45 protein-coding genes and 3 pseudogenes are annotated in these 57,671 nt (G+C 44.1%); 29 read left to right on the forward strand and 19 right to left on the reverse strand.

What is annotated here, in order from left to right; translation table 11 throughout:
• Positions 1 to 99, forward strand: a pseudogene (locus LW728_RS23165) (IS982 family transposase); the annotation flags it as partial.
• 122 nt (positions 100 to 221) lie between these two features.
• Here LW728_RS23165 and LW728_RS09695 read toward each other — a convergent pair.
• From LW728_RS09695 to LW728_RS09715, 5 genes and pseudogenes are all read right to left on the reverse strand, one after another.
• The gene (locus LW728_RS09695) at positions 222 to 497 is read right to left on the reverse strand and encodes an acyl carrier protein (protein WP_002799842.1); all 276 of its coding nucleotides are present in this window, start codon (positions 495 to 497) and stop codon (positions 222 to 224) included.
• Positions 498 to 501: 4 nt separating this feature from the next.
• Entirely contained in the window at positions 502 to 1,476 is a 975-nt protein-coding gene (locus LW728_RS09700; RefSeq protein ID WP_287670892.1) for an acyl-CoA desaturase, read from the reverse strand.
• 58 nt (positions 1,477 to 1,534) lie between these two features.
• Positions 1,535 to 3,370, reverse strand: a complete 1,836-nt coding sequence (locus tag LW728_RS09705; protein ID WP_287670890.1) for a fatty acyl-AMP ligase — start codon at positions 3,368 to 3,370, stop codon at positions 1,535 to 1,537.
• 367 nt (positions 3,371 to 3,737) lie between these two features.
• Positions 3,738 to 3,872, reverse strand: a pseudogene (locus tag LW728_RS09710) (ISKra4 family transposase); the annotation flags it as partial.
• A gap of 524 nt (positions 3,873 to 4,396) precedes the next feature.
• A pseudogene (locus tag LW728_RS09715) lies at positions 4,397 to 5,591 on the reverse strand (IS4 family transposase).
• Between the two features lie 269 nt (positions 5,592 to 5,860).
• Between LW728_RS09715 and LW728_RS09720 the strand changes: the two are divergent.
• The 4 genes from LW728_RS09720 (at position 5,861) to ispD (ending at position 8,945) form a co-directional block, all read left to right on the forward strand.
• A complete protein-coding gene (locus LW728_RS09720; protein WP_002799848.1) occupies positions 5,861 to 6,364 on the forward strand; it encodes a hypothetical protein in 504 nt (167 codons plus the stop codon).
• A 10-nt stretch (positions 6,365 to 6,374) separates the two neighbouring features.
• Positions 6,375 to 7,265, forward strand: a complete 891-nt coding sequence (locus tag LW728_RS09725) for a hypothetical protein (protein WP_287670888.1) — start codon at positions 6,375 to 6,377, stop codon at positions 7,263 to 7,265.
• Between the two features lie 407 nt (positions 7,266 to 7,672).
• Positions 7,673 to 8,080, forward strand: coding sequence for a DUF1824 family protein (locus LW728_RS09730; RefSeq protein WP_287670887.1), 408 nt, complete (start codon positions 7,673 to 7,675; stop codon positions 8,078 to 8,080).
• A gap of 184 nt (positions 8,081 to 8,264) precedes the next feature.
• The gene (ispD, locus tag LW728_RS09735) at positions 8,265 to 8,945 is read left to right on the forward strand and encodes a 2-C-methyl-D-erythritol 4-phosphate cytidylyltransferase (protein WP_287766481.1); all 681 of its coding nucleotides are present in this window, start codon (positions 8,265 to 8,267) and stop codon (positions 8,943 to 8,945) included.
• Here ispD and LW728_RS09740 read toward each other — a convergent pair.
• A complete protein-coding gene (locus tag LW728_RS09740) occupies positions 8,940 to 9,557 on the reverse strand; it encodes a serine O-acetyltransferase (RefSeq protein WP_002799857.1) in 618 nt (205 codons plus the stop codon). The genes ispD and LW728_RS09740 overlap by 6 nt on opposite strands.
• Before the next feature lie 104 nt (positions 9,558 to 9,661).
• Here LW728_RS09740 and LW728_RS09745 point away from each other — a divergent pair, with 104 nt between their 5' ends.
• Complete coding sequence (locus LW728_RS09745) at positions 9,662 to 10,612, forward strand: glycosyltransferase family 2 protein (protein WP_287670883.1); 951 nt, start codon at positions 9,662 to 9,664, stop codon at positions 10,610 to 10,612.
• A gap of 22 nt (positions 10,613 to 10,634) precedes the next feature.
• Here the strand turns inward: LW728_RS09745 and LW728_RS09750 are convergent, their stop codons facing one another.
• Positions 10,635 to 10,820, reverse strand: a complete 186-nt coding sequence (locus tag LW728_RS09750; protein ID WP_287766484.1) for a type II toxin-antitoxin system HicB family antitoxin — start codon at positions 10,818 to 10,820, stop codon at positions 10,635 to 10,637.
• A gap of 187 nt (positions 10,821 to 11,007) precedes the next feature.
• On the opposite strand from LW728_RS09750, the gene menB reads away from it, so the two are divergent.
• The 3 genes from menB (at position 11,008) to LW728_RS09765 (ending at position 13,323) form a co-directional block, all read left to right on the forward strand.
• Positions 11,008 to 11,841 carry a 1,4-dihydroxy-2-naphthoyl-CoA synthase gene (gene menB, locus LW728_RS09755; RefSeq protein WP_043997593.1) on the forward strand — a complete coding sequence of 278 codons (834 nt, stop codon included), beginning with the start codon at positions 11,008 to 11,010 and terminating at the stop codon, positions 11,839 to 11,841.
• 254 nt (positions 11,842 to 12,095) lie between these two features.
• Complete coding sequence (rbp, locus tag LW728_RS09760; protein ID WP_002799864.1) at positions 12,096 to 12,398, forward strand: RNA-binding regulator; 303 nt, start codon at positions 12,096 to 12,098, stop codon at positions 12,396 to 12,398.
• Between the two features lie 118 nt (positions 12,399 to 12,516).
• A complete protein-coding gene (locus LW728_RS09765; protein ID WP_287766486.1) occupies positions 12,517 to 13,323 on the forward strand; it encodes a TylF/MycF/NovP-related O-methyltransferase in 807 nt (268 codons plus the stop codon).
• A gap of 412 nt (positions 13,324 to 13,735) precedes the next feature.
• On the opposite strand, the gene LW728_RS09770 is transcribed toward LW728_RS09765, so the two are convergent.
• Positions 13,736 to 14,353, reverse strand: coding sequence for a DedA family protein (locus tag LW728_RS09770; protein ID WP_002799867.1), 618 nt, complete (start codon positions 14,351 to 14,353; stop codon positions 13,736 to 13,738).
• A 69-nt stretch (positions 14,354 to 14,422) separates the two neighbouring features.
• Here LW728_RS09770 and LW728_RS09775 point away from each other — a divergent pair, with 69 nt between their 5' ends.
• The 4 genes from LW728_RS09775 to LW728_RS09790 all read left to right on the forward strand — a co-directional run bounded on the left by LW728_RS09775 (position 14,423) and on the right by LW728_RS09790 (position 20,516).
• The gene (locus tag LW728_RS09775; RefSeq protein WP_002775354.1) at positions 14,423 to 14,962 is read left to right on the forward strand and encodes a pentapeptide repeat-containing protein; all 540 of its coding nucleotides are present in this window, start codon (positions 14,423 to 14,425) and stop codon (positions 14,960 to 14,962) included.
• Between the two features lie 682 nt (positions 14,963 to 15,644).
• Positions 15,645 to 17,264 (forward strand): ABC transporter substrate-binding protein, encoded by a 1,620-nt coding sequence (locus tag LW728_RS09780; RefSeq protein ID WP_287766488.1) that lies wholly within the window; start codon positions 15,645 to 15,647, stop codon positions 17,262 to 17,264.
• A 366-nt stretch (positions 17,265 to 17,630) separates the two neighbouring features.
• Complete coding sequence (ilvN, locus tag LW728_RS09785; RefSeq protein ID WP_002732118.1) at positions 17,631 to 18,155, forward strand: acetolactate synthase small subunit; 525 nt, start codon at positions 17,631 to 17,633, stop codon at positions 18,153 to 18,155.
• A gap of 108 nt (positions 18,156 to 18,263) precedes the next feature.
• Positions 18,264 to 20,516: a PBP1A family penicillin-binding protein gene (locus tag LW728_RS09790; RefSeq protein WP_287766490.1), complete on the forward strand. Its 2,253-nt coding sequence runs from the start codon at positions 18,264 to 18,266 to the stop codon at positions 20,514 to 20,516.
• Positions 20,517 to 20,804: 288 nt separating this feature from the next.
• Here LW728_RS09790 and LW728_RS09795 read toward each other — a convergent pair whose 3' ends face one another.
• The 3 genes from LW728_RS09795 to LW728_RS09805 form a co-directional block, all read right to left on the reverse strand.
• Positions 20,805 to 22,511, reverse strand: a complete 1,707-nt coding sequence (locus LW728_RS09795; protein WP_287766492.1) for a calcium-binding protein — start codon at positions 22,509 to 22,511, stop codon at positions 20,805 to 20,807.
• A gap of 152 nt (positions 22,512 to 22,663) precedes the next feature.
• Complete coding sequence (pgsA, locus tag LW728_RS09800) at positions 22,664 to 23,179, reverse strand: CDP-diacylglycerol--glycerol-3-phosphate 3-phosphatidyltransferase (protein ID WP_287666839.1); 516 nt, start codon at positions 23,177 to 23,179, stop codon at positions 22,664 to 22,666.
• Between the two features lie 167 nt (positions 23,180 to 23,346).
• On the reverse strand, positions 23,347 to 24,441 hold the full coding sequence (locus tag LW728_RS09805) for a fatty acid desaturase family protein (protein WP_287766494.1): 1,095 nt from the start codon (positions 24,439 to 24,441) through the stop codon (positions 23,347 to 23,349).
• Positions 24,442 to 24,692: 251 nt separating this feature from the next.
• Between LW728_RS09805 and LW728_RS09810 the strand changes: the two genes are divergently transcribed.
• The 7 genes from LW728_RS09810 (at position 24,693) to gyrB (ending at position 36,093) form a co-directional block, all read left to right on the forward strand.
• Positions 24,693 to 25,841, forward strand: a complete 1,149-nt coding sequence (locus LW728_RS09810) for a helix-turn-helix domain-containing protein (protein ID WP_287666845.1) — start codon at positions 24,693 to 24,695, stop codon at positions 25,839 to 25,841.
• A 16-nt stretch (positions 25,842 to 25,857) separates the two neighbouring features.
• The gene (locus LW728_RS09815; protein WP_287766496.1) at positions 25,858 to 27,222 is read left to right on the forward strand and encodes a DUF1822 family protein; all 1,365 of its coding nucleotides are present in this window, start codon (positions 25,858 to 25,860) and stop codon (positions 27,220 to 27,222) included.
• 32 nt (positions 27,223 to 27,254) lie between these two features.
• Positions 27,255 to 29,852 carry an ABC transporter substrate-binding protein gene (locus LW728_RS09820; RefSeq protein WP_287766498.1) on the forward strand — a complete coding sequence of 866 codons (2,598 nt, stop codon included), beginning with the start codon at positions 27,255 to 27,257 and terminating at the stop codon, positions 29,850 to 29,852.
• Between the two features lie 107 nt (positions 29,853 to 29,959).
• A complete protein-coding gene (locus tag LW728_RS09825) occupies positions 29,960 to 30,679 on the forward strand; it encodes a PspA/IM30 family protein (protein WP_002799891.1) in 720 nt (239 codons plus the stop codon).
• A gap of 11 nt (positions 30,680 to 30,690) precedes the next feature.
• On the forward strand, positions 30,691 to 32,040 hold the full coding sequence (locus LW728_RS09830; RefSeq protein WP_287766501.1) for an ABC transporter substrate-binding protein: 1,350 nt from the start codon (positions 30,691 to 30,693) through the stop codon (positions 32,038 to 32,040).
• Positions 32,041 to 32,303: 263 nt separating this feature from the next.
• Positions 32,304 to 33,014, forward strand: a complete 711-nt coding sequence (locus LW728_RS09835) for a response regulator transcription factor (protein WP_287666856.1) — start codon at positions 32,304 to 32,306, stop codon at positions 33,012 to 33,014.
• Positions 33,015 to 33,426: 412 nt separating this feature from the next.
• Positions 33,427 to 36,093, forward strand: coding sequence for a DNA topoisomerase (ATP-hydrolyzing) subunit B (gene gyrB, locus LW728_RS09840; RefSeq protein WP_287666858.1), 2,667 nt, complete (start codon positions 33,427 to 33,429; stop codon positions 36,091 to 36,093).
• A gap of 196 nt (positions 36,094 to 36,289) precedes the next feature.
• Here the strand turns inward: gyrB and LW728_RS09845 are convergent, their stop codons facing one another.
• Together LW728_RS09845 and LW728_RS09850 are read right to left on the reverse strand one after the other, a co-directional pair.
• Positions 36,290 to 36,619: a BrnT family toxin gene (locus LW728_RS09845; protein WP_287766503.1), complete on the reverse strand. Its 330-nt coding sequence runs from the start codon at positions 36,617 to 36,619 to the stop codon at positions 36,290 to 36,292.
• 21 nt (positions 36,620 to 36,640) lie between these two features.
• On the reverse strand, positions 36,641 to 37,177 hold the full coding sequence (locus tag LW728_RS09850; RefSeq protein WP_002743086.1) for a deoxycytidylate deaminase: 537 nt from the start codon (positions 37,175 to 37,177) through the stop codon (positions 36,641 to 36,643).
• A 592-nt stretch (positions 37,178 to 37,769) separates the two neighbouring features.
• Here LW728_RS09850 and LW728_RS09855 point away from each other — a divergent pair.
• From LW728_RS09855 to LW728_RS09875, 5 genes are all read left to right on the forward strand, one after another.
• Positions 37,770 to 38,498: an energy-coupling factor ABC transporter permease gene (locus LW728_RS09855; RefSeq protein WP_149973476.1), complete on the forward strand. Its 729-nt coding sequence runs from the start codon at positions 37,770 to 37,772 to the stop codon at positions 38,496 to 38,498.
• A gap of 28 nt (positions 38,499 to 38,526) precedes the next feature.
• A complete protein-coding gene (locus tag LW728_RS09860) occupies positions 38,527 to 38,850 on the forward strand; it encodes a PDGLE domain-containing protein (RefSeq protein ID WP_002799903.1) in 324 nt (107 codons plus the stop codon).
• 118 nt (positions 38,851 to 38,968) lie between these two features.
• Positions 38,969 to 39,742 carry a cobalt ECF transporter T component CbiQ gene (gene cbiQ / locus LW728_RS09865; RefSeq protein ID WP_287766505.1) on the forward strand — a complete coding sequence of 258 codons (774 nt, stop codon included), beginning with the start codon at positions 38,969 to 38,971 and terminating at the stop codon, positions 39,740 to 39,742.
• A gap of 119 nt (positions 39,743 to 39,861) precedes the next feature.
• Positions 39,862 to 40,638, forward strand: a complete 777-nt coding sequence (locus LW728_RS09870) for an energy-coupling factor ABC transporter ATP-binding protein (RefSeq protein WP_002799905.1) — start codon at positions 39,862 to 39,864, stop codon at positions 40,636 to 40,638.
• 110 nt (positions 40,639 to 40,748) lie between these two features.
• Positions 40,749 to 41,939: a HEAT repeat domain-containing protein gene (locus LW728_RS09875; RefSeq protein ID WP_287766507.1), complete on the forward strand. Its 1,191-nt coding sequence runs from the start codon at positions 40,749 to 40,751 to the stop codon at positions 41,937 to 41,939.
• 382 nt (positions 41,940 to 42,321) lie between these two features.
• On the opposite strand, the gene LW728_RS09880 is transcribed toward LW728_RS09875, so the two are convergent.
• From LW728_RS09880 to LW728_RS09900, 5 genes are all read right to left on the reverse strand, one after another.
• Positions 42,322 to 44,562, reverse strand: a complete 2,241-nt coding sequence (locus LW728_RS09880; protein ID WP_002799907.1) for a glycoside hydrolase — start codon at positions 44,560 to 44,562, stop codon at positions 42,322 to 42,324.
• A gap of 225 nt (positions 44,563 to 44,787) precedes the next feature.
• A complete protein-coding gene (locus LW728_RS09885; RefSeq protein WP_002799908.1) occupies positions 44,788 to 45,480 on the reverse strand; it encodes a pirin family protein in 693 nt (230 codons plus the stop codon).
• A gap of 141 nt (positions 45,481 to 45,621) precedes the next feature.
• The gene (locus LW728_RS09890; protein ID WP_287666875.1) at positions 45,622 to 46,116 is read right to left on the reverse strand and encodes a hypothetical protein; all 495 of its coding nucleotides are present in this window, start codon (positions 46,114 to 46,116) and stop codon (positions 45,622 to 45,624) included.
• 47 nt (positions 46,117 to 46,163) lie between these two features.
• Positions 46,164 to 47,825 (reverse strand): purple acid phosphatase family protein, encoded by a 1,662-nt coding sequence (locus LW728_RS09895; protein WP_287766510.1) that lies wholly within the window; start codon positions 47,823 to 47,825, stop codon positions 46,164 to 46,166.
• Between the two features lie 76 nt (positions 47,826 to 47,901).
• Positions 47,902 to 49,644 (reverse strand): ABC transporter ATP-binding protein, encoded by a 1,743-nt coding sequence (locus LW728_RS09900; RefSeq protein ID WP_287766513.1) that lies wholly within the window; start codon positions 49,642 to 49,644, stop codon positions 47,902 to 47,904.
• Between the two features lie 1,232 nt (positions 49,645 to 50,876).
• Between LW728_RS09900 and LW728_RS09905 the strand changes: the two genes are divergently transcribed.
• The 4 genes from LW728_RS09905 (at position 50,877) to LW728_RS09920 (ending at position 56,716) form a co-directional block, all read left to right on the forward strand.
• Entirely contained in the window at positions 50,877 to 52,199 is a 1,323-nt protein-coding gene (locus tag LW728_RS09905) for a CmpA/NrtA family ABC transporter substrate-binding protein (RefSeq protein ID WP_002799913.1), read from the forward strand.
• A gap of 151 nt (positions 52,200 to 52,350) precedes the next feature.
• Positions 52,351 to 53,178, forward strand: a complete 828-nt coding sequence (ntrB, locus tag LW728_RS09910) for a nitrate ABC transporter permease (protein WP_287766516.1) — start codon at positions 52,351 to 52,353, stop codon at positions 53,176 to 53,178.
• A gap of 258 nt (positions 53,179 to 53,436) precedes the next feature.
• Positions 53,437 to 55,443: an ABC transporter ATP-binding/substrate-binding protein gene (locus tag LW728_RS09915; RefSeq protein WP_287766518.1), complete on the forward strand. Its 2,007-nt coding sequence runs from the start codon at positions 53,437 to 53,439 to the stop codon at positions 55,441 to 55,443.
• A gap of 274 nt (positions 55,444 to 55,717) precedes the next feature.
• On the forward strand, positions 55,718 to 56,716 hold the full coding sequence (locus tag LW728_RS09920) for a nitrate ABC transporter ATP-binding protein (protein WP_287666884.1): 999 nt from the start codon (positions 55,718 to 55,720) through the stop codon (positions 56,714 to 56,716).
• A gap of 277 nt (positions 56,717 to 56,993) precedes the next feature.
• Here the strand turns inward: LW728_RS09920 and LW728_RS09925 are convergent, their stop codons facing one another.
• Positions 56,994 to 57,620, reverse strand: coding sequence for a DUF2301 domain-containing membrane protein (locus tag LW728_RS09925; protein WP_002799919.1), 627 nt, complete (start codon positions 57,618 to 57,620; stop codon positions 56,994 to 56,996).
• Positions 57,621 to 57,671 lie beyond the last annotated feature (51 nt).

Below are 57,671 nucleotides of genomic sequence, written 5' to 3' on the forward strand. Positions count from 1 at the left end.
AATTTTTGCGTTAATCTTCTCTGTGGTTTGATTGCTTACTGTCACCAGCCGAAAAAACCCTCCTTGAAGATGGAATGGGCTTTACCCCCCGCTGCTTAACCCGAACTGGGGTTTTCTAGCGGGTTCGAGCGGCTCAGAAACTTTCATAGAAATCTTTGGTGGCGGGGATAAACTGGGGGGAAGGCTCGCGATGTCCGAGCGCCAGGGGAAAGTGGGGAACACTACACGCTCGCTAAATATCTAGCCATAGCGCGAACGCTCGGATACTCCCAGGAGAGACTCGGTTCTAGTTCGTAGCCCAACCAATCTGCCAGATCTGCGGTCATACTAACGGCGGCGGTAGAATCTAGCGCGTAACTATCGAAGGACGCTTCGAGATCAATATCGTCTTCTGCCACTTCCAGAAAATCGATTAGATAGGCGATGAGCCATTCTTGGATTTCCCGCTCGGTTTTTCCCGTTGCGGGGAGCGTAGATAGATTCGGTTGTTCAAGCATGGTTTTAAACCTCCTGTACCGTGGATTTTTTCGCCTCGATCGCCTCCGAGGACGGGGCTTTCACCCCCCAGATCACACCGCCGCTCTCTAGAGCCCGGATCACCCAATACCCGAAGTCCCATTGCCACCACTCCAGACCGAATTTAGCCGAGTTTGGGAAAGCGTGATGATTGTTATGCCATCCTTCTCCTAGGGTCAGAACTCCGACCAGCATCTGGTTAGTGCTTTTTTCCCTTGTCTGAAAGGGACGACTCCCGTAGACATGGGTGATGGAATTGATCGCGTAACCCCCGTTCATCGATAGGAAGAGTCGGGTGATCCCTCCCCACCAGAATCCTGACAGCAATCCCCACCAAGTACCGGTCACGATCCCGCCGATCAATGCGGGGATCACCCATCCCAAGATCAACCAAGTCATATAGCGGTGATTGAGTTTCACGATTGCGGGATCTTTCAATAGGTCTTTCGCAAATACGGAAGCGTTGGTGATCTCCTTGTCGAAGAGCCAGCCGAGATGGGCGTGCCAGAGACCAGGTAGGGTCTTCAAAGCCCGCTCTCCTTGAAAGTGCGGCGAATGGGGATCACCCGGTTGATCGCTGTACTGGTGATGTCGTCGGTGATTGGCGACCCAGTAGATTGGCGGCCCCTGACCAGCCATGGCGCCGAGAACGGTAAGGCTCGCCGCTACGGCGGGATGGGCTTCAAAAGCCTTGTGGGCTAGATAGCGGTGATAGCCGACGGTAATTCCAGTCATGGTCAGAATATACATTCCTACCAGCAGACCGATATCGAGAGCGCTCACCTCCCCGCGCCAGACTAGAAAGAGAGAGCCCAGACATCCCCCGACAGCGAGGAGATTGAATAGCAGTACTCTAGTGCGCTGAATTGAGACTAAACGGGGGTTATTCAGGGTGATTCTCGGCGATTTCCCCGAGAGCGGCGGGGGATTTTCTGGCAGTTTTTCGACGGCTTCTGTCATATTCCGCTCCTGTTTACATTCAAGTTTTCTAATAGCAAATCTGCTGTTTACACTGTTATTAGACCTCTAATCCCGCCAGGGATTCGGGAGAAGGGCTCGAAGTTTCTTTCTCCTGTCCGATCTCCTCTAGGGTTCCCGAGAGAAACTGTTTCCGGCAGGCGTGACGTTGGATTTTACCGCTCGAAGTTTTGGGAATACTTCCAGTTTTAATCAACACCACTTTATGTACCTGTAAATCATGATGCCTGGCGACCGCCTCCCGTATCTGCCGGATCACCGCTTGGCGATCAAGACCCCGGAGATAACTACGCTCCACTTCCTGAACCACCACTAGCCGTTCCCGATCGTCTTCCCCGGTCACGGCGAAGGCGGCCCCCAATCCTGGCCGCAGGGCGGGATGACTTTGTTCGACGGTGAGTTCGATATCTTGGGGATAGTAATTGCGACCCATGAGGATAATGACATCCTTGATCCGTCCCGTGACGAATAGTTCGTTATCCTCAAGAAAACCTAGGTCGCCGGTCCGGAGGAAAGGCCCCTCGCCAGTGTCCGCTAAGTAGGCTTGAAAGGTTTGTTCCGTTTGGGAAGGACGCTGCCAGTAGCCCTGAGCCACCGATCCCCCACCTACCCAGATCTCGCCCACCCGCCCCGATGGACAACGGGTTAGGGTGGTTGGATCGACGATGGCGATCTCTGTCTCTAGCCAGGCTTGTCCGCAACCCACCAAATCTAGCCCCTCGCTGGGGTTCGGAACGATCCGACCTTCCTGTAGGTCTTCTGGTCGCACCCGCACATAGACTGGAGGAGCGGGGAGCCGACCGCCGGATACCATGAGCGTGGACTCGGCGAGACCATAACAGGGATAGAAGAAATGCGGGCGGAATCCACTGACTGCAAATTTAGCGGTAAACCGTTCTAGGGTGGTGCGTCGTACTGGCTCGGAACCGTTATAAGCACTGAGCCAACTGCTCAGATCCAGTGATTCCGCCTCCGGTGTGGAGAGCTTGCGGGTACAGAGATCGTAGGCCGAGTTCGCGCCGCCGGAATGGGTGGCTCGATAGCGATCAATCGCCCGTAACCAGCGCATCGGTCGCATGAGAAAGTGCACCGGGGGAATAATCACCGCAGGAAATCCCGTGTAGACCGGTTGCAGGACTCCATCGATCAGGCCCATATCGTGAAAACTGGGTAACCAAGTCACCGAGACACTTTCTGGGGTCAGTTCAAAGGATCGCCGGATCGACTCCGAGTTGTGTACGATGTTGCCGTGACTCACCATGACCCCCTTGGGCGTTCCCGTCGAACCAGAAGTATACTGGAGAAAGGCTAGATCCTGACTGGCGATGGCGACCTCTCCCCAGTCCTCGGCTCCCCGTTCGTCGAGGATCTCGGTGGCTAGACAACTCACTTCACTCAAGGCTGGAGTCTGCGCTAACCACTGTTTGATCGTCGGTTGTAGGGATGCCGTAGTCAGGATGACGGTAGCCTGCGCGTCGGAGGTAATCGAGAGGAGTCGGTTCATCGAGCGATTAGCCCGGGGAGGATAGGCGGGAACCGCAATCACTCCAGCGTACAGGCATCCGAAAAAGGCGGCGATAAATTCTAGTCCCGCAGGGTAAAGCAGCAGGGCCCGTTCGCCACGGACGGTTCTTTTCTGAAGTTCACCAGCGATCACCCGCGCCTGTCGATCTAAACTCTCATAGGTCAGATGGCTCGACTCGGTTTCTCCATCGGCCAGAAAAGTATACACTCGCTCTCGGGGTCGTTTTTCCGCTCGTTCGCGGAGAATATGTATGATAGTTAAAGAATCATGAATCATCATCGCTTCTTTTGTGGGATGTTTAAAACCTCGACCGAAACTAACTTTTGCATACGATGCACAGTTAGCATTCATACCTTGATTCGGCAACGCCTGATTATTTTGTCCGCGACTTTACAGGCATCATCTCATATTGTCAATAAGCATTTATGCTTAATAATAAACGAAATGTGCAACTCAGAACTACAGAATCAGAGTTCTAGACGTTAATCTGATTGTGCTGATTTCTGAAAGCCTTGTACTCTCGGTTCGGGAATCACTATAGGTAGTGTTTCAATGACTGATCAAACCTACCCGTAGTGGTATTAGTTCAACTTATGCCACTACAGGCAGTGGATAGCTTAATCCAAAAACACTATATGTGGAAAATGAGCGCACCGTCAGTTGTAAATCAAGATTAAAAAATTAGTTGCACATGGAGTTAATGAGGTAAATAAAGAAGTTAAAAAAGAGAACCATTCGGATAGGCACAGCGATGACGGAGGACTTGCGGTACATTGCCAGAATTCCAACTTGCACCAGTAATTTTAAGACAAAAACCAATTTGTTTCACTTGAGATTCAACAGAGCCAGAACCAGATGCTCCCATCCTACAGGAACTAATGAGAGGGATCATCTCACCCAAGAAATAAGTATTTATACTTATAATTTGCTGAATAAGTTCCCAGAGCGAATCCAGAAGCCACACAGTTGGTAAAATTGTAGTTTAGTCGCTTAGTTTCTGAATTTTATCTGGCGATCAAAGAGCGGAAGTGCAAGGGTTTTGAGTCCCTCGGCTCGATTTCTCAACCTTTGTTTCTGACACTTTTCTGGAAAAAAAGCCCAAAACCCTTTTCCAGCAGGGTTTCCACTGATATTCAGCCAGCCCTACCTACATCCAATTATCAGTTATGGGTAGTTGTGGTTTTCTCTCTACCATTCCCACCCTAGCTTTACGCCCTACCCTATCAGGGATTTAGGCTATTCTTGGACTAGAAACAAATCGCACCCGCAAACGCGAGATGCTTACACGCGGTTGTTCATACATTTGTATTAATTGAAAACCGATAATTTCTCGGCAGTGGATATTTCTGTAATATTGCTCAAGGGGTGACAGAACAGTTAAAAAGCTTGCTTTATAAGGCTCATAGCCGTTAACCCTTTGGAGAAATAAGGGTTTTTCTGGGGTTTGAGGCGGATCAAAGAAAAGGCAAGTTCCGAGAAAGTATCCATCGACTCAACCCAAAAAGTACCATAAGTACCTATCCAAAAATCACTATGTCTTTCAGCAGAACGACTAGATTCTTTGAGGCGACAAATATAAACACGGTGGGGTAAAATATTGAGTTCTTGACCCCGTATCGTATTTAAAGAATAGGCGATAGCAATCAATAAAACAAGAGCTAAAAAGCGAGGTTCACTAACTTTAGTCTTCTCGATATTATAACCTCCCGTTTTACAATCTTTGAACATAGCTTCAATGCCAAAACGAGATTCATATAACTTTAAAGTCTTCTCTAAAGAGTCAAGATTAGTAAGAAGATACCAGGGAGCTTCGGCTTGTTTACTACGATAGCGTCTCTGACCGCGAGTTGCCAAATTAAAAGGTCCAAGTTTATGAGAATATGTATAATAAATTCCTGAGAAAAACTGCTCAGTCCCTGGTGGAATATCCAGAGCTTTTAGAGGTTGATATTTGTCTTCACCTGATAACAGCAAAGATGTTCCCTTCTTTTGCCTCATAATAAAGGCTATACCCTTTTCGTCTAGCCACTTTCCTAGTTGAACACTCTGAAATTCTCGATCACCGATCACGACGACTGGATAACATTTTAAGATTTTTAACACAGGCTTCAGAAATTTTTTTTGTTCCCCCAGATTACTACTTCCTTTTTTATCTAGCAATATCCAGTACACAGGTAAGGCTCTTTTTCCACAAATAACACTGGCTACAAATAAATTTCTTCCTTTCCAATCCGTTCTGTCGATTACCAATAACAGATGTCCTAGATGCCTAAGTTTTTTCAGTTTTCTTCTTTGATGTCGATTTTTATTTTTTCGGCTAAACTCTTGCTTAATAATGTGTTTAATTAGCGGAAACCATAACAATTTCACCCTTAATTGCGGTAACTTAAGAAACCTCTGTAAATTTATTCTTCTGCTTTCAAAGGTAATTGGTTGAGGAAATAGGGCAGCTAATCTCTCTAATTGTACCGTTCTGTGACGAGAGTAAGAGCAGTATGAGGATTTGCAGGGTAAGATATTGTGCTTCGCTCAGATTAGCTTGTAAACAAGCCTGATAGAATGATGGTAACATTTTAAATTTTTGAGTGGTTGCCATAACCACTCTATTTCTTTGGGGGACATTTGGCTAGAGTCTTTATCCTGCCTACCTTTAAACCTCTTTGTCACCCCTTGAGGTAATATTGAGATGTACTCCTAAAAATTAGTTATTGACTCGAATTTTGCTGATTTTCTGTTTTTTTTCGGTCTGGTGTGAGAGAATCTAGAAAAACTTAACAATAATCAGCAATAAGCGAGAGATATACTACAAACAAACATTAGTAAGTTTTAATTAAGAGAACTATGAGCTTTCGATTTGGCAAAATCTTGATAGCAGGGGTATTAGCGGTACTTTTGCTAGTAACCTCCTGTGCTAAAGCTCCCTCACAATTTGACCAAGCGCAACAAGAAAGTACCGCTCGCGGGGCGGCGGCAGTGGTGAAAGAATCCACCTCTGGCGGCAGTTTTAATCGGTTTTTCCCGCCTTCTGGGGGAGGATACGAGCGCGTCTATACCCAGGAAAAAAAAGGCTTTGCCGAGGCAAAACTGAAGCAAAATGGCAAAGTTGTGGCTATGTTAGCCATATCTGACATTAGCAATAATCCCGCGGCGGCCAATAAATTCCAAGACAGTCAAACCACGATTAAAGGTTTTCCCTCTGTGAAACAGGGTGCAACCGCCACCGCCGTTTTAGTCAATAATCGCTATCAAGTCAAGGTTTTATCGCGGGATGCGGATTTTACCGCCAGCGATCGCCAAGCTTGGTTAGCTAAGTTCGATTTAGATGGTCTAGCAAAATTAAAGTAAGGAGACATCCGTGAGTAAGCCAATTTTTGAACTGGTGGACGAATTACCGACTAATAATCTCACCGTCAAAGTTCTCAAAACCCTTGATTATGTGGTGCCGGGAGAGTGGGATAACCTAGTCGGGTTTAAAAATACGATTATCAAAGTCACTGGTGAAACCGACGAAAGCATGATCCAACAGATTGGCGATCGAGCCGTTTGGTTGTTTAATGATAAATCCCAGGGCTATCAACGGGCGCTTTGGCTCTACCAAACCATCGACAGCGCCGATAATGCCCTAGCCGCCGCCTCTCTTGCTAATGCCGTCGGTGGTAAAATTCCCCTCATGGGCGGTTTAATCGAAAGATTAACCCCTGCTCCCGAAAAAGCGCAAACCATCGATCTAACCCTGAAATTAGTGACCGAATTAGTCGCTTTTTGTCAAATTAATGGCATTCCGGGGGATAGTATCGGGGATTTCGTCGCTTCCCTAGGAGATTATAGCGGCGAATCCTTGATGCGGATGGCGGCGTTAGTTTGTTTGGATGGTTTAATCCCTCTGGGGGGCAGTTTTATCCGCAAAGTGGAATCGAGCCTGAGCATTCTCAGGCCGGAAGAATTAGAATCTAACTCCACTTTCGGCAGTATTAAAGAATTGATTCCGGGGGGAAATACTGCCAGAAAATTAGACTTTATCGGTCAAAGTTTCGACTCCACTAAAGGTTGGATGAGTGGTTTTGTCAGCGATCGCAGTTTGAGCCAGCAGGGATTATTGAGCAAAATCCAGGGATTTATCGACTTTTCTGCCGATAAATTGGTATATGTCGGGGCATTCCTCGATATGACGACTAATTACTATGAACATACTGGCATTCAAACCCTGGCTCGTCGTTTAATCGAAAGAGCCGTGGCGGAAATTTAACTGGAAGACTCTGAAACAACCGAAGAAAAAGCCCTAGAGAAACGGGAGGAGTTAACTGAAGCTGCTGAGACTCTATCTCATCAGAGACACTCCTCTTTTCCCCTCAGTGTAATTTTGCCTTACCTAGGGATTGGTTTTGGTGCTGGAATTATTATAGGTTCTTACTTCGGCTATCAAAAAGCGGTGAGTGAAATGCCCGCACAACCCGGAGCGATCGAACAAGTCCGATAAATTTTCCTGTCCCTAACCTGATATGATCGGGATTGCCAGGCTTACGATTAAGACCAATGCAAAATTTTCCTATCTCCAAATCTCCATGATTTAGGGCTTTTTTCCTTGGGAATTTGTCGTTAAGGACAGCAGCACCAGCTTATTTTTTATCTTTAGCCCCGCCTATATAACCGCTCATGTCTATTGAAGAAGCCTTGAAACTCCTAAAAGAATATGGATGTATTAAACTAAAAATTGCCCAATCTTCTGAAGAAGAAGAAGCTCTAAGACAGGCAATTTTATTAGTTAACCAAGGTTCGGAATCAATTAATTTAGGTATCTGTGCCGATAACAATGAAGAGGGATTTAAAGCCCTAAAAAGTTATCTACAAGCCCTAGGATACCCCCTACCTAATACTCTCCCAGAAGACCAGCCAGAACTGGGAGCGGTGTATATTAAATATAATACCCAAAGACAAGCTTCCTATCTCGATTCCTATACGGGAACCTATCGCGGTGTCCTGGTTTCTTGTCAATCAGAAAATGATCAATTAGTCGGTACTTATGGTCACTTTCCCCTCGATTTATTCTCTGAAGAGGCATAGTTTTGGGGTTATTGAAGCGATTAACAATCATCGGCACCCCCTTATCAAGGGGGGATTAAGGGGGGATCGGCACCCCCCTTATCAAGGGGGGATTAAGGGGGGATATATTGAAACCACTTACTTAACCAGCAAAAAGCTCCCCACTCCTGTCCACTGAATTCTTAACTTTTTACCTGAAAAAAATATGTATTTGTTAATTCCAGCAGCGGGAATGGGTAAACGGATGGGCAGCGATCGCAATAAGTTACTGCTCACCCTGCACGGAAAACCTCTCCTGACTTGGACTTTGCTGGCTGCCATGGAATCCAGGGCAATTATCTGGATTGGGATTATGGCACAACCGGAAGACTTTGAGGATATCCGAGAAATTATCACCGCCATAAATGCCCTTAAACCCGTGCAAATCATCCAAGGAGGCGAAACCAGACAAAAATCGGTTTACAATGGCTTACAAGCCCTACCAGAGGGGGCTGAGACGGTTTTAATTCACGATGGGGCGCGATGTTTAGCCACTCCCGAATTATTCGATCGCTGTGCCGCCGCTTTAGCCACTTGTCAGGGTTTCATTGCGGCGATTCCGGTGAAAGATACGATTAAAATTGTCGATAGCAAGGGCTGGATTGAGGATACACCTGATCGCTCGCGGTTGTGGGCAGCCCAAACGCCCCAGGGTTTTCAGGTAAAATTATTAAAAGAATGTCATGAACAGGGCCGAAAATTAGCTTGGGAAGTCACCGACGATGCCGCCTTATTAGAAAAATGTGGTTTTCCTGTCAAAATTGTCGTCGGTGAAGAAACTAACTTAAAAATTACTACCCGCGGAGATCTGGCAATTGCCGAATATATTTTAAGTCAACGTTTATAATTTTTCATCTACTTTAACGCCGTCCCGTTTAATAATACGAGCGGGAATACCCACCACTACACAATTAGGGGGAACATCTTTGACTACCACTGAATTTGCGCCCACGGTGACATTATCACCGATGGTAATGTTTCCTAAGACTTTAGCGCCGGCGGTAATCCTGACATTATTGCCAATTTTGGGGCGACCGCTTTTATCTTTATAGCCAATTGTTACCTGTTGATTAATCCAACAGTTATCGCCCAAATCCGCCATAACAATCGTACTAAAACCGTGTTGAATAAATAATCCTTTGCCAATCGAACAGGAAGAATCTAGAAATAAGTAGGAACTTTCTCGATAGAAAAACCTAAGAATATACATAAAAAAACGGCTGAATGAACCACCTTGAAAAAGACGACAATAATATAAATTTCTAAATTCTTTTGCCTCTAGACACAGAGCTAAGAATTGTAACCAATCTGCTCTTTTTTCCCAGCCTAATAACTCTACCCAACGCCGCACATCACCTAAGATAAGTTCTCGATTATTAGCTACCTGAAAAGCAATGATTAAAGGTGAGAGCCAAAGAATACCCACATAGAAAAATAATTTTCGGAAGAAACTTTTCATCGTTGGTCTAAAATAAGTGACAATAGACTTGCTTTTTGTTGCTCTTGATTATAGTAGTATTGTAGCGAATAGTTCAACCGTCCCCCGTTTATTGGACTCCAACGATGTCAACTACCTTGCAGTTCTTGCCCGAAGTATCCGTGATCGTGCCAATTTATAACGGAGAGAAAGATCTACCCCCTCTCATTGATTGTTTAGCCAAACAGACCTATCCCCGTCAATTAGTTGAATATATTTTAGTTGATAATAATAGTGGCGATCGCACGGGAGAATTATTAGGAAAGGCAGCACAAGAACACAGGGGACTGAACCTGATCATTTTAAGCGAAAATCATATACAAAGCTCCTACGCTGCTCGTAACAAAGGGATCAAAAGCGCTCGTTATCCTTTTCTGGCCTTCACCGATGCCGATTGTCGTCCCGCAGCGCAATGGTTGACAGAACTGGTTCAACCCTTTAAAGATAGTAGTATCGGTCTGGTAGCGGGTGAAATTGCCGCCTTAACTGGTTCCACTTGGTTGGAAAAGTATGCGGAACGTCGTCACTTTATGTCACCAAAATTTCTTTTAGAACATTCTTTTTGTCCCTACGGTCAAACTGCTAACCTCGCTATTCGTCGAGAAGCTTTTCAAAAAGTTGGTTTATTTCGTCCTTATTTAACTACCGGTGGTGATGCCGATATCTGTTGGCGTATTCAACAACAAACCGACTGGCAATTAACCTACGCACCGGAGGCAATTATTTACCATCGTCATCGTTCCACCTTAGAAGACTTAAGAAGTCAATTAAAACGTTATGGGCGATCAAATCGCTATCTTCATGAATTGTATGGTGTGGAATTGATGCGACCTTTAACCAATCAAGAGTTATTTTTTACTCTCGGTCGTTGGTTATTAAAAGAGCTACCAAAAAATACTCTCAAGTTATTGTTTGGTAAAGCTGATATAGTAGATTTATTGGCTACTCCCCTCGATTTAATTGGGTTTCAGTCCCGCAGCCAAGGACAAACCACGGCTAAATTACCCGAAAAAGCTAAAGAAATCGAATGGCTTTAATTCAGTTATCAGTTATCAGTTATCAGATATGAGTTTTCAGTTCACTGATTAAGGTTTCCTCTATGGTTTCTCCCTGAGTGAAACATCCTGGAATATCCTTAATTTCTGATACATATCCCCCCTCATCATCAGGACAAATTGTTATTGGATATTTTAAGCACAAATAAAACTCTAATGATTCAAGCTTAGTTTTATTAATTGTACTCATATTTTTAGCTCTTTAAAGTTAGCAAATAGTATCAATATATTTTCAATCAATACTCAGAGAATATCAATAAGAGAATCAGCTTTAAACCTTGTCGGTCAACTATCCATTCCCCTCTTCGGGCGCTCCAGGCTTCAAAGTGGGCGACAAAATGAGGTAAGGTAAAAAAGCTGTGCCTATAACCGAGACTATGAGCGTTGAATGGCAATCCGTCAAAACCTACGAGGATATTCTTTACCATAAATGGGGGGGAATCGCCAAAATTACCATCAATCGCCCCCATAAGCGTAATGCCTTCCGTCCGAAGACAGTTTTTGAGCTTTACGACGCTTTCTGTGATGCTCGCGAGGATGCCCGCATTGGGGTAGTATTGCTCACGGGTGCGGGTCCCCACAGCGACGGCAAATATGCTTTTTGTTCTGGCGGCGATCAGACGGTGCGCGGTCAGGCGGGTTATATTGGCGATGATGGCGTACCCCGGCTCAATGTGCTGGATTTACAGAAATTAATTCGCTCCATCCCCAAGGTAGTTATCGCGCTGGTGGCAGGTTATGCGGTCGGGGGCGGTCATGTTTTACACTTGGTTTGTGATTTAACCTTAGCGGCGGATAACGCCGTTTTTGGTCAGACCGGTCCGAAAGTGGGCAGTTTTGACGGCGGTTTTGGCTCTAGTTATCTGGCCCGGGTAGTCGGTCAGAAAAAAGCTCGCGAGATTTGGTTTCTCTGTCGGCAGTATAACGCCCAACAAGCGTTAGAAATGGGTTTGGTTAACCATGTCGTCCCGGTAGAGGAATTAGAGCAGGAAGGGGTTAAATGGTCCTTAGAAATTCTCGAAAAAAGTCCCTTGGCGATTCGCTGCCTAAAATCGGCTTTTAATGCTGATTGTGATGGTCAAGCGGGTTTACAGGAGTTAGCGGGTAATGCCACTTTACTCTACTATATGACCGCCGAAGGAGCCGAAGGTAAACAGGCTTTCCTCGAAAAGCGTCCCCCCGATTTTAGTCAATATCCTTGGCTGCCCTAATCAGTGAGCAGTGAACAGTGAACAGTAATCAGTGAAAAGAAAGCAGAAAACCGCCGTGTAATACTGCTCACTTAATACTCCCTACTCCTACTGATCACTGATCACCGATCACTGATAAGCTATGCTAGTTTAGAGAGAGTAGTTAGGTTCGGTAGCAGCATTGGTTTCAAACAGAAGTGGTTTTTCCCTGATGGCCTTGACTGGGTTGTGTCCGATCTCCTTCTCGAAATGGCTGTGATATTGGGAGACAATCCATGACGATTTACGTTGGTAATCTGGTTTATGATGTCACGACAGATGACTTGAAAGAGGTATTCGCTGAATACGGCACAGTTAGTCGCGTTTACTTGCCCGTAGATCGGGAAACGGGTAAAATGCGCGGTTTTGGTTTTGTGGAAATGTCCTCCGATGAGGAAGAAGCAAAAGCGATCGAAACTCTTGACGGGGCCGAATGGATGGGACGACAGATGAAAGTCAACAAAGCTCGTCCCAAGGAAGACAATTTCGGTGGTGGTGGCGGCGGTGAGCGCAAAAACTTCGGGCGCCGCGAACGTTAAACAGATTCTTGGAAAATTCCAGAAGCGGTTATTTCTGATAACCGCTTTCTTATCGATAATTAATAAATCTGCGTCTCTTTTCTAACATCCTAATACCCATTTTAAATGGGTAACAGCTATGAATGATCAATCCATTGCTCTGACCTCGTCCTCGATCGAGGATGAACCACTCCACCGCACATCGGAGCTGCCGATCTGGTTCGATAATTTCGCCAATCTGGCACAGGCCTACGAGGGGAGGCTCAACGAATCCGACCCCGTAATAGAGCCTAACGATCTTCGTCTGCATCTATTAACCACATTGCTCGGCACACCTCCGTCAGAGGCCTATTATCTCGTGCAGGGTTTAGCCCGGTGTCGGGAGGTAGAGGGCGATGTGTGCGAGTTCGGTGTGGCGCAGGGAGAAACCTCCGCGCTGATCGCCAATGAAATCGCTGGAACGGACAAGACCTTACATCTATTCGATTCCTTTGAAGGGTTGCCCGCCCCCTCGGAAAAAGATCGCTTGCTCCACGATATTTTCGATTTGGGGAATATGGAAGCCTATAGGGGAAAAATGCGATGCCGTGAGGGAATGGTTCTAGAGCGATTACGGAAGATTTCTTTTCCCGAACATCGCTATGTAATTCACAAAGGATTTTTCGATCGAATCCTCGAGGGAGCGGAAAATTTACCCGCGAGGGTTTCTTTCGCCTATGTGGATTTCGATCTGTACGAACCGATCAAACAGGTATTAGAGTTCCTCCACCCGCTCACCTCCCCTGGGGCGGTTATCATCGTCGATGATTACGGTTTCTTTTCTTCGGGCGTGAAGACGGCCGTAGATGAATTTATTCAAGATAAAAATGATCGGGAAAAGGTCTACGAGTACATGATCCCGGATACTCGATACGGACATTTCATCGTTTTGACGAAAAAAGGCTAACAGACGCAAAGATATCCGTTCGTCTGTACCCGTAAATTGCCTGTGAATATCCGATGTGTCGGGGGTAAATACAGAACCAAATCCTATTTAGGGTTGGCTGAATATCAGTTTAAGGCTTGCTATAAAATGGTTTTGGGACTTTTGCGGCTAAAAAAGTCCCAGAAACAAACGTTGAGAAATGGCAATGGGGACTCAAAACCCTTGCACTTTCGCTCTTCGATTGGGAAGGGTTCCACTTGCAGACGTGCGAGGTCATTCTGTTATTCTGACTTCCCCTCCCGACGACCGGCTACTGACGACCGACTCCTGACCCCAGCCTAGGAATTTTTCAGCATACCCTAGGTAGTTGGGGAATCTGTCACAACCAATCGATATTCCGACGCAACAAACGCACAAGCTCCCCGTCATCCCCTTAAACCGCCGTTTTCCGTGACTCAAGGATGGGGTGGAGAATTGTCCAGGCCAGGACGATAATTAAAGCCAAGATACCAAAACGAGCCATAGAACTAACTAACTGGTGCAAGGGGAACAAACGGCCTAAAAAGAAAGATAATGTCACCATAATCGTCGCCCACACCGTCGCTCCACCCAGATTACAGAGGAAAAAACGACCGTAGGGCATTCGGGCAATTCCCGCCATGGGACCTGCAAAGATTCTTAACAGGGCCACGAAGCGACCGAAAAAGACCGCCCGGGGTGCATTTTTACTAAATTGTTCCTTGGCTAATTCTAGTTTTTGGGGGGGAATCCGAAAGAATTTGCCAACTTTTAACAAAAACGGCCAACCCCCAGCGCGACCGAGCCAATAGCCAAAATTATCGCCTAAAACTGCTCCTGTAATTGCGCTGACTAAAACTAACCAATAGTTTAAATCACCACTACCGGCAAGGAAGCCGCCGACAATGGTGATGGTTTCTCCCGGGATGGGAATCCCCATATTTTCGAGGGTGATGCCGATAAATACTGCCCAGTATCCGTATTGGTGGGCGATTTCTTCAATATTTTCTAGGGATAATAGCTCTAGGGACATGGAGCGCTTTCTTAACAAAGGTTTACGAATATTCTAAGATATTTTTACAGGATTTAACCGTGGCTGAACATGACTTTTCCCAGTATTGATTTATTAGCAATTCGTCAGGGTGAGATAAAAGATTTAGCGGGCATGAATTTGGCAGGGGCTGATTTAGCGGGTGCAGACCTAGCAGGGGCGAATTTACGCGCAAATTTACGCGGTGCTGACCTGACTGGGGCAAATTTAAGGGGAGCAGATTTTCGTAATGCCGATTTACGCGGGGCAATTCTCCTCGATGCGATCGTGACCGGGGCAAGTTTGGCCGGGGCTTTTTTAGCCGGGGCGGTTTTTAATCATCTAGATTTGTCCGGGGCGGATTTTCGCGGTGTCGATGGCCGGGGAGTGAGTTTTGTCGGGGCGATTTTAACCCAAGCGGATTTTACTAGCGCTAATCTGTCCGGGGCAGATCTGTCGGCAACCGATTTAGAGGAAGCAATTTTTTTCGGGGCGATTTTACGCGGAACAAATTTTACTGATGCCAATCTTCTTTGTGCTAGTTTAGCCTCGGCAGTAACCACGGGGGCAATTTTCGATCGAGCTTGTTTAGAAGGGACAGGATTAACCTGAATGGCTGATGGATAAGACCTCTTGTAAAAATCAAAAATTGTTGTTAGGGTTGGGAGTCAGTAGCCAGCAGTCAGTAGTCAGGAGAATTAAGAATGAATAATAATCAGTTAAATGGTCTATTTATAGACTTTATGCCATTTAATCCTTATTTTTGCCGTTTTTGAACTCTGAAAAAATTAATTATGCAAGAGGTTTATAAAAGAAGAGGCTCTCCCCGGTTTGGTGGGTAAAATGTATTCTAAGATACAGTCTTGGGGCAGGGAGTGGGGCGAACCACTCCAGACACAAAGGACACAAAGATCGATCGATCATAGAGTAAGTTAAACTTATCACACAGAACCTAGAAGAGCCAAGAAGATGAGTTTCTAATTAGTTGCTGGAACCTGCTCTAGGTTTAAAAATCTTGACCATTTCCCTGTTTATCTGCCTCCATAGCTCCAGCTATTCTGAACCATTTAACCCCTTTTCTACCCTAAGTCTTCTTCTTGTGCAAATTGATCAAGTTTTTGCCATCCTCGACCGGAAAATTTAATTTAATTGTCCGGGTAATCAGTCCGGCTGTTGAAGAATTTTCCCCAACCAATTAAGTAATCAACCTACTTACTTAAGGGAACCTGGGGGAAAAGATTATGCTCAAAAATGATAGGATTGATTGATACCTAGCTGCCGTTAATCGCCATCGATGAGACCTTTACGCCGACTTTACCGCTATTTAAGTTTATTTTGCCTCTGTCTTCTTCTGATCGTGGGCTGTCAGTCCACTAATTCCAATTTACCACCAAGGGATAGCGATCGCCTGATGATCGGGACAACCCTAAAACCACGCTCGATCGATCCTGCCGATAGTTATGAGTTAGCAGGACTTTTTATTATTTATAATCTCGGTGAAACTCTCTACACCTACGCCGAAGGAACCACTAATTTAAAGCCTCTCCTCGCCACGGAATTGCCCCAAATTAGCCCCGATGGTTTGACTTATACTATCCCAGTCCGTCGAGGGGTTATTTTTCATGATGGCACGGTTTTTAACGCGGAGGCGATGAAGTTTTCCCTAGAAAGATTTATCAAAAATGGTGGTGAACCTTCTTTTCTTCTTCGGGATACAATTGATAAAATTACCGCTACAAAAGAAGACGAAATTACTATTAAACTAACCAGACCTTTTGCCGCTTTTCCTGCTCTTTTAGCTTATCCCGGAGCCTGTGCGGTTTCACCCAAATTTTATCAAATTGGCGAGGGTAAATTTAAACCCGAAGAATTTATCGGCACAGGACATTATCAATTAAAAGCGGTTACTAGCGATTCTTTTAGTTTAGAAGCATTTGATCGCTATTGGGGAGAACCAGCCAAAAATAAGGGAGTTAATGTGCAAATTTATCTCTCTAATCCTGCCAATTTATTTAACGGTTTTCAGACGGGTGCGGTGGATATTGCCTATCAATCTTTACTGCCTCCTCAAGTGAGAAAATTACGCACAGAAGCAGCCCAGGGAAAATGGCAAGCGATCGAATCTTCTGGGGCAGCAATTAACTTTATGAGCGTCAATCTCAAAAGTGAACCCACCGATAATATTTTAGTGCGACAAGCAATTGCTTCTCTAGTCGATCGAGATTTACTTAATGATCGCATTTTACAAGGTCAAGGCATCCCTCTTTTTAGTCTGATTCCTACTACTTTTTCCGAGTCACAACCGGTGTTTAAAGAGCGCTATGGCAACCATAATATAGAGCAAGCTAAACAATTACTAAAAACTGCTGGTTATAGTCCAGAAAAACCAGCAATTGTAGAAGTTTGGCACTCCTCGGGATCGATCACTTCCAGCAGCGTGGCGGCAGTGATGAAAGCCCTAGCAAAACGGGATTTAGATAATATGATTCAATTTGAACCCAATAGTATCCTAGGAGCGGCCTTTTTCCGTAATATTAGCCAGGGACTTTATACCACTGCTCTATCTAATTGGTATCCCGATTTTTTGGATGCAGATAACTATATTTATCCCTTTTTAGATTGTGCTAAAGGTTCTCCAGAAACTGGCTGCGAAGAAGGAGGATCGCAAAGTCAAGGCTCATTTTTTTATAGTCAAGAAATGAATCAATTAATCGCTCAATCCCGTCAGGAAAGTAACCCAGCCAAAAGAAAGCAAATCTTTGGCAAAATTCAGGAAATTCTCGCCGATGAAGTTCCCTATATTCCCCTTTGGCAAACCAAAGAATACGCTTTTGCTCGCCATGGCATCACGGGAGTTATCATCAATCCCAGTCAAACTTTTCCCTTCTGGACAATTGCCAAAAAATCCCGATAATGAATTATGAGTCAGCCGTCAGCTTTTGCTCCCCGGCTCGCCCTGCTGCTAGGGGGGTTTTATCTGTTAAAATTTCTTATCGTCGTGAGGTGAAGACAAACTGTTCTGGCCTTGCCTCCTGTCTTACAATAGTTAAATATAGGTTGTGTAGATAAGTAGCTGGTTATAATTAAATTAAAAATGGATTTTAGGTTCGATCCCCCCTGCCCCCCTTGATAAGGGGGGTGCCGATAGGCGGGGGGATCCCCCCTGCCCCCCTTGATAAGTTAATAAGGGGGGTGCCGATCCCCCCTTAGTCCCCCCTTTAATCCCCCCTTAATAAGGGGGGTGTCTGACAACTTTTAACGCCTACCTACTTAGATCGCCATGAAACACACATTATCCGTATTAGTTGAAGATGAAGCGGGAGTCTTAACCCGTATTGCTGGATTATTCGCCCGTCGGGGCTTTAATATTGAAAGTCTGGCCGTGGGTCCTGCCGAACAGATGGGAGTTTCTCGGATTACGATGGTAGTACCAGGAGACGAGGACAGCATCGAACAGTTAACCAAACAACTTTACAAATTAATTAACGTCCTCAAGGTGCAGGATATCACCCAAACCCCTTGCGTGGAAAGGGAATTAATGCTAATTAAAGTTAATGCTACCGCCGAGCGCCGAGCAGAAGTGATCGAATTAGCGCAGGTATTCCGGGCCAGGATTGTGGATATTTCTGAGGAAACCCTGACCATCGAAGTGGTGGGGGATCCGGGTAAAATGGTGGCGATTATGCAAATGCTGAATAAATTTGGCGTTCGCGAGGTGGCCCGTACCGGTAAAATTGCTCTGATTCGCGAGTCGGGAGTCAATACGGAATACCTGAAAGCTTTAGAGGCTAAAATGTCAATTTAGGGATGTTGGGTATGAACTCCCCTATACCTTCTAAACAGGATTTAGTATGACTCCTGACTCCTGATGGCTGATGGCTGATGGCTAAAAAGCTGATAACTGATAAAAACTATGTCTAACCAGTCGCCGAAAACCCAAATTAGTCAAATTGTCACCGTTGCCGTGCAGAAATTGCAAGGAAAGGTGAATTTTCAGGCGGTAAATCTCAAAAAAGGGGCGAGAGTTCCTGAATTACGCCTTAAAAACGAGAATGGCAGTGGGGAAAGCAAATATCCCCTTATCGGCGATCGCTATTTGTTAGGCCGCAGTTCCAGTTCCTGTGATATTACTATCCGTAATACCGTGGTCAGTCAGATTCATTGTTCCCTGCAGCGTGACCCGAAAAATCCCCATAATTTCCTGCTCACAGATGAAAACTCCACTAACGGGGTTTATATGGGTAAACGTCGTCTGAAAAGCGTTTCCCTGCGTCATGGTGATATCTTTACCCTGGCCCCTCCAGACTTAGCCAATTGTGTCACCATCTCCTATTACTGTCCCCCTCCTCTGTGGGTGCGACTTTTGCGCTATGGTTTCTATGGTGCGGGTGGTATTTTCGGTTTATTAGTTTTAGCGGTTATCTGGGAAAGTCGCAAAGTTAATGTTTATCCACTCCCTTCCGGGGTGAGAGGTCCGGTGGTCGTCTATGCTAGGGATGGTCAAACTCCCCTCAATCCCATTCGACAGGAAACTCACCAAGAATTAGATAATCTGGGGGATTTTTCACCCTATTTGCCCAAGGCGGTTGTCGCTTCCGAAGATAGTCGTTTTTACTGGCATTTTGGCGTTGATCCTTTGGGGATTGTCCGGGCTGTTATGATTAATTGGCAAGGTCGGGGCATTCGTCAAGGGGCCAGTACCCTGACTCAACAGTTGGCCCGTAGTTTATTCCCCGAAGTCGGTCGCCAAAATACTGCCGATCGCAAACTCCGGGAGGCTGTGGTCGCTTTACAATTAGAAGCGGTGTATAGTAAGGATACAATTCTCAAAACCTATCTCAATCGAGTTTATCTCGGTCTGGCCGGTTACGGTTTTGAAGATGCGGCCCGCTTTTATTTTGATAAATCCGCTAGAGATTTAGATATCTCCGAGGCTGCCACCCTTGTGGCTATGTTACCCGCCCCGAATTTATTTAATCCTATTCAAGATTATGACACTTCCGTACAATTACGCAATCGTGTCATCGATCGCATGGCCCAATTAGGCATGATTTCCCCAGAAGCGGCCGCCAGCGCTCGCAGATCCCGCATTGAAATCAGTCCCCAAGCCAAAAAATCCCTATCTAGTACGATTGCACCATATTTTTATAGTTACGTTTTCGAGGAATTACAGGACCTTTTAGGGGAAGAAGTGGCTAAAGAGGGCAATTTTATTGTTGAAACCAGTTTAGACCGCCGGCTGCAAGCGATCGCAGAAAAAAGCTTAAAAAATAATGTCTTAAACCAAGGACCCCGCTATCGTTACTCCCAAGGGGCTTTAGTTACTTTAAACAGTCAAACCGGGGAAATTCTCGCTTTAGTCGGGGGAGTTGATTATCAAAAAAGCCAATTTAACCGCGCTATCCAAGCTAAACGTCAACCCGGTTCCACTTTTAAGGTATTTGCTTATGCTGCCGCCCTAGAAAAGGGAATATCGCCCTATAAAATCTATACCTGCGCGGGACTCTCTTGGCAAGGACAGGCCTATTCTCCCTGTGAACGCAGTAGCGGGGGGGTCAATATGTTTCAAGGTTTAGCGCAATCGGAAAATAGCGTCGCCCTTCGCATTGCTCGCGAGGCAGGATTAAGTAATGTGGTCAATGTGGCGGAACGTTTGGGGGTGAAATCACCTTTAAATCCTGTACCGGGGCTAATTTTAGGGCAAAGCGAGGTAAATGTCTTAGAAATGACCGGCGCTTATGGGGTTTTTGACCACGGTGGGCGCTGGAATCGTCCCCACGCTATTAAACGCATTCTCGACGCTTCCGACTGTGAAAATGTGGAGGATTTGAGTACCTGTCGGGTTATTTATGACTATGGCGAGGATAGCGAGAGAAATCAGCAGGTAATCTCCCCTAAAACGGCCGAAACGATGAATAGCCTCTTGCGGGGGGTGATAACTAATGGTACGGGAGGTGCTGCTAGTGTTGGCATGGGAGAAGCGGGTAAAACGGGAACTACTAATAATTATGTGGACCTCTGGTTTATCGGTTATCTTCCCCGTCGCGACTGGGTGACAGGTATTTGGTTAGGGAATGATAACAATTCTCCCACTTCCGGCAGTAGTCAACAGGCAGCGAAGTTATGGGGCGATTATCACCGTCAGTTAATCACCACAGAAAACTAAGGGACTTGCGCTTTGATAATGTACCTTTTGGGCGAACGCAGTTCGCCCCTACATTGTGGACAAAATCCGTTACTGTAGGGGCGCAAAGCTTGCGCCCTCCGATCGATTGGGAGCTCAGACCCATTTTAACCGTCTATCCTTAAGATTAGTGGAATCCCCCCAACCCCCCCGACATCGGGGGGTCTTGCCTCTTGCCTCATCTCAACTAACAATTTAAATGGTTCACAGTAATAAGGGTGTCTTAGCCCTAGCTAATACACCCAGTATCTGTGTATTCAAATAAGGAAATTAAATGAAGGCGAAGTTAGCAGCAGTTAAACCAATAAGCGTGTTAGTAGTTGTTGCAATGAGGGTGTTGGGCGTCGACCAGTTACTGTCAGTGTCATACAAGAACTGCCTTGTATCGGTGGCGTAGGCAAAACGAATGTTAGATTTATTTGCCATTAAGCCCGTGATAGCGGTTGAAGTATCGACGACGATGCTGTTAGCAGCATTGGCAGCGACTGCCGCTGTACTAACAACTGCCGCACCTGGTACTGGAGCGCCTGTGTAAGCACTAGAGGTAATTGCAAAGACGTCGGGTCCATTAATAGAGGCAGAGACAGAAAAGGATGTTATTGAGTCACTGTCTTGATTGGTAAATACAAAGGTATCGTTGCCAGCTGCACCAATTAGGGTATCGGTCCCTGCGCCACCAATTAGGGTATCGTTGCCAGTTCCACCAACTAGGCTATCGTTGCCATTGCCACCAGTTAGGCTATCGGCGCCAGCGTTACCAACTAGGGTATCGGCACCAGTTCCACCGATTAGGGTATCGGCTTGGCCGCCGCCGGTCAGGGTGACAGCAGTGGCATTTCCGCTATTGGTGAGCGTCCATCCCGATGTAACAGTCGCTAAATTAACGTTGATGTTAAAGCCGCTCGCCGTGACCGATGCAGTGCCTGATTTGCTGGTCGATGCAGTGGCGGTCCAGGCTGCTGCCGCCGTGGCATTCGCCGTGGCGCCAGCGGCGACAATCAGGATGTCGACGCCGTTTCCAAGATCGGAAATGGTGTCAGTGCCGGCGGCGACGTTGAAGGTATCGACTCCAGCACCACCAGTTAGGCTATCGTTGCCATTGCCACCAACTAGGGTATCGGCACCAGTTCCACCAATGAGAGTGTCTGCGTTAGCGGAGCCAGTCAGGGTGACAGCAGTGGCATTTCCGCTATTGGTGAGCGTCCATCCCGATGTACCAGTCGCTGAAGCAACGTTGATGTTAAAGCCGCTCGCCGTGACCGATGCAGTGCCTGAGTTGCTGGTCGATGCAGTGGCGGTCCAGGCTGCTACCGCCGTGGCATTCGCCGTGGCACCAGCGGCGACAAGCAGGATGTCGACACCGTTTCCAAGATCGGAAATGGTGTCGGTGCCGGCGGCGACGTTGAAGGTATCGACTCCCGCGCCACCAGTTAGGCTATCGTTTCCCCCTCCACCAGTTAGGCTATCGTTTCCCCCTCCACCAGTTAGGCTATCGTTTCCCCCTCCACCACTTAGGGTATCGGCTCCTGCGCCACCGGTGAGAGTATCGTCGAAGTCACTACCTGTGATGAAATAGGAATCGGCGGCGAGGAGTTTCCATATCCCATTTTGTTCCGTACCCGACGCTTTCGTGTTAACAATACCGCCGCTTAGTTGATAAGTGCCGGCAGACCCACCTCTAACAAAGGTAAGGCTATCTGCTGGCAGGGAAAATAACTGAGAAAAGCCTCCACCGTACTGGGAAAGGGTTGCGCTATCAGCAGGGCCCAAGTTGGTTATTCTCCACGCTGTAGTAACGTTGTCGGATAAAAGGCCCTGGGGAGTGAGATTATCGGGGGTAATGGTAATGCCTGGTCCTGATATAGAAATGGGGCTATTAGTATAGATGTCCAGCAAATCACGAACAAAACTATCCATAGCACCACTGAAATTAACAGGAGAGGTGAAGTTAGCGAATGATATAGTTACAGTTGGCATGATTTTTCCTTTGAATGATTTGTTTGAATCTGAAGAGTTTGACAGTCCCTCCGACCATTATATACTAAGAAAAAAAATGCAACCCCATTCTCTCGATTTGTCTCCGCAAATTATTGCTAATGTTCGTTATTTTACATTTGGTCAAGTTTTTATCAATTTTGCGTGACATAAATCACACCAGAAATTAAAGTTAATGTCACCGATAGCCAAAAAGCGAACTGAGCAATTAAATTATATTCAGAAGGCAAGGGAGCAATTAAGAGAGCGATAGCGATAATCTGGCTGACTGTTTTGCTTTTTCCCCACCAATTAGCCCCTTTTATGTCGCTATTTCCCGTTAAATTGGGATTAATGCGCCAACCAGCGATCGCTAATTCGCGAGCGAGAATCAAAAATACTCCCCAAGCAGCAATTAAATCCATTTCAATCAGAGCTAAGAGGGGAGCGAGAACCAGCAATTTATCGACCAAAGGATCGAGAAATTTACCTAATTCGGTGATTTGATTGAATTTTCGCGCTAGATAACCATCGAGCCAATCGGTGCTGGCAGCAATCAGAAAGATAATTAAACTTAACCAGCGATCGATTTCTGTGCCTTGATGCAACCAGTATAAAATTAATGGTAGTCCCAAGAGTCGCGATAGGGTAATCGAGTTGGGTAGGTTCATTTTTCAGTGATCAGTAAACATTAAACAGTGATCAGTGACCAGTAAATAGTGATCAGTAAACAGTACACAGTAAACAGGTATAAAGATAAAGATAACTAACTAACTAATTAACTTAAAACTTACATCTGATAACTTACATCTGATAACTGATAACTGATAACTGATATTTAGCTGGCTAATTTGAGATCGAAATTACTTTGTTTATTGCCTAATTGTCTGAGCCAACGATAATTATAAGTTAAAGCACCCCAGAAGGTGGGATAAACGGCATAATTAACGCCAAATTCTTGGCAAACTTCCGCTAAAATTGGGGCAATTTTGGGGTAGTGAATATGGCAAATTTGCGGGAACAGATGGTGGACTACTTGATAATTTAATCCCCCTAAATACCAATTTAAAAAAGCATTTTGGGGGGCAAAATCCACGGTAGTTCGCACTTGAAAAATTGCCCATTCGTCTTCGATTTGGTTGGTTTCCGAGGGTTGAATAAATTCGGCGGGTTCCAAAACGTGAGCTAACATAAATACATGACAGGCAAGCACCCCATAGGTCATAAAAGTAATGAGAAAACCGATCGCTATTTCTAGGGGACTATAACCAACTAAGAGAGGAATGCCAATAAACCAAAAGAGATAAACAACTTTTCCGCTCAATAAAACGAATAGATCGATCGGTTTAGGATTGGGAATTTTAATCTCGCCAAAACGATGACCAAAGAGGATAGAGCGCACATCGGAGAATGACCAATAGATAGGGATTATAGCGTAGATAATCGGGATAAATAAATGTTGATAACGATGGTACCATTTATGCTCGGCATGGGGAGTCATTCGCACCACACCATCGCCGTGAATTTCCACATCGTACCCTAAAACATTGGTGTAGGTATGATGGAGATAATTATGACGAAAACGCCAGAGATAACTGGAAGTACCGATGATATAATCGTAGCTCATGCCCATGAGAGAATTAACCCATTTTTTACTAGAATAGCTGCCATGGTTAGCATCATGACCAATGCTAAAACCAATCCCTGCTAATCCTCCTCCTAAAACCATGCAACCGATAATTTTTAGCCACCAGATATCCGGACCAAAAAGCACAAACAGCCAAGCGGCAATTACCCAAGTGAAAATCGTGATCGTCTTCAGGTACATGGCAAAATTATCTCTGGTGGGGATGCCGTTTTCGGTAAAATAAGCATCAACCCGTTTATTCAATTCCTTTCTAAAACCCTGATTTTCAGTAAAAGTTACTCGCATTCCTAATTTTTGTCCTAGAAGTTGATATGACGGCTATTTGTGGCAGCTCAGAGTGAATTTATGAGTCTTGTACTGGTTTGCTAAGGCTGTCTCACTATAACTGATAATTTCTCATCAGTCCCTGTCCCTCATCTATTGTCAGAGAAAGAGGTGCGCTTGGCAAGGCAATCGCTCAATTTGTTTGCTACTCTTGCAGAAAATCCTCGGTTTTTACCTAATCAGATATCAGATACCTGTAGCCGGTGATAGAAATGAGCGTTAGGTACTTTTATACTACTATTAAAGCGATTGAAGGCGATCGAGTTTTCTGGTGCGAAGTGCCACAATTAAGAAAATCGATCAATGCGATCGCTCGAAGCGTGGCCGATGATGAAGCGGTATATCTTTATCTGTGGCAATGGTTACAGAATGAGCCTAATAACCAATTAGTCAAGTCTCATTGGATGGTTTTTTTACAATATCGCTCCTCTATGGTAACTCAAAGGGTCTATAAAAATGTTGGCCATCGGATCGATGCTGATTATGAAACCCTATTCTACTATTTGCTGAATTTGCTTTCTACGGCAATCATTAATAATCCTAGCAATTTTTACGGTAATTTTCAGGATCAAAAGACCAAACCAGGATTTTTTCGCTTAATCTTGGGAAAATGGACAGATAAAAAATTGAGAAATACTCTCTATAATTTCCTGCGAGGAGAGTATAAAACTATCGGCAGGACTAATCTCGGTATAGTCAGTCTTTTTAGTGCAAATAAAATTCAAAAAGTTTTACGAACATCGGGTATCTTTAACGAGAATCATCTGCTAATATTTAACTGTTTTCGAGAGGTAAAAAAAGCTTCTCTTAGATCATTGGATAAGTGGCAAGAGGAGGATTGGCAACAAGTAATCGATCGCTTGCAGCAGTTACAACCGCAAGTTATTCTCACCGTTGAGGAAGTGCAAGCAAAACTCAATCAAATAGGGGAGATAATGCGTAATCATATCGATCCTTCTTACTCTAGATTTGAGCTTAATAATTATGACGATAATAGCAATTACTTTTGGGAAAATCTCCCCGGTCAGAAGCCAAGTAAAGATTTACTCCAACAGCAAGAAATCCAGGAAGATATTAATAAGTTATTAATCACTCTTGAGGATGAAGTTAAACAGATTGCATATTGTTACTATCATCAAAAGATGACGCAAGCACAGATCGCTAATCGATTGGGAGTTCATTCATCTACTATTAGTCGAGAAATAACCCAATTATGTAAAAAAATTTATCAGCTACTCTGTGCAAGGGAAGGCAAAGATTGCCCTATTTTGTTAAATGAGATTCAATTAGAATCTCGGCAAAAACAAGAGATCGATGCTTATCTAAAATATTTTTGTCAGTCCTACTTAACTCAAATCTAATCTGTTAGGAGATACCATGAAAGTCAACCTCGATATTTTGCAACAAATTAACCCGAAATCCCTTTGGCTAACTTTTTCGGAAACAGAGATTAAACAAGCTCGATCGATTCTCAGTCAATACTCTAATCAAACCGCCAAAAATCAGGCTTTGATTAATTACTTGGTGCAAATATGCTTAAGCAATTGGCTGAAAGATAATCTTGATTGTTCCATTCAAATAATACCCGAAAACCATCAGTATCTTTGGGAGTTTATTAACGGGTTTACTTGGCAAATTCAAGATAAAAAAGTGACTACTATTCCCAGTCAAGCGATTGACATTGAGGGATTGACAATAGAGCAAGAATGGGTTGATATTCCCGATTTAGCGGCAGATTTTTATCTAGGGGTGCAGGTAGATTTAGCAGAAAAATTTCTCAATATCTGGGGTTTTATATCCAGAAAAGATGTTAAAAATCTCGCAGAATACGATTCAATTTACCATCAATATTATTTGGACAGTGAGCAAATTATTGATGATTTAGATATTCTTTGGCAGAGTTGTTTAGAGGGAGAGAGTGAACAAGGAAAACTCGAATCTTTAGCAAACTTATCGCCAGCAACAGCAGAAAATTTAATTAAAAAGTTAGGTCAAGTTTCACCCTATTCTCCGAGATTAGATGTTAGTTTTCAGCAATGGTTAGCTTTGTTGAATAATCAACAATGGCGAGAAAAACTTTATCAGCAGCGTTTAGAGGTAATCCCCACAAAACTGGGTCAATGGTTGCAGGGAATTATTACAGAGAAATGGCAGGAAATCCTCAGCACTATCGACAATTATCGTCCAATTAATCCGGGTTTTTTGTTGGCTGCTGAAAAAGTCAGCAGCCGAGAATCTCCAGCAGATATTCAGCGAGAAATTAGACAACTGTATGCTAGTCAAAAAGAGGTGGAATTTTCGGAACATTTAACCCCAGAGGAAGCTTTAGCAAAACTACAACATCAAACCCAAGATGACACTATTCGCTGGCAAGCGGCCGAATATCTCTGGAATATTGATCCTCATTATCCCAATGCTGCTATCCGCAAAATGCTCGATGTGGGTAGTCAATTAATGGGTTATAAAATCGCTTTAATGGTGGGAGTTTTATCGACCAGTCACCAGAGAATTGCTGTCTTAATTCGTGCCTATGCCATGGACAATTTTGCCAAGCTACCCCCCGGTTTATCTTTGCAAATTAGCGATGAAATAGGCCAATTAATCCCCAGTTTAGAAGCAATAGCAAGGGAGAAACCCCTAGATAGCTATCTGCAACTTTATTTTCTAGCTGATGCCGACGATCGCTTTAATGTTAACCTAAGTTTAGGGGATAGTAGCATTACCGAGCAGTTTAGTATTTAATAGAGATAGCAGAAAATGTCAAGGGTAAAGACATGAGCAGAGTTGTGATTTTGAAAATTGGTGATGGCAGTTTTGAAACGGGATTTTCCGTCACTCTAGAAATTCGTGACAATCATCTCTTGATAGCACCTTTTGCCGAGGGTACATTAGTCCCTAACCTTGACATTGCTGACGCTTTGCAAAATTATCGTCGAGCTTATTATCATTGGGTAGCAAGTCAACCCAGTTTAGGAATTACCGTTCCTCATAGTATGATCACCCATGCAGCGGTAGGTGATCCTAGAGAAAACCTCAGAAAAGCCACTAAAACTTTAAAAGATAGCTTAAATGAATGGCTAAATTCCAGTTCTCTGAGTTCGATACAAAATCATATCTTGTTTCATATAGGTACTGAGTCAGAAGTAAGATTTTTTATCCAAACTACCCACTTTGATTTACAACAAATTCCCTGGGAGTGTTGGAATTTTTTACGGGATTGGTGGAATGATGTGGAAATTGCTCTTACTATCCAGAGAAATCCTCCGATAATTAACCTTACTCCTCCGATTAAGGTTTTAGTAATTTTGGGTAATATTGACATCGAAAACGAGCGTAATTCCCTGTGTTTATCCAGTTTGCAAACGGCACTAGGAAACCCAGATAAGGTTTATATACAAATATTAAGTCCTAGTTCAGAAGTTCCTCTTTCAACGATAAATATTCAGAATGAGTTGATCAAAAATCCATGGGATATTGTAGTTTATTTAGGTCATAGTCAAACCAGTAGCGACGGACACGATGGAGTTTTTATCATTGATAATGATACGGCTTTATCTCCTGAACATAACTTAAGAAATTCCCTAAAAATAGCTGTTAAAAAAGGTTTAAAACTTGTTATCTGTAATTCCTGCGATGGGTTAGGTATTGGTCGTCAGTTGGCTAATATCGGAGTACCCCATATTATTGTTATGAAAGAACCCATCGCCGTGCGGGTTGCTTTGAGATTTCTAGAAGTTTTTCTTCCCAATTTTCTTGAACATAAATCCCTACAAGAATCCTTAACAATCGCTCGACAAGAATTAAGATTACACGAATTTGAGGTGGATGCTGCTAGTTCTTCTTTGCTGCCTCGTTTGATAGAAAATCCTGAAGAACCACCGTTAATTTTACCTTTACCCCCTGAAAATAAGGGAAAAAATCATGAGCCAAGTTGGCCTGTACGTCTATTGCGTCACTGGAAACAAGCTCTGTTATTTATTTTAAGTATTCTGGTAATTTTATCAGTTTTATATTGGGGAGGAGTATTTTCCGATGATGCTAGTAAATACCCAGAAATTAGCTTAGGTGAAGAAATATTATTAAAGACAAACCGACAAGATAACATTATTGAACAGGGAAGACAAGCTTTTAAAAACAAAGAATATAAACAAGCAATTCAGCTTTTTAAACAATCCCTTGATCGCTTGCCCAATAATCCAGAGATTCGCATCTATTATAATAACGCTCGTGCGGCCTATCAAGACAGAAATCCCTTAAAAATTGCCACCAGTGTTCCTCTTGGTAATAATCCAGAAATTGCTCAGGAAATTTTACGAGGTATTGCTTTATTGCAACAGGAGTTAAACGATGAACAGGCCAACAACCCCGATTTTCACTTTCTACAGGTACTGGTCGCTAATGATAATAATAGCCCCGAAGATGCCAAAGATCGAGCCGAAAAATTTGTTAAAGATCCGTCAATCATAGCAGTGGTTGGTCATAATGCTTCTGCTGCTAGTGAAGCGGCCAAAGATATCTATGTACCAGGGAAAATTGTTGCCCTATCTCCCACCAGCTTTTCCCCGAAAATCTCTGGCAATGGCTATATATATAAAATGGTTCCCGATCTGGAAACTTTTGCCACAACCTTAAGTGAATATATCCGCGAACAAACTGACAAGCTAATTATCCAAAACCCCACTAATTTAATTTGTTATGATAATCGCTCTGGGGATAATTATAACTTCGCTAAAAAATATAAAAACATTCTCCTCGGTCAGCACTTTCAAAAAGTCATTAAAGATGCAGATTTTGACTGCAATATCGAGCCAAAAAATAATTTAGATGAACAGGAAATTTATCAAAAAATCGCTCAATATCAAGTAAATATTCTCATGGTTGCTCCCTATGTTAATGATCTGAAAAGAGCCGTCAGTATCTTTAAGCAACGTCCCGCACAACAGTTAAACTTAGTAACTTTAGGTTCACCCACTTTTCAAAGTTATCTCACCCTTGCAGAAGGTGAACAGGGGGTAGAAAATTTAGTTATCACCGTGCCTTGGTATGATCTCACACGAGATAATTATATCCACAGTTTTTGGCAAAATAAGATCAATGTTTGGCGCACTCCCATGGCCTACGATTCGACTAAAGTTATCCTCACCGCTTTGCGAAAGTTATACCAACAAGGACAAAAATTCGATCGAGAATCATTAAATCAAGTTTTAAGAAACGATTTTTCTATTGAAGGAATGACTGGCACTGTTAGATTCGATGAGAATGGTGTCCGCAACATGAATAATAATCCTGATGAGCGCCGCTACTTGATTCTACAGGTCAAAAATGGTCAATTTGTCCCCCTCGCTCCCATTAAATCTGCCGGTCCAGTCTAAACCTTCCTATCCTTGTCAAGACTTTTTACAAAACTTAACCTTATCCACTGCATTAAAGTTGACCATCACTCCTAATTAACAGGTAACACCTCTAGGAGACAAACGGCATGAAATTGTTAAAAAAATTAACCCCAAAAGCCTTGATTTTTTGGCTGATCGGTGATAAGGCAGGAAATTCTCTCGTTGCGATCTGGAATTGGTTGTGGGGTATTCCCATCGAATCCGGCGGCAAAATTGCCGTAGAATCGGCCAGAGAATCCCTAGAATCGATGCAAAAATCCCTAGCGGAATTAACAGAATCGGTGGCGCAAGTAGTAGCAGCCCAGCAATCGGCCCAAGCACAATACGAGGCAAAAAAACAGGAACACACAAACTACTTGCAACAGGCTGTCACCGCTCAAAAAAAAGGTCTTCAAGAAGCGGCAAGACTAGCTATGGTTAAGGTTCTCTCCCTAGAAAAAATTCTATCCGCCATGAAAGATCGGGTCGATAATGCCGAAAAAGTAGTCATTGCTGCTAAGGAAAAACTTCGCCAAGAGCAGGAAAAAATCGAACATTATAAATTAGAAATGAGCAACTTAAAAGCGATTAGTTCCATGAATGAGGCTTTAGGCAAAATAAACGAATTTGATAGTAGTCTCAACCTCAATAACTCCCGCGATCGCTTTGAGGATGCCAATGAAGCGATTAAAGACCGTTATCGAAAAGAAAACGCCTATAGTGAATTAAGCGAGAACTATAGCGAGAAATTAGCTCAAGAAATCGATTTCTTAAGCCTTGATGACGAAATTAACCGCCGTTTAGCCGAATTCAATCAGCAAAGTTAAGGAGTAAAGCAATGACAAAGACTGGCAAAAAAGCGAGCTTACCGCCAATTTTCTATATTTTACTGGGGTTGATCGGTTGGTTTCTTTTTCCTCAAATATTGGCAATATTTGCCCCAAAAGCCGATAATAATCCCCGCATGAGTTACGGCAATCATCTCCTGATCAAAACTAATTCTAACACCACCAAAGAATCAGCGATCGCTGCCATTGCTCAAGGTGATCACCAAGAAGCAGAGCAACTCCTGCAAAAATCCCTCGCTCAACATCCCAACGATCCCGAAAGCGTAATTTATCTAAGCAACCTGCAAACTGGCTCAAATCCCTTCAAAATCGCCGTTATTGTGCCAGCAACAACTAATCCCAACGTCGCTCAGGAAATATTGCGAGGAGTCGCCAGCGCACAAACCCAGATCAATCAACAGGGAGGGATCAACGGCAGAAAACTGATGGTTATCGTGGTTAATGACGATAATCAGCCGCAGATATCGAAAGAGGTAGCCAGTGAATTAGTCAAAAATCCCGATATTATCGCTGTTATCGGTCATAATGCCTCCGATGCCAGTTTAGCCGCCGCTCCCATCTACGAAAAAGGCGGTTTGGTGATGATTTCTCCCACCTCCCTGGCTAATAATCTCTCCGGTGCGGGAAATTATATCTTTCGTCTGGTGGCTTCTAACGGCAAAATTACGGAAACCTTAGCAAATTACATAGTAAATACAGCTAAAGTCCGAAAAATTGCTTTTTGCTACGATTCTCAAGCTCCTGATAATATTTCCTTTAAAGATGAGTTGATGGCTAATGTGGCGAAAAAAGGCGGTCAAATTGTGCCGATTGTCTGCGATCTGAGTGTACCCAATTTTAAGGCCGATCAAGCCCTTAATCAGGCGATTTCTGGGGGTGCTAACGGCCTATTTGTCGTTGCTCATGTTGATCGTCTCGATCCCGTTTTTGAGGTTATTCGCTCCAATCGTCAGCGTTTGCCTCTGTTTAGTAGTCCCACCCTCTACAATATTCGCACCCTCGAAGATGGCGGCAAAAACGCCCAAGGTTTAACCCTTGCCGCACCCTGGCACCCCTCGGTTAACCAGACTTTTGCCAATCTTATGCAGGAACAGTGGCGCGGTCCGGTTAGTTGGCGCACAGCCACCAGTTTTGACGCTACACGGGTGATTATTGCCGGTTTAAGGGAAAATACTCAACGTCAGGGCCTACAGTCCAGGCTGCGCTCCGGGAATTTTCATCAAACAGGGGCCACCGGAAAAATTAGCTTTGATCCTAATACTGGCGATCGCATTGGTCAACCGGTCTTAATTCAAGTGCAATCAACTCCCTCCGGTGAGCAGTTTGTCCCTTTACCTTGAAAAGTCCCCAGTCCACCAAAGTCGGGAGAGTTGCCAACTCTCCCCCCCAAAAAATGAGCAAAAATTACAATTATTTCAATGTTCAACCCTGAGAAAGAAATGAATGGCTAATATGTTAAAATATGCCTAAGTAGGTAGGTTTTAAAAATTGTCAGATTCCCCCTTATTAAGGGGAGCAGGGGGCATCCGCACCCCCCTTATTAAGGGGGGCAGGGGGGATCAAAGGCAAAATCTATCTTCAATTAAATTATAACTACTTACTTATGGATATCGTTATTATCGAAGATGAAATTGAAATCGCCCATTTGATTCAGCAAACTTTAGAGCGGGAGTCCTTTACTTGTCATCTGGCTTATAATGGTAGGGTAGGACTAGAACTTTTTTATCAAAAGCAACCAGAATTAGTTATTTTAGATTTAATGTTACCCGAATTAGACGGACTAGAATTGTGTGCTAGAATTCGCCAAAAACCCGGGACAAAAGACCCCTATATTTTAATGTTAACCGCTAGAGGAGAAGAAATTGATCGCATTATCGGCCTATCTACGGGAGCCGACGATTATATGGTAAAACCCTTTAGTCCCCGGGAATTAACCGCTCGCGTAAGAGCCTTATTAAGACGTAGTTTAAGACACGATAGTCAACCCCAACAACTCCATCGCAGCCGTCATTTTATTATCGACTTAGATCAACATTCTGCTCTTCGTAAATTGGAAGGAATGCCAGAGGAAACCCTCGATTTAACCACCTTAGAATTTAATTTATTAGCTACCTTTGTCAGTTATCCCAATCGCGTCTGGAGTCGCACCCAATTAATCGATAATCTCTGGGGAAATGATTTTTTTGGCGATGAAAGGGTAGTAGATACCCATATCCGACGCTTACGCAAAAAAGTAGAACCCGATCCTGCTAATCCTATCTTTATCAAAACTGTAGTCGGTGTCGGTTATAAATTTGAGGATGACATTATTTAGGGTCTGCTGAAAAAGTTTGTTGGTGGGGTTAGTAGTCAGGAGTCGGGAGTCAGTATTCAGGAGGCAGTATTCAGGAGATCAGTAGCTGGTTATAATTAAATTAAAAATAGATTTTAGGTTCGATCCCCCCTTAGTCCTAGGGTGAATTCATAGTAGGGTTGATTCATGAATCAACCCTACCCTTAGTCCTCCCTTGATAAGGGTGGTGTCTGATAATTTTTAACGCCTACCTACTTAGGAGATGGCTTTTATTTATTCTCCCCCCACACCCCACACCCCACACCCCAACCCTAATAAAAAATTCTCCCTAAAGGCATTTAAGCAGTCTTTAACCCTTATGTGCTACAATTTTTGAAGATTTTGCCATTCATTTAGGTTCAATCAGGGATCACAGCCTTTTCAGGGAAATTTTATGACAAGTAACTACGGCGCGGAACAGATACAAGTTCTCGAAGGGTTAGAACCAGTCAGGAAGCGGCCGGGGATGTATATCGGTACGACCGGGCCGCGGGGACTACATCATTTAGTCTATGAAGTGGTGGACAACTCGATCGATGAGGCCCTAGCGGGTTACTGTACTCATATCGAAGTGGATATCAAGGCCGATGGTTCCGTCAGCGTCACCGACGATGGCCGGGGTATTCCCACCGATGTTCACCCCACCACGGGTAAATCTGCCCTCGAAACCGTTCTCACTATACTTCATGCCGGCGGTAAATTTGGCAGTGGTGGTTATAAAGTGTCGGGAGGGTTACACGGAGTCGGGATTTCCGTCGTTAATGCCCTTTCTGCATGGGTCGATGTCACCGTCTGGCGCGATCATAAAGTACATACCCAACGCTACGAAAGAGGTATCCCCGTCACAGAATTGGTCAGCAGTCCAGGTCAAGAGGAAAAAACGGGAACTAGGGTTAATTTCCTGCCAGACACCGAAATTTTTAGCCAAGGCATCGAATTTGATTACAGTACCCTCTCCGGACGTTTACGAGAACTAGCCTACTTAAATGCTGGTGTTAAAATCACCTTTAGCGATTACCGTCCCGAAGAACCCCACATCGAAACCTATTGTTATGAGGGGGGTATTAAAGAATACGTCGCCTATATGTGTCGGGAAAAAGAAACCCTGCACAAAGATATTATCTATGTATCGGGGGAAAAGAACGGAATTAATATCGAAGTGGCGTTTCAGTGGTGTATAGATGCCTATAGCGACAATATTCTCGGTTTTGCTAATAATATCCGCACCATTGACGGGGGAACTCATCTAGAGGGACTAAAGGCAGTCCTGACCCGTACTTTAAATAATGTTGCTCGTAAACGCAATAAAATTAAAGAAAACGAGCCTAATCTAGCGGGGGAAAACGTCCGCGAGGGTTTAACCGCCGTTATTTCCGTAAAAGTCCCCGAACCGGAATTCGAGGGCCAAACCAAGACCAAATTGGGTAACACCGAAGTCCGGGGTATTGTTGATTCCCTGGTGGGGGAAACTCTCAACGAATACTTAGAACAAAATCCCCAAGTGGCCGACACGATTATCGAAAAAGCAGTACAAGCGTACAAAGCGGCGGAAGCGGCCCGTCGGGCCCGGGACTTAGTACGACGGAAATCGGTCTTGGAATCCTCACCTTTACCTGGTAAATTGGCTGATTGTAGCGAAAGAGACCCAGAAAAGTCAGAAATTTACATCGTCGAAGGGGACAGCGCCGGCGGTTGTTTTCATGGTGATACAGAAATCGCCCTTGTCGATGGACGCAACCTCAGTTTTAAACAGCTAGTGACCGAACAAGCCCAAGGAAAGGAACATTTTTGTTATACCATTCGTGACAATGGCACGATCGGGGTTGAACGAATTATTAATGCCCGCATCACCAAAAAAGACGCAGAAGTAATTAAAATTACTCTCGATCATGGTGAAGCGATTATTTGTACTCCTGACCATCTTTTCCTGTTAAGAGATGGTAGCTATAAACCTGCTGCGGCTTTAACTCCAGAAGATGCTTTAATGCCTTTGTATCGGAAATTGTCCGCTCTTCATGACCCCGGAATCACCATTAGCGGTTATGAAATGGTCTGGAATCCCGCTTCCGATTCTTGGTTGTTCACTCATGCGATCGCTGATTGGTATAATCGTTGGCAGGGAATTAACACAATCAAGAAAACTTACTATCAAAAAACCCTAGCGACCTTAAAGCAAATTGAGATCGATCGAGGTTATATTGATTTGGAAGCTTATCAAAAATATCGGCTTCAGACGCGGGATAAATCAATATTGCGATTTGATTCTTTTTGTGATCGCTACTTTGATGGTGATAAAAATAAAGCCTTAGAAGCGGTGGCTAATTACAATCATCGAGTTGTGGCGATCGAGCGATTAGAAACAAGATTCGATGTCTATGATATCGAGGTTCCTCATACCCATAACTTTGCCCTTGCTTCCGGCGTTTTCGTCCATAACAGTGCCAAACAGGGGCGTGATCGTCGTTTTCAAGCGATTCTACCTCTGCGGGGAAAAATCCTCAATATCGAAAAAACCGATGATGCCAAAATCTACAAAAATACGGAAATTCAATCCTTAATTACCGCCCTCGGTTTAGGGATTAAAGGAGAAGATTTCGATCCCTCACAATTGCGCTATCATCGCATTGTTTTAATGACTGATGCTGATGTGGATGGCGCCCACATCCGAACTTTGTTGTTAACTTTCTTCTATCGTTATCAGAAGAATTTAATTGACCAAGGTTATGTATATATCGCCTGTCCTCCTCTCTATAAATTGGAACGCGGTAAAAATCATTCCTACTGCTATAGCGATCGAGAATTACAGCAAAAGATAGCGGAATTTCCCTCCAATGCTAACTACACAATCCAACGTTTTAAAGGGTTAGGAGAAATGATGCCCCAACAACTTTGGGATACTACTATGAATCCCGAAACTCGCACTTTAAAACGGGTGGAAATCGAAGACGCAGCCAAAGCAGAGGAATTATTTACCATTCTTATGGGCGATCGAGTTGCCCCCCGGCGAGAATTTATCGAAACCCACGGACCGCGTTTAAATCTTACGGATTTGGACATTTAAACGGTAACTTGGGGCTGTGTTAGTCTAGGCTAATACAGCCCCCGATAAAATCCCTAAATCCAGTTACTAATCGGAGGGTTAGGGATTCAAGGAACCCGGGGCGCATTCCAGAACTTCATCGAAAAAATCAGCCGGCAGCGGTGGATTATCGGGGTCTTCTAGGGCGTTTTTGGCAATTTCCGCCTCACTCATCCCTTTAACTTTCTCCCAGTTCGTTTTGCCTTTCAAATTCGCCCACTGTTCGCGGGTGACTCTGGTAATATGTTCTTCGTTCACGGTTGTTAGCCCTCCTAACACTAATTATTCGACGAACCGAGCCACGCCATGTATAAACCACCACCAAAACGATATTATCGATTGTACCCACTAGAATCACTCGAATTTCGCCGTAATTCTGACGGGTATCCACGCGCTCAATTATTGGACCCCTAAAAATCGCTTCCAGGTCGGCGAAATCTATGCCGTGTTTTTCTATATTAGCCTGACGCTTATTTTCATCCCACTCGAAAAGTTGCGGGGTCGTCATTGATGTCGCCGTTGAGGATAACTACCTGGGATCGATCGAAATGGGATTTAATAAAAATAAGGCCGCATGACTAGCCATTTCTTCTGATAAATAAATCTTTTTATACTTAATAATCCCCGTTTCTAGAAAAGAATCCCTTAAAATGGCTTTTGTCCCACTATTAAAGTCAGCTTCGTAAAAAACTTCCTTAATTCCCGAAGAAATAATTAGTTTCAAGCAGGAAATACAGGGTTCTAAAGTAACGTAGATACTAGCACCTTGGGTAGAAATACCGTGTTTAGCCGCTTGAGCGATCGCATTAGCTTCAGCATGAATTGCCCGAGAGGGAATTTCTCCAGATTCTCGACAGGTTCCCAAACCGGGATAACAAAAACCCTGGGCAGTACAATGAACCGTTCCCGATGGGGAACCATTGTACCCCGTAGCTAAAACCTGCCGATCTTTGACAATTACCGCACCGACGGGAAAAGCTAAACAGGTGGATCTGGTGGCGGCTAATTTAGCGATCATTAAAAAATATTCGTCCCAAGTCGGTCTTTTTTCTTCAGAGTTGATCACGGTTTTATACCAAGCTAGAAAAAGCGAAAAAGAGGGAGTTATCTCTGATAGCTTATCATTAGATGACCTCTAAACCAATTACAATTAAAGCATCACCCCCACCAGCAATCCCATGGCCAATAGCGACAAGTAAACCAGCTAGTACACCGAATCAAGCAACAGTTTTAAGCTGATTCATCTTTATTTATCTTAGGAAGTGGCAGGTAGAGGAGATGTGGGGGGGACATTTCAGTTATCAGTGATCAGTTTAGCTTAATGTTACTTAAAACTCAGTGGTTAATAGTCACCAGCCTCTTCTAACTGCTCACTGCTCACTGATTAATGCCTAGCATAAAAACGACAAAAAACTCGAAAGTTAATAATAATTTAAATAATTTGACTGCTTGAGAATAATTGAGATTTTGGCCGATAGCTAAACCCTGACAACCAGAAAAATAACAGAAATTCTTAAGAAGCCAAAGGGGTTAAATCCCCAGAGAGAGCATTGTAGAATGAAGCGGTTAGTTATCTACTAGAAGAGAGGACTTTTCCGTCCCAGCCAAACAATTCTCTTGAAATCTTTAACCCAAATTGCCAAGGAGACTGAGTTTTAATGTCTGTTAATTTTCTAGGAGTTGGTTTGTTTCACCCTCTGCTGACCCCTTATCTCGCCCTCCATATTCCTGACGGCTTTTTGAGTCCATCGGTGAGTCTATTTACTTGGATAATTGCCGTCGTCCTGATTAGCTTTTCTCTCAAAAAAGTGCGCGGTCACTACGCTGAACGGGCTGTACCTTTGATGGGAGTTTGTGCCGCCTTCATTTTTGCCGCCCAGATGATTAATTTTCCCATTCCGGGGGGAACCTCCGGACATTTGTTAGGGGGGACTCTCGCGGGGGTTTTACTCGGTCCCTGGGCGGGTTCTCTGGTGATGGCGGTGGTTTTTATTGTTCAAGCTTTATTTTTTCAAGATGGCGGTTTAACGGTTTTAGGGGCAAATATCGTCAATATGGGTCTGATCGGGACTTTTGGCGGTTATTATCTCTATCTGGGGATTAGAAAAGCCCTCGGTTTTCATAGTTGGCGCAGTATGGCGATCGCAGTTGCCGTCGCTGCTTGGACAAGTGTGGTGGTAGCCGCGTTGTTTTGCGCCCTGCAATTGGCTTTATCGGGGACTGTACCGCCTTTAGTCGCCCTTTTTGCCATGTTATCTTGGCATATCCTCATCGGTATCGGGGAAGCGGTGATTACCGTTTTCGCTGTCGGTTATATCTGGCGAACTCGTCCCGATCTCCTCTACGATCCGCCCCATTCCGTTAATACTTCTGTTTCCCCTTCCTAAGCTTCTCGTCAATAAAGCAATTAATTCGATGAATATTCGCAGAAATAGCCAATTTTTTCTGATTGGTCTGGTATGCTCCCTAATTGTTGCCGTTTTTCTTTCTCCCTTTGCCAGTCCCGATCCCGACGGACTCGATCGAGTGGCGGAAGACTTGCAATTTAGCCAAAAAGAAGACCCCAACGCCCTCGGTAATCAATTACCCTTCGCCCGAATTTTTGATGGTTATGCCCTCAAAGGTGTTCCCGAAGGTGTCGCCACTCCCCTCGCAGGTTTTCTGGGAACTCTTGCCACTTTCGGCATCGCTTGGGGTATCGGTAAATTAGTGATTCCAAAATCCCAAAATCAGGAGTAAGGAATCAGGAGTCGGGAGTGGGGCATTTAGCTGAAATTTCCCCAAATCCCTAAACCCCTAAACCCCTAAATCCCCTTTCTAACTGATAACTGATCACTGATAATTGATCACTGAATAAATGCTACACATTGCCACTTTTTTTCGCGAAAATGAGTGCCAAAATTGCGGTTTTTGGCAGAAACTCGCGCCCCATACCCGGGTTTTAGTGACTCTTTTGTTAGTTTTTGCCACAGCCTTAACTCCCAATGGTAGCTGGGAAACTTGGGGGATTTACGGATTAGGATTAATTATTTTAATTCTGATCAGTCGGGTGACTATTCTTGTACTTTTACGAAGAGTAGCGATCGAATTTGTCTTTATCAGTGTGGTTTTATTGGGAACTCTTTTTCGCGATGGCGGGGAAATTCTTTGGTCTTGGGGATTTTTGCGGATAACTAGCGCGGGATTGCTGGTTTTAGGCAGTGTAGCCCTAAAAGCTTTTCTCTGTCTTTGTACGGTCAATATTCTGGTTTTAACCACAGCGATTCCCGACCTGTTGCAAGCCTTAGTTACCCTGAAAACTCCCCCTTTATTGGTGGCAATTTTGGCTTCTATGTACCGTTATCTAGCTGTTTTGATCGCTGAATTTAATTCCATGCGAAGGGCAGCAATTGCGCGCAATTTAATGAGTAGTCCCCGATGGCAACGGTTGCTAGTGGGACACATGATCGGCGCTTTATTTATCCGTACCTACGAACGTGGCGATCGCATTTATCAAGCCATGTTATCGAGGGGTTACACCGGTTCCTTGCCTTCTATACGGGTTCCCCAAAGCAAGCTGAACGATTATCTCGCTATAATTTGCACAGTAATTCTGATCCTCTGGGGTCAAATGGTACATCTACTCAGTTAACACTCCCGTTGCCTAAACTTGAAGCTAGATTGACAACCTGTTGCAAAAAAAGCCGTCCTCCGCTACGCTAAAGGACGGGGAACCTTAAACCCAATTTTTCGGTAAAAGTCTCGTTTTTCATGCACCACAACCCGATTTTTATTGAAAACCTAGTTTATACCTATCCTGACGGCACAGAAGCGTTAAAAGGTATTAATTTAGCCATTGAAGCTACGGAAAAGGTGGCTTTGGTAGGGGCCAATGGATCGGGAAAATCCACCTTATTACTGCATTTTAACGGTATTCTCCCGCCGCAAACCGGTAGAATCACCGTCGGTCCGTACCAAGTTAAACCGGAGAATTTAGAAAATATCCGCAATTTTGTCGGTTTAGTCTTCCAAAACCCCGACGATCAGCTATTTATGCCCACTGTCTGGGAAGATGTGACTTTTGGACCGATGAATCAGGGTATTCGGGGAGAGGATTTAAACCATCGCTGTCATCATGCTTTACACGCGGTGGGATTGGATTCCCAGCATTACGGTAAGAGAAACAGTCAGAATCTATCGGGGGGTGAAAAAAAACGCGTGGCTATTGCGGGGGTTTTAGCCATGTTGCCGCAGGTATTAGTTTTTGATGAACCTAGCGCCCAACTGGATCCCCGGTCCCGTCGGCAATTAATACAACTGTTGGCCACTTTACCCCAAACTCAAGTGATCGCCACCCATGATCTCGATCTGGCTTTAGAACTATGCGATCGCACGGTGGTTTTAAGTCGTGGTCAGGTGGTGGGAGAGGGAGAAACCGCTAAGATTTTAAGTAATCGGGAATTTTTGGAAGAACACGACCTGGAAACACCCCTTTGTTATAGTCGTCCCTACTGTGCGATCGCTGATGCCCCCTCTACTGACGTCTGATGCACAATTTTGAGATTTATTATCGGTTTCTTGCATAGAAGAGAGGACAAAAGCGAGCAAGTCTGACATTCTTAGGATAGGTAGCACGAAAATCGAGGCCATTTCTCACGATGCAAGCTCTGCTAGAAAAAGCTCAGATAGCGTTGAATAAAAAGGACTGGGAGACAGTAAACGCCAGCATACAGCGACTTTTAAACCAAAAAGATGCGATTGAACCGATTATTAACGATGAAATCCTCGATTTAGCCCTAGAAGCCTTACAAAAATGCGATTTTCAACAGCGATGGGAGATAGCTAAACTATTTCCTCAAATCGGTCAACCGGCGATCGCTCCTTTAATTGCCCTGTTAGAATCCGAGGAACAAGATGGGGAAATGCGCTGGTTTCTGGCGAGAATTCTCAGTCAATTTGACGATCGAGCCTGTATTCTCGCTCTCAGTCAATTATTGCAAAGATCGGAGGAGGAGGAACTCAGCCAAATGGCTGCGGCTGCTTTAGCTAATATCGGCAGTTCTGCCATCTCTAGTTTAGGACAATTACTGTCCGACTCGAACAGGCGTTTTTTAGCCGTACAAGCTTTATCACAAATTCGCCGGCCAGAAATTATCGAACCGCTTTTAACCGTAGTTAAGGATGAATCTAGCGCCATTCGGTCCATGGCGATCGAAGCTTTAAGCAGTTTTCACCATCCCCAGATTACTGCGATTATCCTCGATGCTTTACAGGATCCAGCCATCGAGGTGCGACGGGAAGCAATTAAAGCTAGTAGTTACCTAGGGACGAATTATCCCCAAGCAGATTTAGTTAACCATCTGCAACCGCTGTTATTCGATATCCACCTTGATATCTGTCAAGAAACTGCGATCGCTCTCGGTCGTATCGGCACAGCAACCTCAGCTAAAGCTTTAAATCCACTGCTGCAATCTTCCTTAACTCCCGATAGTTTAAAATTAACTGTAGTACGAGCCTTGGGCTGGATCGAGGACGGAGAAGCTTTAAATTACCTAGAAAAAGCTTTATATAGCGAAAATGTCTTGATTTGTCGGGAAATTATCGCTATTCTCGGCCGGCAAACCTGCCAGAAATTACGCCGACAAGCAGGGGAAATTCTCGGTAATTTTTATCACTCCCGTCCTGCGATCCTCGGTGATACAGGAGTTAAACAGTCTCTAGCGATCGCTTTAGGAGAATTAGATCGGGATAATAAAAGTATTTTGCTGACTTTAGCAGCCGATGGGGAGGCGATTGTCCGTCTCCATGCTCTCAGCGCCCTGAAAAAGCTAGATCATGGGACTATATAGCTAATTTACCGCTGCACAGATGTGGTGAATTTGTCAGTGATCCGCATCCATTTCCCCAAGGATAGCGTTTAATTTCTCCTGCGCTTCTTAAGCAAATTGGGCATTAATGGAAAAATTGAGGCTCTCTTATTCTTTGTGTGATAAGTTTAACTTATATATTAGTGATCGATCTTTGTGTCCTTTGTGTCTCTGTGGTTCGTTCCACTCACTGCCCCAAGACTGTATCTTAGAATACATTTTAGCCACCAAACCTAAGAGAGCCATCTATCTGATTAGTTAAAGCTAAAACATATCTTTCTACTATTACTGATCACTTACTAATAAATGATTCTAGCTGATAGCTGATAACTAAAAAACTGATTACTGATCACTGATCACTGATTTAAGGTCTTTGCAGGAAGATTAATTCTTCAACGGGGAGGAAATCATAGTATTGACCTTGATTGGCTAAAACTGCGATTAAATGGAGACGAGCATCGGGTTCAATGTGTAATCCTTCCCAGGGGACAGCAATTTCCAAACATTGATTAAAAGAAGCTTTGGCACTACTAGGAACTCGTTGCCAAGTAAAATATTCTTGAGCGAATTCTAACCAAGTAAATTCCGTGATTAAATTTATTCCTAGATGATGATGATAACCGTAATCGAGGGGCGATCGAGGGGGAATATCTGTTAGGGGAATTGGACTTTGCAGACGATGCACTTCATCATAATACCAATATAAATGCACTTCAGGCGGGATATCTTTGCCTAATTCTGCCCCCGGTTTCCAATCGAAACGCAGATAAAAATTGAGGTGATCCCAACCGAAAAAGAGTCTTTGCACTAAGGAAGTTCGGTGCATTGTACCACTGGAGCCGCCAATTTCGATCCGTCCAGCTTTATCCCAATCCTGTTCGTCCCCAAAACCGTCGATAATGGGGTGAATGAAAGCCATCGGACGATTACTTTGTTTATCCCCGTGTTCTTCCACCGGTTCGAGCAAATAGGAGGGAATTGGCTCATTTAAAGCTTGATAAAGAGTGATCAGGTGTTCGCGGAAAAGTTGATCAAAAATTGCGTCATGATTGGAAGAATGGCCATAACCAAACCACCAAAACCAATCGGAACCTTCCGCTGCATACAATGCTTCCCACGCGTCGGGGTTATTATCTTCCGTCGCTTCCGGGTGATTAGCGAGGGTTTGACGGGCTAAAATTAGATATTCCCAAGCTTTATTTTTAGCGGGATCGCCGATCCAAGTGGTAAAATTGGCATCGATCCAAGAGCCGCTATGAAGTTGATGGCTGGGGATTTTTGCATTAGCGGGAAAGCGATCGAGATATTCCGAGACGGTGACTAATTCGATCGCTTGGTGGTCGCTTAAAAGTTGATAAAGGTTCTCTAGGAAGGGTAAACCGTCTTGATGATAGTTTTCCCAACAGTTTTCGCCATCTAGCGCAATGGTAACTAACCAGGGTTTTTCTAGGGTCGTGGTTTCTGCGTTGGTTTTCAGTTGTTCGGCGATCGCTTCTAGGTGTTTAACTAAGTCTGTAGCGGCCTCTTGCGCTTTCATGCCACTATAGCTAAATCCGATCAGATCCGAGAGACGATGATCGCGGAAAACCATCGATAAATTGCCGTTGCTAGTTTCCAGACGGTAGGGACGATAAAGCAATTCCGGTTCGCTAATATTGCCTTTTTCGTCGCGATGAAAGTAATGTCCCAGGGACCAACCTAACACCCCCTCATCGGAACATAACCACTGAAAACCCTGTTTAGCGATTGCGGGGAGAATCGCGGGACTAACGGATTGTTCCGAGGGCCAAAGTCCTCGAGGATGTTTATCAAAGCGATCAATATAGATTTGCCAAGCTTTCTGGAGATGGCGCGAAATATCTTCAGGATAGCGGAAATATTGCCGAGGAAGGGTCATATTCGGCACTGCTACCCGGCCGGCTTCCGAGTTGGCCAGCAGGGGTAAAATTGGATGGGTGTAGGGACTGGTAATGATTTCTAGTTGTCCGGTTTCCTGCATTAACCGGTGTTGCGGCAAGATACGACGCAGAATTTGACGCTGTTTGGAGATAATTCGCTGGCGATCGCTTAAATTGAAATTTTTTCCCTGTTCTAACCAGGCAGCGATTTCCGGGTCACTGTGAAAGATAGGATCGATCCAAGCGAGGTTATGCCAAGCCAAGAGATCGCTATAATCTTGGAGATGCCAATGGCTAATACACCAACTATGACCGTTTTCTTGACGCTGTGCGTATAATTGGGCGTAACGGGGATGCGGATCGATCAGGGTACGATGGTTAGCATCGAAAAAGTGTTCGAGGATAAAGTGTTTTTGTGCCAGGGTTAATTGCGCTTCCGGGGTGACGGTGAGAGCAAGATAGGGGTCTATAGCTAGTCCGTTGACGTAATCCTCTAATTGCAGGATTAAAGAGGGGACAAGGTTGACAGTTTGATGTAATTTGGGAAAACGTTCTAGAATCAGGATTAAATCGAGATAATCTTTCACCCCATGCAGTCGCACCCAGGGTAAGCGATATTGTCCCGAAGCATCGGTGCGAGTTTGAGATGATTTGTAGAGGGGTTGGTGTTGATGCCAAATAAAAGCGACGTAGAGAGGATAGGCCATGATAATACCGAGGAAAAGTGCATATAACAGGCTTTAAAGCCGTTATATTAGATAATAATGGACAATAAAGCCCATTATAGATTCTTAAAAGTTGATTTCGGTCACTACCATAATCCTATCAACTGGTTTTGAGGGGGTATCGTCTCTTTGTATTTGTTAAAGGATCGGCTCCTCTAGTGGTGATTATTTGCAGTTCAGCAGTAGAATCCCTAATACTTAACCCCACTACCCTAGGTCAAAAAGCAAAATTTCCGAGTCTTCTAGAGATTGAATAGCCAAAGAGGTTTCGTCTCTAATTGCCGCTCCATCCCCCACTTGTAAATACACGCCATTCAGGGTTATTTGCCCTCTAGCCACCTGTAACCAGCCATAACGACCGGTAGCCAAAGAGTGGGTGAGGGACTGGCCTAGGGGCAAAATTCCCGCGTAGAGATTAACGTCTTGATGGACTTTAACCGCGTTGCCAGCACCGGTGGGAGAGGCGATTAATTGTAGGGTATGGGGAGAAAATTCGATCGCTTTTTGTTCATAACTGGGTTCTAGGTTTTTTTGGTCGGGAATAATCCAAATTTGCAGAAGATGGAGGGGATTAGTGGCAGAATGATTAAATTCACTGTGTTTTATCCCTGTTCCCGCGCTCATACGTTGAATTTCACCCTGTCGAATCAGGGAACCTGTGCCGAGACTGTCTTGGTGTTCTAGTTCTCCCTCCAAAACATAGGTTAAAATCTCCATATCCTGGTGTCCGTGGGTGTGAAATCCTTTTCCCCCAATCACTTTATCTTCGTTAATAACTCTGAGACTCCTAAAATTAATCTGTTGGGGATCATAATATTGGGCAAAAGAAAAAGTATGATGGGTATCTAACCAACCATAGTTAGCGTGGCCTCTTTCCTCAGCTTTGCGTATAGTAATCATCAGTTTTCCTCTTTTTTATCTCTATATTCCCAGTCTATAAAATATTGCCAAAGTTGCATATTCTTTAACCGCTTTCGCAGAAACCCTGAAACCGATTATTCTGCAAATGCACCAATTAGGAATTGAGAAAAATACTGGACTTTAAGGTTTTAAATTTCCTCCTCGAATAAACCAAGTAATTGTGGCGCTGGTAAAAGCAGTGATAGCGACAATAGCTATTTGTTTCCAGTTTTTTAATTCCCCAACTTTCTCGATTAAATCGGGAATTTTTTGGGTTAATACTGCTTGGGATTGAATTGTTCCTTCAATTTTAGCCGTGATAATTTTGACTTCCGTGATTTCTTTGTGTAGGTTAATAAATTGCTTGTTATTTTCTTCTCTCAGGGTTTCTAGTTGTTGGCGATTATCTTCCTTTAGCGTATCCATTTGCTTGCGGGTTTCTTCTCGCAGGGAAGTCATTTGCTCGCGGGTTTCTTCTCGCAGGGAAGTCATTTGCTCGCGGGTTTCTTCTCGCAGGGAAGTCATTTGCTCGCGGGTTTCTTCTCGCAGAGAAATCATTTGCTCGCGGTTTTCCTGTCGCATTGCCGAGAGTAAGTCTTTCAATTCTTGAATATCATTGCTGGTAACAGTAGTCATAGAATTAACCCCAAGAGAATCTATTTAACCGGCACTCTTTGATTTTATTATATTTCACCTACGCTAAAAAGGTCAAATTCATCAAATTTAATTACTTCGGAGTCAGGATAACGGGTATCAAAACGATAACTGATCACGGTTCCTTTTTCTGTATCTAAAATGCTAAAAACCGTCAGATCATTACTGGCAATATAGGGTAAAGGTTGATTAACCCAATCCACTAGAGGAGCAATGTTCGGGATAATTGCTGGTAATCCATTGGGATTACCGATGGCCGCATAATTTCTATCGAGAGGTACAGGACGTTTTTTATCCCCTAAATGAGCGCCATAACTATTACCAACGTTAGAAGATTCGAGAAAATTCATACCCTTAGAACTAAGAAAACGATTCCATAAATGAGAATGACCATAAAAAACCAAATTAACCTTGGCTGATTCTAATAAGGGAATTAGATCACGAATAATATAATCATTTTCTTGGGGATAATCATAACGTACTGATCTAACTTTTCCCGTGGCATCCCGTTCAATTGTCGGCACAGGATCGGTGTAGGGTGGCACGATATTTCCTCCTAGGGTATGGGGAGGATGATGAAACATGACTACTTTATATTTAGCCTTTTGAAATGCTGGACTATTTAACTCTTTTTCTAACCATTGATATTGAGGACTACCCTGAGCAATTGGCTCAAAAATATGCTGACCATAACCCCAGCGTTCGGGTCTATCTAAATCTCTTTGATTTTCGTAATATCTTCCCCTTGTACTGGGTTCTAAATTGGGATTTCTCCAGATATTAGTAACATATAAAACCACTAAACGAATATCGCCAAAGGTGAGAGAATAATATTTATTTTGAGGCAAAGAAAAAATTTCTTCGTAGGTTTCTGTGTTAAAAGCATTATTTTTCAACCATTTTTCATTAATTGCTGCTGTATCCTCTGCTAGTTGTTTAGCAATAAATTGAGGAATAGCATCTTCAAACTGTTCATTTAAACCTGTGGAATTAGAAAATCTGCCCATAACTTCATGATTACCAATAGCAGGAAATAAGGGGGCATTTTGAATAATTTTCCCCCCTTTATAAATAGTCTGAATACCATTCTTGGTAAGAGTATAATTAGCACGACCTTGTAAACAGGGAAAGAATGCCCCACCACGACTATCATCAAACCATTCGGAAGCTCGATCGGGTATATTAACTAAATCTCCTGCTAAAAAAACTGCATCCACCTGTCCAATAGTTTCAATAACTTTTTGTAAATTAGCGGCAGTCATAGGCATTAATTGATGATCGGAAGTGAGCAGAATTTTGAGATTAGTTCCTTTTTTGGGTCTTGGGGTAAGAGTATAAATATCACTTCTAATCGCCCTATTTTCCTGAAAACTGGTGACTTGATAGGGAATCCTTTCCCGCGGATTTAAATCAGTAATTTCGGCCTGATGTCGCCAGATTTCTCGCTCGCTTAAAGATTGATAAGCTTCAAGGGTTCTCGATTTGGCATCTTCTCTAACTCTAGTTAATTTGCTAGTACGAGCGAGGACCATTTTCTCTAGTTTTTCCCCGTAGCGCACCTGATGACCAGTGCCAAAAAATTCCGTAAACCAAATCACTTGTATTGATGTTTCGGTGGGTAATTGTAAAAAAGGTTCGGTTAAAAGTTGATCCTTGTTCATTGTCGCTAAAAGATAACTGCTGTACTGCATTTAAACAGTCTTAAGGAATAATTGAGATAGTCCACAGCTTAACCGGCAATAACTAGCAGATTCCCTATTTTATCGGCTAATCTAAAACCTTAGACTCTAACTGCTGCCGTTGCCAGAGATTTTGATAGACTCCGGGGACTGCGATTAACTCCTCGTGGGTTCCCATCTGGACAATTTCTCCGCGATCCATGACAAAAATGCGATCAGCAGTGGCAGCGGCCAATAATTGATGGGAGATAAAAATCACGGTTTTTTGGCTTTCTTGGGCGAGATTTTCCAAAATAGCCGTGGCCGTTTGATTATCGACGCTAGATAGGGCATCATCAAGGATTAAAATCGGTGCTTGGATGGCTAAAGCGCGCGCTAAAGAGACCCGTTGACGTTGACCCCCAGAAAGAGTAATCCCACGTTCTCCCACTAAAGTTCCGTATTTTTGCGGGAAATTCTCGATTTCCTCCTCAATTCTCGCTTGTTTGGCCGCCGATTTCACTGCTGGAAAATTCAGCAGCGGATCGCCGTAACGGATATTATCTTCGATGGTGGTACTAAATAAAAAACTTTCTTGGGGAACATAAGCGATCGCTTTTCGCAGATCTTCAAGAGCAATTTGAGTCACATCTTGATTATCAATAAATAACTGTCCCTCGGCAATATTCAATAGACGGGGAATAGCGTTAGCAAGGGTAGATTTTCCCGACCTGATCGCACCGACAACCGCTACTGTTTCCCCCGGATTAATGGTAAAAGAAAGAGATTTTAAGGCCGGTTCCCTAGCATCAGGATAGGAAAAAGTCAAGGCTTTGGCGGTAATTTTTCCTTGAATATTTTTTAAGTGAATACAATCGGCATTGTCTTTAATTTTAGCCTCGGCTAACAGGATAGTTTCTAGGCGATCAATACTCACTTCTCCCTGTTGGTAGGCAGTAATAGTAAAACCTAATAAAGCAGTAGGAAAAACTAATCTTTCCGCCAAAATTAACAGAGCAATAAAGTCCCCAATGGTGATATTACCCGCTATAATTTGTCTAGTACCCAGGGCAAGCAAGGCCAATAAACTTACATAGGCTAAAGCTTCAATCAGGGGAAAAAGAAAATTACGAGTCTGGACTAAATCTAAATTAGCCTGTAGTAATTCACGATTTCTTTGCTTAAATGCTAGGCGCTCGTTACCTTCTTGGGCATAGATTTTAATCAGAGTAATACCACTCATATCCTCTTGAATTAAATCGCTCAGATGTGAGAGTTTTTCTTGTACTTTTTTCTGTTGCCGCTGCAGACGACCACTAAATAACTGCACAGCAATTAACATCAAAGGATAGACAGAAATAGCGGCGATTGAAAGGGGAATATGAATCGCTAACATTACGGGCAAAGTTAAACCATAGGCAAAAAAAGTATTAGCCAAACTGAGCAAAGCAAAACCCACCAGACGACGGATATTATCCACATCGCTAGTGGCACGGTTGATTAAATCTCCTGAAGTTTGCCGCGAAAAATAGGCAGGTTCAAGGGTTAATAAATGCTGAAAGATTTTTTGTTTAAGATCGAACTCTACCTGACGACCGATCCCGAATAATAGCACTCTGGAAATCATGCGGATAAACCACATAATCGAGGCTAAAGCGATAATAAAAATCACATAGTAAATGATTTTTTGGAAGTCAAAGGATTTACTTAAATCATCGATGCTATCCCGGATTAAAAGCGGTATATAAACACCCAAAAGATTAACAACAAGCAAAGCAACTACCCCCCAAGTTACTATTTGCCAATGGGGACGTAGATAATTTGCTAGTTTTTTAATGCGAGAATAAGCCATATTCAGTTATCAGTTATCAGTTATCAGTTATCAGTTATCAGTTATCAGTTATCAGTTATCAGTTATCAGTTATCAGTTATCAGTTATCAGTTATCAGTTATCAGTTATCAGTTAGGGGGCATAGATAATCAGTGGGTTATTTTTCTCCTTGTCCTGATTTAGTGGCGGTTTAACATTAGAACAACCCGTGGGCGGTTTACCGGGGGGTTTATCAATTTTAGCTTAATAGCCGTCGTTTTTCTGAACCTGTCGTTTTTGTTTGTCCGACATTTAAGTTACCTCTGTTTGATGCTGCCAAAATTCAATCAGCTAAGACGTATTTAAACCGCTTATTCTTAGATTAGCTGAATCTCCCTCAATCCCTTTACTGTTGCCAGAGTGCAAGAGTGCCTCATCTCAACAAGCAATTTAAGTAGGTAGGCGTTAAAAGTTGTCAGATGCCCCCCTTATTAAGGGGGGATTAAAGGGGGGACTAAGGGGGGGATCGGCACCCCCCTTATCAAGGGGGGCAGGGGGGATCGAACCTAAAATCCATTTTTAATTTAATTATAACCAGCTACTTAAATACCCGGGCAGCTTATTACATTTTGGGCGCACGCAGTTCGATAAACTCACTGACCACGATGCGCCCCTACCATTGGCGCAATAATATTATTGTAGGAGCGAATTGCCTTCGCCCTCTTTTAATAACTGCTGCTGGTCATCATAACTGGGAGAGATTCACAAATGTGAGATGCACCCAACCGATAATCAGTGAACTGCAAACTCAAACCCGATAACTGAGTCAAGATAGCTAAAAAATCCCCATCGCCCTACCATGCGTTTCAGACAAATTTTTATGCTTTTATTACATGACTGGCAATATTTTGTAACAATCTATACGAATTTTCCTGTTGAAGACTGTAAATTTAAGTTAATTGCTTCGGTGATAACCCTGAAATAAACTGATCTTTCTAGCCCAGATGACCAAAAACCGCCCCTATCTATCTATCCACTCCTCAAAACTGTTATGCTTCTAGAAAAAATCTCTTAGACAAAAACTACTGCTAAATCTCCCCAGATGGAGAAGCAAAAGCGATCAAGAGATAAAAATAGTCAAAGCCTCCTTACTGAATCAACAGTTACTTTCAAGAAATTTTCTCGGTTATCACCGCAGTCAGTTAGGGGAAGTAATGAGAATTTTTCACCGTTTCATCACCTTTGTTTAGTTTCTAATCACGATTTTTTAGTCCATGAGTAAACTTTCTAGACGTAGATTTATCTTCACTGCCGGGGCAACTGCCGTAGGAACAGCAATTCTCCACGGTTGCGCCACTCCCAATAATACCGCGACCAGTCCCTCCCCGGCCGGCAGTCCTGCCGCTTCCCCCGCTGCCGGTGGAGAAACTCCCGAAGTCACCACCGCTAAACTAGGTTTTATTGCCCTCACCGACGCTGCCCCCTTAATTATCGCCAAGGAAAAAGGTTTATTCGCTAAACACGGGATGCCCGATGTACAGGTGATGAAACAAGCCTCTTGGGCTGCAACCCGGGATAACCTCGAATTAGGTTCGGTGGGTAACGGTATCGATGGGGCGCATATTTTATCCCCCATGCCCTACCTAATGACCTTGGGCAAAATCACCAAACAGCCCGTACCAATGTATATTCTGGCGCGTTTGAATACCAACGGTCAAGCGATTTCTGTGGCTAACGAATACATGGATCTAAAAGTTGCCCTCGATAGCGGTGTACTGAAAGAATCCTTCGCTAAAGCTAAATCTGCGGGCAAAGAAGTTAAAGCCGCCGTCACTTTCCCCGGTGGTACTCACGATCTCTGGATGCGCTATTGGTTAGCCGCCAGCGGCATCGATCCGAATAAAGATCTATCCCTAATTGTTGTTCCTCCGGCACAAATGGTGGCTAACATGAAAGTCGGCACGATGCAAGCTTTCTGTGTGGGGGAACCTTGGAACGCCCAATTAGTTAACAAAAAACTCGGTTATTCGGCCTTGATTACTGGGGAACTGTGGAAGGATCACCCCGAAAAAGCTTTCGCTTTACGCGCCGATTGGGTGGATAAAAATCCCAAAGCGGCAAAAGCTTTAACTATGGCTGTTCTAGAAGCGCAGCAATGGTGCAACGATCCCGCTAATGTTAAGGAAATGTGCGAGATTATTTCAGGACGGGAATGGCTGAAAATTGACCCCGCCGATATCTTGGGAAGAATGCAGGGTAATATCGATTTCGGTGATGGTCGCAAAATCGAAAATAGCCCCGTAGCCATGAAATTCTGGGCTGATAACGCTTCCTACCCCTACAAGAGTCATGATACTTGGTTTGTGACTGAAGACATCCGTTGGGGCTATATTCCCGCCGATACGGACATCAAAGCTTTAGTTGATAAGGTTAACCGGGAAGATATCTGGAGAGAAGCCGCCACAGCCCTCAATGTTCCAGCCGATCAAATTCCCACCTCTACCTCTCGCGGTGTGGAAACTTTCTTTGATGGCGTGAAATTTGATCCCGAAAATCCCCAAGCTTACCTGAAATCTCTCAAGATTAAAAAGGTTTAAATCAGTGTTCAGTGATCAGTAACCAGTCAACAGTTAAAGATGATTTGCTCATAACTGGTAATTAATAACTGATCACTGATGCTGATGCTGATCACTGAACCACTGACCACTGATAACTGAACCACTGATAACTGATAACTGATAACTGATTATGGCTGTTTCTATTTCTCGTCGTTCTCAAGGTACAAAATGGGTAAAAGACCTGAAAAAAAAATTATCCAAACTAGCAACTTCGGCGATTGCTTTATTAATTTTCCTCGTCATCTGGCAAATAATCTGTTTTAGTCCCGATGCTCCCCTCCCTAGTCCCACCAAAGTTGTTAGCGATACCTGGGAATTAATTATTAATCCCTTTTTCAATAATGGTGGCACGGATGTGGGGTTATTCTGGCAAATTTTCGCCAGTTTACAACGGGTGGCCGTCGGTTTTACCCTTGCCGCTATTGTTGGCATCGCCGTGGGAATTTTAATCGGTAGTAGCGCCCTAGTTTATGATGCGATCGATCCGATTTTCCAAATCCTGCGTACCGTTCCCCCCCTAGCTTGGCTACCCATCTCCCTAGCGGCTTTTCGTAATAACGAACCTAGTGCCATATTTGTAATTTTTATTACAGCAATTTGGCCAATTATTATTAACACAGCCGTGGGAGTACAGCAGGTTCCCCAAGACTATAAAAACGTCTCTAGAGTGCTAAAATTATCCAAAGTTGAATATTTTTTCAATATTCTTTTTCCCGCCACCGTTCCCTACGTTTTCACGGGATTAAGAATCGGTATCGGTTTATCTTGGTTGGCGATTGTAGCGGCAGAAATGCTGATCGGTGGCGTGGGAATTGGCTTCTTTATCTGGGATGCTTGGAATAGTTCCATGATCAGTGAAATTATCCTCGCTCTGATTTATGTGGGTATTGTTGGTTTCTTACTCGATCGCCTCATGGCCTACATCGCTAAATTAGTTGTACCCGAAGAAAATAAATAAGGCTCTCTTGAGGTTATGGTGATCGGCAAATCTTGTCGAAAAAAGAGCCACACCAAGCGCAATGTATGGTGAACATTTTTCAGCCAATCTCCAAGAGAGCCTAAACAGTAAACAGTTATCAGTAAACAGTAAACAGTGAAAAGACAGTAGTAAACTGCTATTTAATACTGCACACTTAAAAACTCAAATCTGATAACTGATAACTGATAACTGATAACTAATAACTAATAACTGATAACTGATAACTGATAACTGAAAATGTCTGCATTTATTGAAGTCGATCACATTGATAAGGTTTTCCCTCTCCCCGATGGCCGTCAATATATCGCCCTAAAAAATATCGATCTCAGCGTTACTCAAGGGGAATTTATCTCTTTAATCGGTCACTCCGGTTGCGGGAAATCCACCCTCTTAAATATGGTCGCTGGACTCGATCGCCCGACGGTGGGAGGGGTGATTTTAGAGGGAAAAGAAATTAAAGGTCCCGGTCCCGATCGCATGGTGGTCTTCCAGAATTATTCGCTGCTGCCCTGGTTAACCGTCCGGGAAAATATCGCCCTAGGAGTTAACCGCGTGCTGCGCCATCTACCGGCTGCTGAACGCAAAAGTGTCATCGAACATAGTATCGATATGGTACACCTGCGCCATGCCGCCAACAAACGACCGGGAGAATTATCGGGAGGCATGAAACAACGGGTAGCGATCGCCCGCGCCCTAGCTCTACGGCCAAAAGTCCTGCTACTCGATGAACCCTTTGGGGCGCTGGATGCGTTAACCAGAGGCAATTTACAGGAACGTTTAATGGAAATCGTCGAAGAAAGCCACGTTACCTGTATCATGGTCACGCACGATGTGGATGAAGCCCTATTACTATCCGATCGAGTGGTGATGTTAACCACCGGTCCGGAGGCCCATATCGGTCAGATTCTCGATGTTCCCATTCCCCGTCCCCGGCATCGTTTAGAAGTAGTTAACCATCCCAGTTACTACTCCCTCCGTAACGAGATCGTTTACTTCCTTAACCAACAGAAGCGATCGAAGAAAGTCGGTCAACCCACCGGTCCAGTGACGGTGATCGGCCAAGCTACCCGACTGAAAACCAATCCTATCATCGGTTTTATCCCCCTCACCGATTGCGCCCCGATTATTATCGCCAAAGAGAAAGGTTTCTTCGCCGAGGAAGGATTAGAGGATGTTCTCCTACAACGGGAACCCAACTGGAAAGCGCTCGCCCAAGGAGTGGCTACCGGTCGTCTCGATGCAGCCCAGATGGTGGCGGGAATGCCCCTCAGCATGACCATTGGAGCTGGCAATAAGCCCTCTGTCCCCGTGATTAGTGCTTTGGTACTCAGTCGCAACGGTAACGCCATCACCCTCAGCAATAAATACAGGGAATTGGGGGTAGAAAAACTGGAGGACTTAAAGGGGGCCCTCCTGCAAAGTCCCGACCAAATCGCCACTTTCGGCATGGTTCACCCCGCCTCCATGCACAATCTACTGTTACGCTACTGGTTAGCTAGTGGCGGCATCGATCCCGATAGTGATGTCAATTTAGCCGTAATTCCGCCGCCTCAAATGGTTTCCTTACTAAAAGCGGGTAAGATCGACGGTTATTGTGTGGGGGAACCCTGGAACTCCTACGCCGTTCACGAAAAATTAGGCTACGTTATCGCCACCGATCTTGATATTTGGCCCGGACACCAAGAAAAAGTTCTCGGAGTCAAGGAAACTTGGGCAGCGAAACATCCCGAAACCCATATCGCCATGGTGAAAGCTTTAATTAAAGCCTGCGAATACTGCGATGATCAGCGTAATCGAGAAGATATCGTTAATATTCTCAGTCAGCCCCAGTATGTGGGCGTGGATAGCGCAATTATCCGCCCCGGTTTTCTCGATGGTTACGATCGCGGTTTAGGAACTGCCCCTGAACCCCTATTCCGATTTAATCAGTTTTACGTCGATCAAGCTAACTGTCCAGGCCGGAGTGAGGCCCTATGGACCCTAACTCAGCTTGCCCGTTGGGGTTACGCACCTTTCCCCCGCAACTGGGTGGAAGTGATTGAACGCGTCCGTCGTCCCGATCTGTTTGGTGAAGCTTGCCGGTCCCTGGGTCTTCCCGATTTGGAACCCGATCGCCACAGTTTCGCCCTCTTTGATCATCTTATTTTCAATCCCGACGATCCGATCGGCTATCTGGAACGTTTTTCCATCCGTCGCGATTATCGCGTCTCAGAAGTTCTCCTCGATGATCCCGTCGCTAATTAAGGTTGGCTGAATAAATCTAAAAATCTTGTTGGGTAAAACTTTTAGACTTTTTGGCAATCAAAAAGTACGAGATATGGGAGTGATCGGGGGGAAAATCCCTGGACTTTTTCCCTGAAAATTAGGTAATTGACCAGATGAAAATCTCTAAAACCCCCACACCCCACACCCCACACCCCACACCCCACACCCCACACCCCACGAAAAACTTTTTCAGCAGACCCGAATTAATGGTTGTGGTGGGCTTTGCTCACCTTAAAATAAATCTAGGACGAATATGCAAACTTTTACCGATAAGACCGTGAATTCCAGCACCACCACCCAGCCTTTTTTATTAGTTAGTAATGTTGCCAAAGAATACCCCTCCCCCGAAGGGGTTTACACCGTTTTAGACGGTGTGGAGCTGCAAGTCAATGAGGGGGAATTTGTCTGCATTATCGGTCACTCCGGCTGCGGTAAATCGACCCTTTTAAATATGGTGGCGGGGTTTTCTTCTCCTAGTCGTGGGCAAGTGCTGCTACAGGATAAAGAGGTTAAGGAACCAGGACCAGACCGGATGATGGTATTCCAAAATTATTCGCTTTTGCCCTGGAAAACTGCCTTTGAGAACGTTTATATCGGGGTTAATTCCGTTTATCCCGAAAAATCTCAGGCTGAGAAGGTGAAGATCGTGGAAGAAAATCTATCCTTAGTGGGATTGACAGAAGCAGCCCAGAAAAAACCCCCCCAATTATCGGGAGGTATGAAACAACGGGTTGCGATCGCCCGCGCCCTGGCCATTCGTCCCCAAGTCCTCATCCTCGATGAACCCTTTGGGGCCTTAGATGCGATCACTAAAGAGGAATTACAGGAAGAATTGCTGAAAATCTGGCAAGAAAACCAGTTAACCGTGTTGATGATTACCCACGATATCGATGAGGCTTTGTTCTTGTGCGATCGCTTGGTGATGATGACCAACGGCCCAAGCGCTAAAATCGGTGAGGTGTTAAAGATGCCTTTTGCTCGTCCCCGGGTTCGTTCCCAAATTACCGAGGATCCCCGTTACTACGAACTCCGCAATGAAGCTCTCGATTTCCTCTACAATCGTTTTGCCCATTCGGAAGATCCTAACGAGGATGCCCCCGAACAACCCCGCACAGAAAATCTCGTGGGTAAAATTGTTACTGCTATTGGTGGCATAGCTTTACTCGCTTTTGTCGGTTTTAGTCTGATACAAATGTTCACCAGCAAGACTGCCAATACTGCTAATCCGGCTACCATCGAGGACTCCAGATAAGTAACAGTTATCAGTTATCAGATTTGAGTTATCAGATTTGAGTTTTAAGTGACAGTATTAAATAGAAGTTTCCTACTGTCTTTTCACTGATTACTGTTTACTGATTACTGACCAAGGATAAACCAGAAAGAGACAAAGAACAAAAAGCTGAAACCCGATCAGTTTAACTTATATAGTAGTGATCGATCTTTGTGTCCTTTGTGTCTGGAGTGGTTCGTTCCACTCACTCGCCCGCAAGACTGTATCTTAGAATGGATTTTAATCTCTGGAGAGTGAGTCAATGATTAAGATGTTCAAAAACCGATTTATCACCGATATCGTTGGGGAGAGGTTGGCTTAACTTTCCCAGAGCAAAGATAACAAATAAAGTCGCCCAGAGAATTAATAGCCCCTTTTCCCAATTTAAGGGCAATATCCCCAAAAGATGACCGAGTAAAAGGCTGGGAACTAGAGGGGTTAAAAACTTGGTTTCTAGACGATTAAAACAAAAAGCTTCTTTGAAATAAATCCCCGTGAGACTAGCAAAAATAAAGCCCACACCGAATAAACTCACCGGATGGTTATAGACAAATTCTAGGGGAGAAAGTTGATAATAAAGGCTGAAAATTAGGGAAGTAATCGCCCCAATTAGCCAAAAAACTTGCAGGAGACGATGGAGGGGAATTAAATAAATATGGATAGTCAATAAACTGATGCCTAACCCCAGACAAAAACCCATGTATAAAAGGTTGGTCAGGGGCAGTAATTGCGGTCGGCTGAGAACTATAATTGTAGCGACAGCGAAACTAAAAGCCGCTAAATTTAACCCCAGACGGTAGAGACGCACGCCTAGGCGATCGCTATCCGTAATCGTAAACTCTCCGAATTGACCTTGATAAACTCGATCGACAGCAGGGGAAGTCATAAGCTCTAAAGAAAAAGGGAAGCTTAGAAAAGATTGACTACAAATCATCTT

The sequence above is a fragment of the Microcystis sp. 49638_E5 genome (assembly GCF_021300285.1).
Taxonomy (GTDB): Bacteria; Cyanobacteriota; Cyanobacteriia; order Cyanobacteriales; family Microcystaceae; genus Microcystis; species Microcystis aeruginosa_C.

Bases quoted from the DNA above. Each gene is read 5' to 3' on its own strand.
- LW728_RS09720 (WP_002799848.1), top strand. From the start codon at position 5,861: ATGAGCTTTCGATTTGGCAAAATCTTGATAGCAGGGGTATTAGCGGTA.
- LW728_RS09825 (WP_002799891.1), top strand. From the start codon at position 29,960: ATGAAATTGTTAAAAAAATTAACCCCAAAAGCCTTGATTTTTTGGCTG.
- LW728_RS09780 (WP_287766488.1), top strand. From the start codon at position 15,645: ATGAGACCTTTACGCCGACTTTACCGCTATTTAAGTTTATTTTGCCTC.
- cbiQ (WP_287766505.1), top strand. From the start codon at position 38,969: ATGCTACACATTGCCACTTTTTTTCGCGAAAATGAGTGCCAAAATTGC.
- LW728_RS09905 (WP_002799913.1), top strand. From the start codon at position 50,877: ATGAGTAAACTTTCTAGACGTAGATTTATCTTCACTGCCGGGGCAACT.
- LW728_RS09920 (WP_287666884.1), top strand. From the start codon at position 55,718: ATGCAAACTTTTACCGATAAGACCGTGAATTCCAGCACCACCACCCAG.
- LW728_RS09890 (WP_287666875.1), bottom strand. From the start codon at position 46,116: ATGACTACTGTTACCAGCAATGATATTCAAGAATTGAAAGACTTACTC.
- ispD (WP_287766481.1), top strand. From the start codon at position 8,265: ATGTATTTGTTAATTCCAGCAGCGGGAATGGGTAAACGGATGGGCAGC.
- LW728_RS09705 (WP_287670890.1), bottom strand. From the start codon at position 3,370: ATGAATGCTAACTGTGCATCGTATGCAAAAGTTAGTTTCGGTCGAGGT.
- LW728_RS09860 (WP_002799903.1), top strand. From the start codon at position 38,527: ATGAATATTCGCAGAAATAGCCAATTTTTTCTGATTGGTCTGGTATGC.
- rbp (WP_002799864.1), top strand. From the start codon at position 12,096: ATGACGATTTACGTTGGTAATCTGGTTTATGATGTCACGACAGATGAC.
- ilvN (WP_002732118.1), top strand. From the start codon at position 17,631: ATGAAACACACATTATCCGTATTAGTTGAAGATGAAGCGGGAGTCTTA.
- LW728_RS09855 (WP_149973476.1), top strand. From the start codon at position 37,770: ATGTCTGTTAATTTTCTAGGAGTTGGTTTGTTTCACCCTCTGCTGACC.
- LW728_RS09765 (WP_287766486.1), top strand. From the start codon at position 12,517: ATGAATGATCAATCCATTGCTCTGACCTCGTCCTCGATCGAGGATGAA.
- LW728_RS09790 (WP_287766490.1), top strand. From the start codon at position 18,264: ATGTCTAACCAGTCGCCGAAAACCCAAATTAGTCAAATTGTCACCGTT.
- menB (WP_043997593.1), top strand. From the start codon at position 11,008: ATGAGCGTTGAATGGCAATCCGTCAAAACCTACGAGGATATTCTTTAC.
- LW728_RS09900 (WP_287766513.1), bottom strand. From the start codon at position 49,644: ATGGCTTATTCTCGCATTAAAAAACTAGCAAATTATCTACGTCCCCAT.
- LW728_RS09700 (WP_287670892.1), bottom strand. From the start codon at position 1,476: ATGACAGAAGCCGTCGAAAAACTGCCAGAAAATCCCCCGCCGCTCTCG.
- LW728_RS09880 (WP_002799907.1), bottom strand. From the start codon at position 44,562: ATGGCCTATCCTCTCTACGTCGCTTTTATTTGGCATCAACACCAACCC.
- LW728_RS09745 (WP_287670883.1), top strand. From the start codon at position 9,662: ATGTCAACTACCTTGCAGTTCTTGCCCGAAGTATCCGTGATCGTGCCA.
- LW728_RS09925 (WP_002799919.1), bottom strand. From the start codon at position 57,620: ATGACTTCCCCTGCTGTCGATCGAGTTTATCAAGGTCAATTCGGAGAG.
- ntrB (WP_287766516.1), top strand. From the start codon at position 52,351: ATGGCTGTTTCTATTTCTCGTCGTTCTCAAGGTACAAAATGGGTAAAA.
- LW728_RS09915 (WP_287766518.1), top strand. From the start codon at position 53,437: ATGTCTGCATTTATTGAAGTCGATCACATTGATAAGGTTTTCCCTCTC.
- LW728_RS09775 (WP_002775354.1), top strand. From the start codon at position 14,423: ATGACTTTTCCCAGTATTGATTTATTAGCAATTCGTCAGGGTGAGATA.
- LW728_RS09815 (WP_287766496.1), top strand. From the start codon at position 25,858: ATGAAAGTCAACCTCGATATTTTGCAACAAATTAACCCGAAATCCCTT.
- LW728_RS09795 (WP_287766492.1), bottom strand. From the start codon at position 22,511: ATGCCAACTGTAACTATATCATTCGCTAACTTCACCTCTCCTGTTAAT.
- LW728_RS09810 (WP_287666845.1), top strand. From the start codon at position 24,693: ATGAGCGTTAGGTACTTTTATACTACTATTAAAGCGATTGAAGGCGAT.
- LW728_RS09730 (WP_287670887.1), top strand. From the start codon at position 7,673: ATGTCTATTGAAGAAGCCTTGAAACTCCTAAAAGAATATGGATGTATT.
- gyrB (WP_287666858.1), top strand. From the start codon at position 33,427: ATGACAAGTAACTACGGCGCGGAACAGATACAAGTTCTCGAAGGGTTA.
- LW728_RS09805 (WP_287766494.1), bottom strand. From the start codon at position 24,441: ATGCGAGTAACTTTTACTGAAAATCAGGGTTTTAGAAAGGAATTGAAT.
- LW728_RS09875 (WP_287766507.1), top strand. From the start codon at position 40,749: ATGCAAGCTCTGCTAGAAAAAGCTCAGATAGCGTTGAATAAAAAGGAC.
- LW728_RS09770 (WP_002799867.1), bottom strand. From the start codon at position 14,353: ATGTCCCTAGAGCTATTATCCCTAGAAAATATTGAAGAAATCGCCCAC.
- LW728_RS09695 (WP_002799842.1), bottom strand. From the start codon at position 497: ATGCTTGAACAACCGAATCTATCTACGCTCCCCGCAACGGGAAAAACC.
- LW728_RS09870 (WP_002799905.1), top strand. From the start codon at position 39,862: ATGCACCACAACCCGATTTTTATTGAAAACCTAGTTTATACCTATCCT.
- LW728_RS09740 (WP_002799857.1), bottom strand. From the start codon at position 9,557: ATGAAAAGTTTCTTCCGAAAATTATTTTTCTATGTGGGTATTCTTTGG.
- LW728_RS09885 (WP_002799908.1), bottom strand. From the start codon at position 45,480: ATGATTACTATACGCAAAGCTGAGGAAAGAGGCCACGCTAACTATGGT.
- LW728_RS09895 (WP_287766510.1), bottom strand. From the start codon at position 47,825: ATGCAGTACAGCAGTTATCTTTTAGCGACAATGAACAAGGATCAACTT.
- LW728_RS09830 (WP_287766501.1), top strand. From the start codon at position 30,691: ATGACAAAGACTGGCAAAAAAGCGAGCTTACCGCCAATTTTCTATATT.
- LW728_RS09835 (WP_287666856.1), top strand. From the start codon at position 32,304: ATGGATATCGTTATTATCGAAGATGAAATTGAAATCGCCCATTTGATT.
- LW728_RS09845 (WP_287766503.1), bottom strand. From the start codon at position 36,619: ATGACGACCCCGCAACTTTTCGAGTGGGATGAAAATAAGCGTCAGGCT.
- LW728_RS09820 (WP_287766498.1), top strand. From the start codon at position 27,255: ATGAGCAGAGTTGTGATTTTGAAAATTGGTGATGGCAGTTTTGAAACG.
- LW728_RS09750 (WP_287766484.1), bottom strand. From the start codon at position 10,820: ATGAGTACAATTAATAAAACTAAGCTTGAATCATTAGAGTTTTATTTG.
- pgsA (WP_287666839.1), bottom strand. From the start codon at position 23,179: ATGAACCTACCCAACTCGATTACCCTATCGCGACTCTTGGGACTACCA.